52 protein-coding genes and 1 pseudogene (1 of these 53 only partly in view) are annotated in these 56,330 nt (G+C 70.8%); 26 read left to right on the top strand and 27 right to left on the bottom strand.

The features are described from left to right. From ABZ532_RS15205 to ABZ532_RS15190, 4 genes are all read left to right on the top strand, one after another. On the top strand, nt 1–857 hold the 3' portion of the coding sequence (locus ABZ532_RS15205) for an aspartate aminotransferase family protein (RefSeq protein WP_361282739.1). Its footprint begins 424 nt before the window's first position; 857 of the gene's 1,281 nt are visible here — the last part of the coding sequence; its start codon lies beyond the left edge, outside the window; its stop codon occupies nt 855–857. Nucleotides 858–897: 40 nt separating this feature from the next. Next, complete coding sequence (hydA, locus tag ABZ532_RS15200) at nt 898–2,301, top strand: dihydropyrimidinase (RefSeq protein WP_361282737.1); 1,404 nt, start codon at nt 898–900, stop codon at nt 2,299–2,301. A 35-nt stretch (nt 2,302–2,336) separates the two neighbouring features. Continuing rightward, nucleotides 2,337–3,338 (top strand): TIGR03842 family LLM class F420-dependent oxidoreductase, encoded by a 1,002-nt coding sequence (locus ABZ532_RS15195; RefSeq protein ID WP_361282735.1) that lies wholly within the window; start codon nt 2,337–2,339, stop codon nt 3,336–3,338. A 71-nt stretch (nt 3,339–3,409) separates the two neighbouring features. Then, nucleotides 3,410–4,975, top strand: a complete 1,566-nt coding sequence (locus tag ABZ532_RS15190; protein WP_361282733.1) for an NCS1 family nucleobase:cation symporter-1 — start codon at nt 3,410–3,412, stop codon at nt 4,973–4,975. A gap of 27 nt (nt 4,976–5,002) precedes the next feature. Here ABZ532_RS15190 and ABZ532_RS15185 read toward each other — a convergent pair whose 3' ends face one another. Beyond that, nucleotides 5,003–5,800, bottom strand: coding sequence for an SDR family NAD(P)-dependent oxidoreductase (locus ABZ532_RS15185; protein WP_361282731.1), 798 nt, complete (start codon nt 5,798–5,800; stop codon nt 5,003–5,005). Between the two features lie 56 nt (nt 5,801–5,856). Between ABZ532_RS15185 and ABZ532_RS15180 the strand changes: the two genes are divergently transcribed. The 3 genes from ABZ532_RS15180 to ABZ532_RS15170 all read left to right on the top strand — a co-directional run bounded on the left by ABZ532_RS15180 (nt 5,857) and on the right by ABZ532_RS15170 (nt 9,285). After that, nucleotides 5,857–7,284: an amidase gene (locus ABZ532_RS15180; protein ID WP_361282931.1), complete on the top strand. Its 1,428-nt coding sequence runs from the start codon at nt 5,857–5,859 to the stop codon at nt 7,282–7,284. A 5-nt stretch (nt 7,285–7,289) separates the two neighbouring features. Continuing rightward, on the top strand, nt 7,290–7,877 hold the full coding sequence (locus ABZ532_RS15175; RefSeq protein ID WP_361282729.1) for a TetR family transcriptional regulator: 588 nt from the start codon (nt 7,290–7,292) through the stop codon (nt 7,875–7,877). A gap of 136 nt (nt 7,878–8,013) precedes the next feature. Next, nucleotides 8,014–9,285 (top strand): serine hydrolase domain-containing protein, encoded by a 1,272-nt coding sequence (locus tag ABZ532_RS15170; RefSeq protein ID WP_361282727.1) that lies wholly within the window; start codon nt 8,014–8,016, stop codon nt 9,283–9,285. 3 nt (nt 9,286–9,288) lie between these two features. Here the strand turns inward: ABZ532_RS15170 and ABZ532_RS15165 are convergent, their stop codons facing one another. After that, the gene (locus ABZ532_RS15165; protein WP_361282725.1) at nt 9,289–9,474 is read right to left on the bottom strand and encodes a DUF1737 domain-containing protein; all 186 of its coding nucleotides are present in this window, start codon (nt 9,472–9,474) and stop codon (nt 9,289–9,291) included. A gap of 230 nt (nt 9,475–9,704) precedes the next feature. On the opposite strand from ABZ532_RS15165, the gene ABZ532_RS15160 reads away from it, so the two are divergent. From ABZ532_RS15160 to ABZ532_RS15130, 7 genes are all read left to right on the top strand, one after another. Beyond that, nucleotides 9,705–10,565 carry an inositol monophosphatase family protein gene (locus tag ABZ532_RS15160; protein ID WP_361282723.1) on the top strand — a complete coding sequence of 287 codons (861 nt, stop codon included), beginning with the start codon at nt 9,705–9,707 and terminating at the stop codon, nt 10,563–10,565. Between the two features lie 72 nt (nt 10,566–10,637). Next, a complete protein-coding gene (locus ABZ532_RS15155; RefSeq protein ID WP_361282721.1) occupies nt 10,638–12,053 on the top strand; it encodes an NAD(P)/FAD-dependent oxidoreductase in 1,416 nt (471 codons plus the stop codon). A 7-nt stretch (nt 12,054–12,060) separates the two neighbouring features. Further along, a complete protein-coding gene (locus ABZ532_RS15150; protein WP_361282719.1) occupies nt 12,061–12,579 on the top strand; it encodes an O-acetyl-ADP-ribose deacetylase in 519 nt (172 codons plus the stop codon). Nucleotides 12,580–12,696: 117 nt separating this feature from the next. Continuing rightward, entirely contained in the window at nt 12,697–14,088 is a 1,392-nt protein-coding gene (locus ABZ532_RS15145) for an FAD-dependent oxidoreductase (protein ID WP_361282717.1), read from the top strand. Between the two features lie 133 nt (nt 14,089–14,221). Beyond that, on the top strand, nt 14,222–15,007 hold the full coding sequence (locus ABZ532_RS15140) for a VOC family protein (protein ID WP_361282715.1): 786 nt from the start codon (nt 14,222–14,224) through the stop codon (nt 15,005–15,007). 206 nt (nt 15,008–15,213) lie between these two features. After that, nucleotides 15,214–16,692: an AlkA N-terminal domain-containing protein gene (locus ABZ532_RS15135; protein ID WP_361282929.1), complete on the top strand. Its 1,479-nt coding sequence runs from the start codon at nt 15,214–15,216 to the stop codon at nt 16,690–16,692. Nucleotides 16,693–16,708: 16 nt separating this feature from the next. Continuing rightward, complete coding sequence (locus ABZ532_RS15130) at nt 16,709–17,203, top strand: methylated-DNA--[protein]-cysteine S-methyltransferase (RefSeq protein ID WP_361282713.1); 495 nt, start codon at nt 16,709–16,711, stop codon at nt 17,201–17,203. A gap of 42 nt (nt 17,204–17,245) precedes the next feature. Here the strand turns inward: ABZ532_RS15130 and ABZ532_RS15125 are convergent, their stop codons facing one another. From ABZ532_RS15125 to ABZ532_RS15115, 3 genes are all read right to left on the bottom strand, one after another. Next, the gene (locus ABZ532_RS15125; RefSeq protein WP_361282711.1) at nt 17,246–17,962 is read right to left on the bottom strand and encodes a Sir2 family NAD-dependent protein deacetylase; all 717 of its coding nucleotides are present in this window, start codon (nt 17,960–17,962) and stop codon (nt 17,246–17,248) included. A gap of 97 nt (nt 17,963–18,059) precedes the next feature. Beyond that, on the bottom strand, nt 18,060–18,515 hold the full coding sequence (locus ABZ532_RS15120) for a GNAT family N-acetyltransferase (protein WP_361282709.1): 456 nt from the start codon (nt 18,513–18,515) through the stop codon (nt 18,060–18,062). A gap of 44 nt (nt 18,516–18,559) precedes the next feature. Further along, nucleotides 18,560–19,654 carry an ADP-ribosylglycohydrolase family protein gene (locus ABZ532_RS15115; protein ID WP_361282707.1) on the bottom strand — a complete coding sequence of 365 codons (1,095 nt, stop codon included), beginning with the start codon at nt 19,652–19,654 and terminating at the stop codon, nt 18,560–18,562. A 119-nt stretch (nt 19,655–19,773) separates the two neighbouring features. Here ABZ532_RS15115 and ABZ532_RS15110 point away from each other — a divergent pair, with 119 nt between their 5' ends. After that, on the top strand, nt 19,774–20,925 hold the full coding sequence (locus ABZ532_RS15110) for a glycerate kinase (protein ID WP_361282705.1): 1,152 nt from the start codon (nt 19,774–19,776) through the stop codon (nt 20,923–20,925). 190 nt (nt 20,926–21,115) lie between these two features. Beyond that, nucleotides 21,116–21,928 carry an SAM-dependent methyltransferase gene (locus ABZ532_RS15105; RefSeq protein WP_361282703.1) on the top strand — a complete coding sequence of 271 codons (813 nt, stop codon included), beginning with the start codon at nt 21,116–21,118 and terminating at the stop codon, nt 21,926–21,928. A 79-nt stretch (nt 21,929–22,007) separates the two neighbouring features. Here ABZ532_RS15105 and ABZ532_RS15100 read toward each other — a convergent pair whose 3' ends face one another. Continuing rightward, nucleotides 22,008–22,910, bottom strand: a complete 903-nt coding sequence (locus tag ABZ532_RS15100) for a helix-turn-helix transcriptional regulator (RefSeq protein WP_361282701.1) — start codon at nt 22,908–22,910, stop codon at nt 22,008–22,010. 91 nt (nt 22,911–23,001) lie between these two features. Then, nucleotides 23,002–23,235 (bottom strand): DUF397 domain-containing protein, encoded by a 234-nt coding sequence (locus ABZ532_RS15095; RefSeq protein ID WP_361282699.1) that lies wholly within the window; start codon nt 23,233–23,235, stop codon nt 23,002–23,004. 240 nt (nt 23,236–23,475) lie between these two features. Between ABZ532_RS15095 and ABZ532_RS15090 the strand changes: the two genes are divergently transcribed. Next, entirely contained in the window at nt 23,476–23,967 is a 492-nt protein-coding gene (locus ABZ532_RS15090) for an ATP-binding protein (RefSeq protein ID WP_361282697.1), read from the top strand. 102 nt (nt 23,968–24,069) lie between these two features. Here the strand turns inward: ABZ532_RS15090 and pssA are convergent, their stop codons facing one another. The 9 genes from pssA to ABZ532_RS15045 form a co-directional block, all read right to left on the bottom strand. Continuing rightward, entirely contained in the window at nt 24,070–24,954 is an 885-nt protein-coding gene (gene pssA, locus ABZ532_RS15085) for a CDP-diacylglycerol--serine O-phosphatidyltransferase (RefSeq protein WP_361282695.1), read from the bottom strand. Next, nucleotides 24,941–25,597, bottom strand: a complete 657-nt coding sequence (locus tag ABZ532_RS15080) for a phosphatidylserine decarboxylase (protein ID WP_361282693.1) — start codon at nt 25,595–25,597, stop codon at nt 24,941–24,943. The genes pssA and ABZ532_RS15080 overlap by 14 nt, the downstream gene beginning before the upstream one ends. Nucleotides 25,598–25,780: 183 nt before the next feature. After that, nucleotides 25,781–26,986, bottom strand: a complete 1,206-nt coding sequence (locus ABZ532_RS15075) for an acyl-CoA dehydrogenase family protein (protein WP_361282691.1) — start codon at nt 26,984–26,986, stop codon at nt 25,781–25,783. A 2-nt stretch (nt 26,987–26,988) separates the two neighbouring features. Continuing rightward, a complete protein-coding gene (locus ABZ532_RS15070; RefSeq protein WP_361282689.1) occupies nt 26,989–27,501 on the bottom strand; it encodes a MaoC family dehydratase in 513 nt (170 codons plus the stop codon). A gap of 5 nt (nt 27,502–27,506) precedes the next feature. Then, nucleotides 27,507–28,472, bottom strand: a complete 966-nt coding sequence (locus ABZ532_RS15065; protein ID WP_361282687.1) for a CoA ester lyase — start codon at nt 28,470–28,472, stop codon at nt 27,507–27,509. Beyond that, complete coding sequence (locus tag ABZ532_RS15060; RefSeq protein ID WP_361282685.1) at nt 28,469–30,502, bottom strand: protein meaA; 2,034 nt, start codon at nt 30,500–30,502, stop codon at nt 28,469–28,471. The genes ABZ532_RS15065 and ABZ532_RS15060 overlap by 4 nt, the downstream gene beginning before the upstream one ends. 20 nt (nt 30,503–30,522) lie before the next feature. Next, nucleotides 30,523–31,860 (bottom strand): crotonyl-CoA carboxylase/reductase, encoded by a 1,338-nt coding sequence (ccrA, locus tag ABZ532_RS15055; protein WP_361282683.1) that lies wholly within the window; start codon nt 31,858–31,860, stop codon nt 30,523–30,525. A gap of 453 nt (nt 31,861–32,313) precedes the next feature. After that, the gene (locus tag ABZ532_RS15050) at nt 32,314–33,162 is read right to left on the bottom strand and encodes a TetR family transcriptional regulator (protein WP_361282927.1); all 849 of its coding nucleotides are present in this window, start codon (nt 33,160–33,162) and stop codon (nt 32,314–32,316) included. An 85-nt stretch (nt 33,163–33,247) separates the two neighbouring features. Further along, nucleotides 33,248–35,047: a 3-hydroxyacyl-CoA dehydrogenase family protein gene (locus ABZ532_RS15045; RefSeq protein WP_361282681.1), complete on the bottom strand. Its 1,800-nt coding sequence runs from the start codon at nt 35,045–35,047 to the stop codon at nt 33,248–33,250. A gap of 397 nt (nt 35,048–35,444) precedes the next feature. On the opposite strand from ABZ532_RS15045, the gene ABZ532_RS15040 reads away from it, so the two are divergent. Continuing rightward, nucleotides 35,445–36,020: an adenylosuccinate lyase gene (locus tag ABZ532_RS15040; RefSeq protein ID WP_361282679.1), complete on the top strand. Its 576-nt coding sequence runs from the start codon at nt 35,445–35,447 to the stop codon at nt 36,018–36,020. A gap of 11 nt (nt 36,021–36,031) precedes the next feature. Here ABZ532_RS15040 and ABZ532_RS15035 read toward each other — a convergent pair whose 3' ends face one another. The 3 genes from ABZ532_RS15035 to ABZ532_RS15025 form a co-directional block, all read right to left on the bottom strand. Then, nucleotides 36,032–36,442, bottom strand: a complete 411-nt coding sequence (locus tag ABZ532_RS15035; RefSeq protein ID WP_361282677.1) for a RidA family protein — start codon at nt 36,440–36,442, stop codon at nt 36,032–36,034. Nucleotides 36,443–36,479: 37 nt separating this feature from the next. Further along, nucleotides 36,480–38,117 carry an alpha/beta hydrolase gene (locus tag ABZ532_RS15030; protein ID WP_361282675.1) on the bottom strand — a complete coding sequence of 546 codons (1,638 nt, stop codon included), beginning with the start codon at nt 38,115–38,117 and terminating at the stop codon, nt 36,480–36,482. Between the two features lie 143 nt (nt 38,118–38,260). After that, nucleotides 38,261–39,358 carry an Rv2578c family radical SAM protein gene (locus ABZ532_RS15025; protein WP_361282673.1) on the bottom strand — a complete coding sequence of 366 codons (1,098 nt, stop codon included), beginning with the start codon at nt 39,356–39,358 and terminating at the stop codon, nt 38,261–38,263. Nucleotides 39,359–39,492: 134 nt separating this feature from the next. Between ABZ532_RS15025 and ABZ532_RS15020 the strand changes: the two genes are divergently transcribed. Both ABZ532_RS15020 and ABZ532_RS15015 read left to right on the top strand, forming a co-directional pair. After that, a complete protein-coding gene (locus ABZ532_RS15020; protein ID WP_361282671.1) occupies nt 39,493–39,936 on the top strand; it encodes an SRPBCC family protein in 444 nt (147 codons plus the stop codon). A 502-nt stretch (nt 39,937–40,438) separates the two neighbouring features. Next, complete coding sequence (locus ABZ532_RS15015) at nt 40,439–42,796, top strand: MFS transporter (protein WP_361282925.1); 2,358 nt, start codon at nt 40,439–40,441, stop codon at nt 42,794–42,796. Between the two features lie 27 nt (nt 42,797–42,823). Here ABZ532_RS15015 and ssuE read toward each other — a convergent pair whose 3' ends face one another. The 4 genes and pseudogenes from ssuE to ABZ532_RS14995 all read right to left on the bottom strand — a co-directional run bounded on the left by ssuE (nt 42,824) and on the right by ABZ532_RS14995 (nt 45,799). Continuing rightward, complete coding sequence (gene ssuE / locus ABZ532_RS15010) at nt 42,824–43,465, bottom strand: NADPH-dependent FMN reductase (RefSeq protein WP_361282669.1); 642 nt, start codon at nt 43,463–43,465, stop codon at nt 42,824–42,826. 73 nt (nt 43,466–43,538) lie between these two features. Next, nucleotides 43,539–43,994, bottom strand: a pseudogene (locus ABZ532_RS15005) (TauD/TfdA family dioxygenase); the annotation flags it as partial. A gap of 88 nt (nt 43,995–44,082) precedes the next feature. Beyond that, nucleotides 44,083–44,400 carry a contact-dependent growth inhibition system immunity protein gene (locus ABZ532_RS15000; RefSeq protein ID WP_361282667.1) on the bottom strand — a complete coding sequence of 106 codons (318 nt, stop codon included), beginning with the start codon at nt 44,398–44,400 and terminating at the stop codon, nt 44,083–44,085. A 115-nt stretch (nt 44,401–44,515) separates the two neighbouring features. Further along, the gene (locus ABZ532_RS14995; protein ID WP_361282665.1) at nt 44,516–45,799 is read right to left on the bottom strand and encodes an MFS transporter; all 1,284 of its coding nucleotides are present in this window, start codon (nt 45,797–45,799) and stop codon (nt 44,516–44,518) included. 55 nt (nt 45,800–45,854) lie between these two features. Here ABZ532_RS14995 and ABZ532_RS14990 point away from each other — a divergent pair, with 55 nt between their 5' ends. From ABZ532_RS14990 to ABZ532_RS14970, 5 genes are all read left to right on the top strand, one after another. Next, entirely contained in the window at nt 45,855–46,856 is a 1,002-nt protein-coding gene (locus ABZ532_RS14990) for a DUF5937 family protein (protein WP_361282663.1), read from the top strand. A gap of 175 nt (nt 46,857–47,031) precedes the next feature. Then, the gene (locus tag ABZ532_RS14985) at nt 47,032–47,865 is read left to right on the top strand and encodes a M55 family metallopeptidase (RefSeq protein ID WP_361282661.1); all 834 of its coding nucleotides are present in this window, start codon (nt 47,032–47,034) and stop codon (nt 47,863–47,865) included. A 31-nt stretch (nt 47,866–47,896) separates the two neighbouring features. Further along, nucleotides 47,897–49,252 (top strand): M20/M25/M40 family metallo-hydrolase, encoded by a 1,356-nt coding sequence (locus ABZ532_RS14980; protein WP_361282923.1) that lies wholly within the window; start codon nt 47,897–47,899, stop codon nt 49,250–49,252. A gap of 11 nt (nt 49,253–49,263) precedes the next feature. After that, nucleotides 49,264–51,279: an LpqB family beta-propeller domain-containing protein gene (locus ABZ532_RS14975; RefSeq protein ID WP_361282659.1), complete on the top strand. Its 2,016-nt coding sequence runs from the start codon at nt 49,264–49,266 to the stop codon at nt 51,277–51,279. Further along, the gene (locus tag ABZ532_RS14970) at nt 51,276–52,232 is read left to right on the top strand and encodes an LD-carboxypeptidase (RefSeq protein ID WP_361282657.1); all 957 of its coding nucleotides are present in this window, start codon (nt 51,276–51,278) and stop codon (nt 52,230–52,232) included. The genes ABZ532_RS14975 and ABZ532_RS14970 overlap by 4 nt, the downstream gene beginning before the upstream one ends. 86 nt (nt 52,233–52,318) lie before the next feature. On the opposite strand, the gene ABZ532_RS14965 is transcribed toward ABZ532_RS14970, so the two are convergent. Continuing rightward, entirely contained in the window at nt 52,319–53,431 is a 1,113-nt protein-coding gene (locus tag ABZ532_RS14965) for an adenosine deaminase (RefSeq protein ID WP_361282655.1), read from the bottom strand. Between the two features lie 205 nt (nt 53,432–53,636). Next, the gene (locus tag ABZ532_RS14960) at nt 53,637–54,398 is read right to left on the bottom strand and encodes a GntR family transcriptional regulator (RefSeq protein WP_361282653.1); all 762 of its coding nucleotides are present in this window, start codon (nt 54,396–54,398) and stop codon (nt 53,637–53,639) included. A gap of 288 nt (nt 54,399–54,686) precedes the next feature. Here ABZ532_RS14960 and ABZ532_RS14955 point away from each other — a divergent pair, with 288 nt between their 5' ends. After that, complete coding sequence (locus tag ABZ532_RS14955; protein ID WP_361282651.1) at nt 54,687–54,953, top strand: DUF1049 domain-containing protein; 267 nt, start codon at nt 54,687–54,689, stop codon at nt 54,951–54,953. 94 nt (nt 54,954–55,047) lie between these two features. Here ABZ532_RS14955 and ABZ532_RS14950 read toward each other — a convergent pair whose 3' ends face one another. Together ABZ532_RS14950 and ABZ532_RS14945 are read right to left on the bottom strand one after the other, a co-directional pair. Continuing rightward, nucleotides 55,048–55,401: a VOC family protein gene (locus ABZ532_RS14950; protein ID WP_361282649.1), complete on the bottom strand. Its 354-nt coding sequence runs from the start codon at nt 55,399–55,401 to the stop codon at nt 55,048–55,050. Between the two features lie 66 nt (nt 55,402–55,467). Next, nucleotides 55,468–56,286 carry a methyltransferase domain-containing protein gene (locus ABZ532_RS14945; protein WP_361282647.1) on the bottom strand — a complete coding sequence of 273 codons (819 nt, stop codon included), beginning with the start codon at nt 56,284–56,286 and terminating at the stop codon, nt 55,468–55,470. Nucleotides 56,287–56,330: the final 44 nt, after the last annotated feature.

The following is a 56,330-nucleotide window of genomic DNA, read 5'->3' as shown; positions in this document are numbered from 1 at the left end:
CCGTGTCCATCACCGGCAACCGCGCCTGGACCCCCACCGGACTCTCCCCGCTCCAGACGCTCTACGTCCACGGCGGTATCCGCACCCGGGGACCGTACGCCCAGCTCTCCGACGCGCGGTTCATCGACGCCTGTGTGGCCGACCTCGAGGACCTGCTCGGGCAGACCCGTGATGTCGCCGCGCTGATCGCCGAACCGATCCAGGGCGTCGGCGGCTTCACCTCACCGCCCGACGGGCTGTACGCGGCGTTCCGCGAGGTGCTCGACCGGCACGGCATCCTCTGGATCTCCGACGAGGTGCAGACCGGCTGGGGCAGGACCGGCGACAACTTCTGGGGCTGGCAGGCCCACGGTCAGAACGGGCCGCCGGACATCCTCACCTTCGCCAAGGGCATCGGCAACGGCATGTCCGTCGGCGGTGTGGTCGCCCGCGCCGAGGTCATGAACTGCATCGACGCCAACTCCATCTCCACCTTCGGCGGTTCACCGGTCACCATGGCGGCGGGCCTCGCGAACCTCGCGTACCTCCTGGAGCACGATCTCCAGGGCAACGCCCGGCGCGTCGGGGGAATGCTGCTGGAACGGCTGCGCGCCATCGGCGCGGCGATCCCGGAGGTACGCGAAGTGCGCGGCCGTGGGCTGATGGCCGGGGTGGAGCTCGTGAAGCCCGGCACGGACCAGGCGAACCCCGAAGCCGCCGCCGCTGTGTACGAAGCGGCCCGTGAGAGCGGCCTGCTCATCGGCAAGGGCGGCGCGCACAACACCAGCGTGCTGCGGATCGCCCCACCGCTGACGCTAACCGTCGCGGAGGCGGAGGAGGGCGCCGCGATCCTCGAACGGGCCCTGCGCAGCCTGTAGGCATCGCCCAGTCCATCCCTTTCAGAGACCGGGAAACCCCATGAGCAACCGCACCCTGATCCGCGGCGGACTCGTCATCACCGCCGCGGAGGAGACCCACGCCGACGTACTCGTCGAGGACGGCCGTATCGCCGCCCTGGCCGCACACGGCTCGGGAGCCGCCGAGAGCTGGACCGCGGACCGCACCATCGACGCCACCGGGAAGTACGTCATCCCGGGCGGCGTCGACGCCCATACGCACATGGAGCTGCCGTTCGGCGGCACCTTCGCCTCCGACACCTTCGAGACCGGCACCCGCGCCGCCGCCTGGGGCGGCACCACCACCATCGTGGACTTCGCCGTCCAGTCCGTCGGCCAGGGGCTGCGCGAAGGACTCGACGCCTGGTACGCCAAGGCCGACGGCAACTGCGCCATCGACTACGGCTTCCACATGATCCTCGCCGACGTCAACGAGTCCTCGCTCAAGGAGATGGACCTGCTCGTCGAGGAGGGGGTGACCTCCTTCAAGCTCTTCATGGCCTATCCGGGCGTGTTCTACAGCGACGACGGGCAGATCCTGAGGGCCATGCAGCGGGGCACCGCCAACGGCGGGCTGATCATGATGCATGCCGAGAACGGCATCGCGATCGACGTGCTCGTCGAACAGGCCCTCGCCCGCGGTGAGACCGATCCCCGCTACCACGGCGAGGTCCGCAAGGTGCTCCTCGAGGCCGAGGCAACGCACCGCGCCATCCAGCTCGCCCGGGTCGCGGGCGCGCCCCTCTACGTCGTGCACGTCTCCGCGGAGGAGGCCGTCGCCGAGATCGCCCAGGCACGGGGCAAGGGCCTGAACGTCTTCGGTGAGACCTGCCCCCAGTACCTGTTCCTGTCCACCGACAACCTCGCGGAGCCCGACTTCCAGGGCGCCAAGTACGTGTGCAGCACACCGCTTCGGCCGAAGGAGCACCAGGCGGCGCTCTGGCGTGGCCTGCGCACCAATGACCTCCAGGTCGTGTCCACCGACCACTGCCCCTTCTGCTTCACGGGACAGAAGGAGCTGGGCCGGGGCGACTTCTCCAAGATCCCCAACGGTCTGCCGGGTGTGGAGAACCGGATGGACCTGCTCCACCAGGCGGTGGTCGACGGTCACATCACCCGCCGCCGCTGGATCGAGATCGCCTGCGCGACCCCTGCCCGGATGTTCGGGCTCTATCCGAAGAAGGGCACCATCGCGCCCGGTGCCGACGCGGACATCGTCGTCTACGACCCGACCGCCACCCAGGTCATCTCCGCCGAGACCCACCATATGAATGTCGACTACTCGGCGTACGAGGGCAAGCGCGTCACCGGACGGGTGGAGACGGTGCTGTCGCGCGGTGAGACCGTCATCGACCAGCGGGAGTTCACCGGCCGGGCCGGGCACGGTGTCTACGTACCGCGGTCCACCTGCCAGTACCTGAACTAGCAACGAGCAACGACCCTGAATCGGGAGGCCCCTCAGTGGACTTCGGACTCGTCCTGCAGACCGACCCGCCCGCGTCGGAGGTCGTCGGCCTGATGCGGCGCGCGGAGCGCAACGGTTTCCGCTACGGCTGGACATTCGACTCGGCGGTGCTTTGGCAGGAGCCGTTCGTCATCTACAGCCGCATCCTGGAACACACCCAGACGCTGCACGTCGGCCCCATGGTCACCAACCCGGGCACCAGGACCTGGGAGGTCACCGCCTCCACCTTCGCGACCCTCAACGAGATGTACGGCAACCGCACCGTCTGCGGTATCGGACGCGGCGACTCGGCCATGCGGGTGGCCGGCCGCAAACCCAACACCCTGGCCCGCCTCGGCGAGGCGATCGACGTCATCCGCGACCTCGCCGAGGGCCGGGAGGCCCTGGTCGACGGTCAGCCCCTGCGACTGCCCTGGGTGCAGGGCGGGAAGCTGCCGGTATGGATGGCGGCGTACGGCCCGAAGGCCCTCGCCCTCGCCGGGCAGAAGGCCGACGGCTTCATCCTCCAGCTCGCCGACCTGTATCTGACCGAATGGATGGTGAAGGCGGTACGGGACGCCGCGGCGCAGGCCGGCCGCGACCCTGACGCGGTCACCATCTGCGTCGCCGCGCCCGCCTATGTCGGTGACGACCTGGCCCACGCCCGCGACCAGTGCCGCTGGTTCGGCGGGATGGTGGGCAACCACGTCGCCGATCTCGTCGGCCGCTACGGCGAGCACTCGGACATGGTGCCCGAGGAGCTGACCGCCTACATCAAGGAGCGCCACGGCTACGACTACAGCCACCACGGACGGGCAGGGAACCCGTCGACCGACTTCGTGCCCGACGAGATCGTGGACCGCTTCTGCCTGCTCGGACCGCCGCAGGCGCATGTCGAGAAGCTCCAGGCGCTACGCGAACTGGGCGTGGACCAGTTCGCGGTCTACAACATGCACGACGCCAAGGAAGTCACGATCGACGCCTACGGCGCGGAGATCATCCCGGCACTCAACCGCTGACCCGCTCACTCCCTTTCGCTGAAAGCCCACCGCCGACAGGGTCCCCCGACCCCCGCTGAAGGGTCCAGCCCATGACCGCGCCCGTCCCCCCGGCCCCTCCGACCCACGACCCGGAACAGCTGGCCGACGCCCATGGCCGGGTGGAGCTCGTGCCCGGGGCGGTCCCCGACGATGGCCGCTTCGTCAACGGGGACCTGCTCCCCGTACCCGTCGCCAAGCGGCACTGGACCACGTACAACTTCGCCGCGCTCTGGGTCGGGATGGCCCACAACATCCCGTCCTGGCTGCTCGCCTCCGGTCTTGTCGCCCTCGGCATGGACTGGAAGCAGGCGGTGTTCACCATCGCGCTCGCCAATGTGATCGTGCTGGCGCCGATGCTGCTCACGGGGCATGCCGGGCCCAAGTACGGCATCCCCTTCCCGGTGCTGGCGCGTGCCTCTTTCGGCGTGCGCGGCGCCAACCTCCCCGCGCTCATCAGGGCCGCGGTCGCCTGCGCCTGGTTCGGGATCCAGACCTGGATCGGCGGGCAGGGCATCTTCATCCTGCTCGGCAACATCTTCGGCGGCTGGGCCAAGGCGTCCGAGATCGCCGGGCAGCCCTGGACTCTCTGGCTGTGCTTCGTGGTCTTCTGGGTGCTCGAACTGGGCATCATCTACCGGGGAATGGAGACCCTGCGCCGGTTCGAGAACTGGGCGGCGCCGTTCGTCATCGTCGGCGCGCTGGTGCTGCTGGTGTGGATCGCGAACAAGGCCGGCGGCTTCGGCCCCCTGCTCGACCAGCCGTCCAAGCTCGGCTGGGGACCGGAATTCTGGACGGTGTTCTTCCCCTCCCTCATGGCGATGATCGCCTTCTGGTCCACGCTGTCCCTGAACATCCCGGACTTCACCCGATTCGGCGCCGGACAGCGGGCGCAGATCTGGGGCCAGACAATGGGGCTGCCGACGACCATGACGCTGTTCGCCCTGCTCTCGGTATTCGTGACCTCCGGTTCCCAGGCGGTGTACGGGGTGCCCATCTGGGACCCGGTGGAGCTCGCCGGAAAGACCGACAACGTCTTCGGACTGCTCTACGCCCTGATCACCGTGCTGGTCGCGACGATCTCCGTGAACATCGCGGCGAACGTGGTCTCGCCCGCGTACGACCTGTCCAATCTCGCCCCGCGCTTCATCAACTTCCGCAGGGGCGCGCTGATCACGGGCGTGGTCGGCGTGCTGATCATGCCGTGGAAGCTGACCGCGACCCCCGAGCTCTACATCTTCACCTGGCTGGGGCTCGTCGGCGGACTGCTCGGCACGGTGGCGGGCATCCTGATCGCCGACTACTGGATCATCCGCCGCACCCGTCTCCAGCTGGCCGACCTCTACCGGCCAGAAGGCGCGTACTGGTATGCGGGCGGCTGGAACTGGCGGGGTGTGGTCGCCTTCGCCGTGGGCGGCATCCTGGCGATCGGCGGCTCCCATTCCGCGCCGGGCAAGGGGCCCTTTCCCGAGGACGGGCTGATCCCCTTGCTCAAGCCGCTCGCCGACTACGGCTGGGCGGTGGGGCTCGCCGCGTCGATGGCGCTGTACACGCTGCTGATGCTGCCGTCGCGGCGCCAGGTGTCACAGGAGGTCCCACACGGGAGGTCCCACGGGTGAGCACGGCGCCGCCTCAGGCGTCCGGCTTCAGCGGCGGTCGCGCTGGGCCTCCACGACACGCCGCAGCGTGCGGTCGGCGGACGCGCCCGCCCGGCGCTGCACCCGCTCCGAGAAGCCCGGGAACTGGCCACCGATCGCGGTGAGCAGCTTCATCACCGCGGGCGCCACGTTCACCTCGGCGCGATCCTGCTCGACGGCGCGGACGACCCCCGCGACCACCTGGCGCGGTGAGACCGTGCCCAGACCCGCGGGCGCCTCTGCACCCGTGGCGGCGAACATGCCCGCGTGCCGGACGAACCCGGGCTGGATGACGGAGACGCCCACCCCGTGCTCGTACAGGTCCTGGCGCAGCCCGAGCGCGAAACCGCGCAGCCCGAACTTGGTGGCGTTGTAGAGCGCCGAGTGCTTGGTCGCCGTCTTGCCGGACATGGAACCGACGAAGGCGAGATGGCCGCGGCGCGCCTCGACCATCGAGGGCGCGAGGAGCCGGGCCAGCATGGCGGGGGCGCGGAGGTTGACCGTGAGGGCCCTGTCGAGCTGTTCGGGTGTGTACTCGAGCAGGTCGCCGCTGGACGGCAGGGCGGCGTTGGCGATGAGGATGTCGGTGCCGGCCGCCTCGCGCGCCAGCCGTTCGATGTCGTCCGGGTCCGCGAGATCGGCGACGATGCCCTGTGCCCCGTACCGCTTCACCAGCGGTTCCAGAGCATCGGGCTTGCGCCCGGTCAGGATCAACCGTGCGCCGCGCGTGGCAAGTTCCGCGGCGAGTGCGGCACCGATACCGCCGGTGACACCAGTGAGCAGAACAGTTGATCCGGTGATGCGCATCTGGTTACCCTCCAGTTCTGTTCGTTCGAACGAACGATAAGGAGGGCAGGGTGGCCATGTCCACAGGGGACTACACAGGACTTGCCGAACAGGCGAGAAGGCTGCGGGAGGGCGAGGTCACCTCGCGCGAACTCGTCGCGGACGCGCTCGAACGCATCGAGGCGAGCCAACCCGTGCTCAACGCCTTCCGGCACATCCGGGCCGAGGCCGCGCTCGCCGAGGCCGAGGACGCGGACCGGCGGCTGGCGGCGGGGGAGCGGCTCCCGCTGCTCGGTGTGCCCATGGCCGTCAAGGACGACACCGATGTCGCGGGGCTGCCCACCCTGTTCGGCTGCCGCGGTGAGGTCCCGCCCGCATCCGCCGACGGTGAGGCGGTGCGACGGCTGCGCGGGGCCGGTGCCGTCATCGTCGGCAAGACGAACAGCTGCGAACTGGGTCAGTGGGCGTTCACCGAGGGCCCCGCCTTCGGTGCCACCCGCAATCCATGGGCGCCCGGGCACACCCCCGGTGGCTCGTCCGGCGGCTCGGCCGCGGCAGTCGCCGCCGGACTCGTCCCCGCCGCGCTCGGCTCGGACGGCGCCGGGTCCATCCGGATCCCGGCCGCCTGGACGCATCTCGTGGGCATCAAGCCGCAGCGCGGCAGGGTATCCCTGTACCCGCACACCGACGCCTTCCACGGACTCACCGTCAACGGCCCCCTCGCCCGTACCGTCGCCGACGCGGCCCTGCTGCTCGACGCCGTCCAGGGGCCGCACCCCGAGGACCTTCACCAGCCCGACGCGGTCGAGGCATCGGCCGCGGCCCGGCGTGAACCCGGCCGGCTGCGCATCGCCCTCGCCTGGCGCCCGCCGCTCACCCTCACCGGCACCAAGCCCCATCCCGACATCCGCCGTGCCGTCGCCGGGGTCGTCGAGGCCCTGGCCCGTCTGGGGCACGATGTGGAGGAGGCGAGGCCCCGGTACGGGCTCATCGGACTCGGGTTCGTCCCGCGCGGGACGGCCGGTGTCTCCGAGATCGCGGCCCTGCACCCCGAGCCGGCGCTGCTCGACCCGCGCACCCGTGCCGCCATGCGCAACGGCAGGCTTCTCGGCGGCCGTATCGTGCGCGCCGCTCGCGCCCGCGAGGCACGCCAGCACCAGCGGATCGGCGCCATCTTCGACACGTACGACGTCGTCCTCACCCCGACCACGGCCGCGCCCCCGCCCGCGATCGGCACCTTCGACGGGCTCGGCGCCTGGCGCACCAACTCCATCATGGCGGCGGCCTGCCCCTACGCCTGGCCCTGGAACGTACTCGGTTGGCCGGGGGTGAACGTGCCCGCCGGATTCACCGCCGACGGGCTGCCCGTCGGAGCACAGCTGCTGGGCCCCGCAGGCGGCGAGGAGCGGCTGATCTCGCTCGCCGCCCAGCTGGAGGACGACCTCCGGTGGCATGAGCGGCACCCTGCCCCGCTGACCGGTCGGAGTGCACCGGTGGAACAATGACCACCATGTCCAGCGAGCACGTCCCGGCCGTCACGCCGCCCGTCCCTCCCACGAAGCAGCGCATCATCGGCGCCGTCCTGCGCGTCATCGGCCAGGACGGCATCGCCGGGGTCACCAACCGCCGGATCGCCAAGGAGGCGGGCGTCTCGCTCGGGTCCGTCACCTACCACTTCACCAGCCAGCACGAAATGCTGCGTGAGTCCATGCTGCACTTCGTGCACGAGGAGACCCGGCGGCTGACCACGCTCGCCGACGAGGGCGAGGCCGCGGGGCTCGGTATCGACGCCGCCGCGGCGCTCGCCGGGCAGGTCGCGGACGGCACCGTCTTCGACAGCGAGCACATCGCTCCTTTCGAGCTGTACATCCAGGCCGGCCGGGACGAGCGGCTGCGGGAGGCGGCAGCGGAGTGCTTCACCGCCTATGACCGCCTTGCCACACAGATCCTGACCGCCCTCGGCGTCCCCGACGCCGAGCGGCTCGCCGCGACCACGGTGGCCCTGATCGCCGGGCTCCAGCTGCGGCGGCTCGCCACCGGCTCACCCGCGGAGGACCTCGCGGACGCGCTGCTGCTGCTGGTGGCCGGCCGGGTCTGAGCAGATCCCTGGGCCTGCCGAACGGGTCAGTGCCGGGCCGGGTCGCCCCGGTATGTGCCCGTTCGCGCCTTACGTTGGTCTGGCCATGCGTCATCGCACCGCCGCGTGGCCTGGCTGGCCGAAAGGGGCGCCCGGGATGTCGCGCACGCACACAGGGATCCGTTCCACCACGCAGCGCCGCGGCAGGACCGCGGCCGTCGCACTCGCCGTCTCGGGGCTGCTCGCCGCCGCGGCCTGCACCGCACCCTCCCCGTCCGGCCCGCAGGCCGCGTCCCCTGCCGTCACGCCCACGGACTCCGTTCGCGCCCTCGACCCGGGGATGACGCAACAGCTCGACAAGGCCATCGACCAGGTGGTGCGCCGGACCGGGGTCCCCGGCGCGATCGTCGGAGTGTGGCTGCCCGGCAAGGGCGAATACGTCAGGGCCTTCGGCGTCGCGGACAAGAGCAGCGGCAAGGCCATGTCGGACGATCTGCGGATGCGGATCGGCAGCGAGACCAAGACCTTCACCGTGACAGCGCTGCTCAGACTGGTGGACGAGGGCAAACTGGGTCTCGACGACCCGGTGTCGGACTACGTGGACGGGGTGCCGAACGGCGAACACATCACGCTGCGCCAACTGGCGGAGATGCGCAGCGGACTGTTCTCGTACACGAACGACCCCGAATTCGACAAGGCCTTCATGTCCGACCCCGACCGGGTGTTCACTCCTCAGCAGCTGCTCGACTACGCCTTCCAGCACCCCGCGGGCTTCCAGCCGGGCCAGAAGTTTCAGTACTCCAACACCAACACGATCCTGCTCGGCCTGGTCATCGAGAAGGCGAGCGGCCAGAGCCTGCGTGAGTACCTGGACCGCAGCGTCCTGGGCCCGGCCGGGCTGGACAACACGTTGTTCCCCGAAGGCGCCGAGTTCCCCGAGCCGCACGCGCAGGGCTACACCAACCAGACGCCGGACGGCAAGGAAGCGAACGCCACCGACTGGGACCCGTCGTGGGCCTGGGCGGCCGGGGCGATGATCTCGGATCTGCCGGACCTGCGGGACTGGGCCCGCATCGTCGCCACGGGCACGCTGCTCAAGCCCGCCACCCAGGCCCAGCGGCTGCGCACCCTGCCCACCGGCTTCCCAGGGACCGGCTACGGTCTGGGCATCTTCGAGAACCACGGCTGGCTCGGCCACAACGGTTCCCTGCCGGGCTACCAGAGCGTCACCGTGTATCTGCCGAAGTCCAAGGCGACGATGGTGATCCTCACCAACACCGACAACCCCTACGAGGGCAACGAGAACAGCACCGTCTTCGCCAAGGCGGTCACCGGCATCGTGACGCCGGGGAACGTGTACGACCTGCCGGCCGCGCCCGCGTCGTCGGCGTCGCCGCAGCCGTCCGGGGCGGCATCCTCCGCGGGCTGAGCGCTATGGCTGTGCCCGCCAGACCACCGCCTGGGCGACGATGACCCGCTCACCGTCGAAGGTGACGGCAGGTCCTTCGTGCAGCTCGTAGCCGAGGCTGAGCGCCTCGCTCACCCGCCGGCAGAACGAGGAGTCGTCCGGGCCGGTCAGGACCCGGTAGACGGGCAGTCCCTCTGGTGGTGTGCTCATGGGGGAAGCGTTTCAGCTGTGGCGCGCGACACCAAGCCCGTCGCCGCACCGAACGGCCCGAAGCGTGACCGATCGTCCCGTCCGGGCCGCTCCCGGCACGCGGCTCGTACGGCAGGCAGTCGGTGCGAAACCTCTCGTTCACTTGCGCAATGCCCGAAATGCCCTGGGTGTCCATTGGTTCGTCGCCCCGAGTCGGCTGGGATGTCGGTGCGGCGTGCTTTGCTGGACGCATGACCGAAGACTTTCTGTCCGGGACGACAGGGAACCCCTGGGAGTCCGGCACCCTTGCCCTGGTCGAGGAGGCGGTCCGCAAGGCGGCCGCCGTCGAGATCATGCCGCGCTTCCGTCAGCTCGCCGAGCACGAGATCATCGAGAAGAACGGTCCGCACGACCTGGTGACCGTCGCCGACCGCAGCGCCGAGGAGCACCTCACGGCCTCCCTCACCGCACTGCTTCCGGGGTCGGTCGTGGTGGGCGAGGAAGCGGTCCACGCCGATCCCGCGGTGTACGACGCGCTGAAGGGCGACGCCCCCGTCTGGATCGTGGATCCCGTCGACGGCACCCGCCAGTTCGTCCACGGCGACCCCGGGTTCTGCACTCTGGTCGCGCTCGCGCGGCACGGCGAGGTGCTGGCCTCCTGGACCTACGCCCCGGTGCTGGACGAGATGGCGACAGCGGTGCGGGGGCACGGCGCGCGGGTGGACGGCATGCCGATCCGCTCGGGATCGCCCGCACCCGGCACGCCTCTCGAAGTGGCCACCTCCCACCCGGACTTCACCACCGAGGCGCAGAAGCAGGCCCTGCTCGCCCTGCGCACCGACGGCATCCGCAGCCGCCCCTGCGGCTCCGCGGGCCTCGAATACCTCGATGTGGCCCGCGGTGACCTGGACGCGGTGGCCTTCTCCTGGGAGAACGCCTGGGACCACGCCGCGGGGCTGCTCCTGGTCGCCGAGGCCGGCGGCATGGACCTGACCCTCGCGGGAGAGCGCTTCCGGATCACCGGTGGCAACGCGCTGCCCTTCACGGCAGCCCGGGACGAGGCGACGGCCCGCCGGATCCACGCACTGCTGGCGGCGCCCGGCTCCGTGTAGCCCCCGGCAGCGCTGTCGGCGCGTGCGAATATGCTGGGTTCCTTGGTCACCGGTGGACGAAGGAGACCGAAGGTGCCGTCGATGCTCGATGCCGTCGTCGTGGGTGCGGGACCCAACGGACTGACCGCAGCCGCCGAGTTGGCCCGCCGTGGCTTCTCGGTCGCGGTGTTCGAGGCCCGGGACACCGTGGGCGGGGGAGCCAGGACCGAAGAGCTCACCCTCCCCGGTTTCCGCCATGACCCGTGCTCCGCCGTGCACCCGCTGGGCATCGGCTCCCCGGCCTTCAAGGCCATGCCCCTGGCGCGGTACGGGCTGGAGTGGCTGCACCCGCCGCTGCCCATGGCCCACCCCTTCGACGACGGCACGGCCGCGGTGCTCTCCCGTTCGGTCGCCGAGACCGCCGCCTCCTTCGGGCCGCGGGACGCCGGGGCGTACCGCCGCCTTGTCGCTCCCTACCTGGGGAAATGGGACAGTCTCGCGCGGGACTTCATGTCGCTGCCGCTGACCGCGCTGCCCCGCGATCCGGTGACACTGGCGCGCTTCGGGATCGACGGACTGCCGCCGTCCACCTGGCTGATGCGGCGGTTCCGTGACGATCGCGCCCGGGCCCTGTTCGCCGGTCTCGTCGGGCATGTGATCGCCCCCCTGGGCGGCTTCGCCACCGGTGCCGTGGGTCTGGTCTTCGCGCTCGCCGCCCACGCCGGAGGCTGGCCGCTGCCGCGCGGCGGCTCGCAGTCCATCGCCGACGCCCTCGCCGGGTACGTGCACGACCTGGGCGGTTCGGTGCACACCGGTGCCGAGATCAAGCGGCTAGACGATCTGCCGCCCGCGCGCGCGTATGTCTTCGACACCTCGCCGACCGCACTCGCCCGGATCGCAGGCCTGGGTCGCTGCTACGACGGCTACCGGTACGGCGCGAGCGTGTTCAAGATCGATTACGCGCTGGACGGCCCGGTGCCCTGGACCGCCGAGGCACCCCGGCGCGCCGGGACCGTCCAGATCGGGCCCGGCAGCCGTGACATCGGCGCGGCACTCGACCAGGCTTCGGGCGGCCACGCCCCCCGCACCCCGTTCCTGATCGCCGCGCAGCCCAGCCTCGTCGACCCGTCGCGCGCACCCGAGGGCAGGCATGTCTTCTGGGTGTACGGCCACGTGCCGAACGGCTGGGAGGGCGACCTCACCGATGCCATCGAGCGTCAGATCGAGCGCTTCGCCCCTGGCTTCCGCGACCGTGTGCTCGCCCGGGCCACCGCAGGACCGCCCGAGATGGCCGCGCGCAACGCCAACTACGTCGGCGGGGACATCGCCTGCGGCGCCGCGCGGGGGCTCCAGCTGATGCTGCGCCCGCGGCCCTCGCTCTTCCCGTACTCGACCCCGCATCCCGCGGTGTTCCTGTGCTCTTCGGCGACCCCTCCGGGACCGGGCGTGCACGGAATGTCGGGGCACAATGCCGCCAAGGCGGTGTGGCGGCATCTGCGCGCGCGATGATGGAACGATGAGCGCAGCACTCGCCATCACCCTCGTCCAGGGCGACATCACCGAGCAGCAGGCCGACGTCATCGTCAACGCCGCGAACTCCTCCCTCCTCGGCGGCGGCGGGGTCGACGGCGCTGTGCACCGGCGCGGCGGCCCCGAGATCCTGGAGGAGTGCAGAAGGCTGCGTGCCTCGCACTACGGCAAGGGCCTGCCGACCGGCCGGGCCGTCGCCACCACCGCGGGGCGACTGCCGGCCCAGTGGGTCGTCCACACGGTGGGGCCCGTGCACAGCCGCAGCGAGGACCGCTCCGAACTGCTCGCCTCCTGCTACCGCGAGGCCCTGAAAGTCGCCGATGAACTCGGCGCGCGGACCGTCGCCTTCCCCGCCATCTCCACCGGTGTCTACGGCTGGCCTATGGACGACGGAGCCAGGATCGCCGTGGAGACGGTGCGCACGACGCCGACAGCGGTCGAGGAGGTCCGCTTCGTCCTCTTCGACCAGTCGGCGTACGAGGCCTTCCTGGCACACATCGACTGACCTGCGGGCGGGTACGGCAGCCTGATCGCCGTGCTCGGGCGCATCCGGTTCGCCCGGCCGGGCCACCCACCGGGCGTCGCGGGCGCCCGCGGGTGAGGCTGCCTGTGGAGTGCCGGAATGCCCGGAGTGACGGAGGTGGCCGTGCAGCGGGTGAGAGCCGACGTATGCGTCGTGGGTGCGGGTTTCGCGGGCCTGGCCGCCGCGCGGCAGCTCGTCCGATCGGGCCGTGAGGTCGTGGTGCTGGAAGCCAGGGACCGCGTGGGCGGGCGGGTGTGGAACCGGGAAGCGTCCGACGGCACCGTCGTATCGGTCGGCGGCACCTGGCTCGGCAAGGGCCAGGAGCGGATGTTCCAGCTCGCCCGGGAGGTGGGCCTTGAGGTCTATCCGCAGTACGACGACGGTGACCAGCTCCTGCGGCTCGACGGCCTCAACCACCGCTACCGCGGCCGCATTCCGCGTGTGGGTACGCCCGCGACCGCGTCCATGGGCCTGGCGATGGCCCGCTTGGAGCTGATGGCGCGGCGTGTTCCGCGTGATGCCCCGTGGCGGGCAGGGCAGGCCCGCAGCTGGGACGCCAGGACGCTCGGGCAGTGGCTCGCCAGCCCGCTCAACGTGCCATCCGGCACGGCGCACACGCTGCTCAGGGCGGCGATGAATCTGCTGTTCTGCGCCGACCCGGGGGAGGTCTCGCTGCTGGGCGCTCTCGTGCTGGCCAGGGGCGGCGACGGATGTGGTTCCGGTTTCGGCTACTACATGGACAGCCGGAGGACCGAGTCGCACCTGGTGGACGGAGGCGCTCCGGAAATCGCCCGGCGGATGGCCGAGGACCTGGGCCAGGCGGTTCACCTGGCCAGCCCGGTACGGCGTATCACGCAGAACGGCATCCACGTCGAGGTGGCATCGGAAGCGCTCACCGTCGTGGCCCGGAGAGTCATCGTGGCCACGCCTCCGGTGATGGCGGGCCGGATCGCCTTCGAACCGGCGCTCCCGGCCTCCTGCGGCCACCTGCACCAAAGGGTGCCTCCCGGCGCGGTGATCCGGGTGAACACCGTGTACCCGCACCCGTTCTGGCGTGATGAGGGCTTGTCGGGGCAGACGCTGGCCCCCGAGTCGCCGGTCTCGGTCACGATCGACCAGACGCCCCGTCCGGCACGTCCCGGTGTGCTGAGCAGCTACGCGTTCGGCACCGCCGCGCTGCACCTGGGGCGTCTGGAACCGAAGGAGCGGCGTGAGGTGTGGCTGGACGAGCTCGCCGGGAGGTTCGGCCCGCAGGCGCGCCGCACCGCCGGCTATCTGGAGACGGACTGGTCCACCGAGCCCTGGTCGCTCGGGGGGATGATCGGCCACTTCACGCCGGGTGCTCTGACCACTTACGGCACGGCATTGCGTGAGCCGGTGGGGCGGATCCACTGGGCGAGCACGGAGTCGGCGACGCGGATGCACGGACTGATGGAGGGGGCGGTGCGTTCCGGCGAGCGCGCGGCCGGCGAGGTTCTGGCCGCCGGCTGAAGCAGCGCCGACCGGTCGCTCCGTGCGCCCCTCAACCCCCACCGGCACCCCGGCACGACCGCCGCGCGAGTGGACTTCGAGCCGCCCGGCCTAGCGTCGGTGCTCCGTACGGACGGTGCAAGGGAGAAGTCTGATGGCCGGTTTCGTTGAGGGCGCGCCCTGCTGGGTGGACGCGATGCTTCCGGACCTGGAGGCGGGACGGCGCTTCTACGGCGAGCTGTTCGGCTGGACGTTCGAAGACGCAGGTGAGGAGCACGGCTCCTACCACGAGGCGCGGCGTGAGGGTAAGAGCGCTGCGGGGCTGTTCCCGGTTCCGGCCGGTCAGGAGTCTGTCGCCGCCTGGAACCTGCACTTCGCGGTGTCCGATGCCGCGGTCTTCGCCGACCGGGTGGCGGCGGCGGGCGGCAAGCTGGTCGACGGCCCCACCAAGGTGGGCGACGCGGGCACCCTACTGATCTTCGGCGACCCGGGTGGTGCCGTGGTCGGTGCCTGGCAGGAGGGCACCCGGGCGGGCTTCGAGGTGCAGGGCCAGCCGGGTTCGTTCTTCTGGCCCGAGATCTACACCCGTGACAAGGAGACGGTCGACCCGTTCTACGAGTCCGTCTTCGGGTACGCGGGTCAGCAGGTCGCCGAGGGCGCCGAGTTCGACTTCAAGCTCTGGTCGATGCCGGGCCAGGAGTACCCGGTGGCGGGGCGTTTGCAGATGAACGAGTACTACCCGCCGGAGCTCCCGGCCCACGCGCTGGTCTACTTCCGCGTAGCGGACACGGACGCCGCGGTGGCCAAGGTCCGGGAGCTGGGCGGCACCGTGACCCGTGAGCCCTCGGACAGCCCGTTCGGCCGGTCCGCACATGTGGTGGACGACCAGGGAGCCAGGTTCGCGCTGATGGGCCCGGTCGCCGGGGGCGACGCGCACTGAGGGGTGCCGACGAGGTGCATGATGCGGGGCGGCTGAGGCCCGGCATATGAACCTTCAACGACCGGCCCCGCCCGACACACGCTGCCGGGTGGGGCCGGTCTCCGCTGCGGGGCAAAAACAGGATGCCCTGGTAGCGGAAGGTCGATGTCGCAATTCCGCCAGCCCGGGAGCGGTCCGTGGCGGATGCTTGAACCATGCATCCCGCCATGCACACCGACACCGAGCGCTGCGTACGGGCCGTCCGGTCCAAGGACGCCCGCTTCGACGGCTGGTTCTTCACCGCGGTCCTGACCACCGGGATCTACTGCCGCCCCAGCTGCCCGGCCGTCCCGCCCAAGGCCGAGAACATGGTGTTCCACCCCAGCGCCGCCGCCTGCCAGCAGGCGGGCTTCCGGGCCTGCAAGCGCTGCCGGCCCGACACCAGCCCCGGATCCCCCGAGTGGAACGCCCGGGCCGACACCGTCGCCCGCGCCATGCGGCTCATCCAGGACGGAGTGGTCGACCGCGAAGGCGTCCCCGGCCTCGCTGCCCGGCTCGGATACTCGACCCGGCAGATCGAACGCCAGCTGCTCGCGGAGGTCGGCGCGGGCCCGCTCGCCCTGGCACGAGCACAGCGCGCCCAGACCGCGCGGCTGCTCATCGAGACCACGGCGCTCCCCATGGCCGAAGTCGCCTTCTCCGCGGGCTTCTCCTCGATCCGCAGCTTCAACGACACCGTCCGCGCGGTGTTCGCACTCTCCCCGAGTGAGCTGCGCACCCGCGTCAACCGGCAGGGCACGAAGCCTCCGGCGACTCCGGGGGTGCTCAGCCTGCGCCTGCCGTTCCGGGCCCCCCTCAACCCGGACAACCTGTTCGGACATCTCGCCGCGACCGCCGTGCCCGGTGTGGAGGAGTGGCGGGACGGCGCCTACCGCCGCACGCTCGTGCTGCCGCACGGCCATGGCATCGTCTCCCTGGCCCCCCGCCCCGATCACATCGCCTGCCGGCTGTCCCTGACCGACGCCCGGGACCTGACCCTCGCCATCAGCCGCTGCCGCCGGTTGCTCGACCTCGACGCCGACCCCGTAGCCGTCGACGAACAGCTCCGGGCCGATCCGCAGCTCGCGCCGCTGGTCGACAAGGCCCCCGGCAGACGGGTGCCGCGTACCGTCGACGCCGCGGAGTTCGCCGTACGGGCCGTGCTCGGCCAGCAGGTCTCCACCGCTGCCGCCCGCACCCACGCCGCACGGCTGGTCACGGCACACGGCACCCCCGTGGACGACCCCGAAGGCGGCCTCACCCACCTCTTCCCGGACCCGCAGGCCCTGGTCGGCCTCGACCCCGGGACCCTGGCCTTCCCGCGCGGCCGCCGCACCAGCCTCACCGCACTGGTCGGCGCACTCGCCGGGGGCAGCCTGAACCTCGGTGCCGACAGCGACTGGAACGAAGCACGCGCCAGGCTCGCCGCGCTGCCCGGCTTCGGGCCCTGGACCATCGAGGTCATCGCGATGCGCGCACTCGGCGACCCCGACGCCTTCCTCCCCACGGACCTCGGCATCCGCCGCGCGGCCGGCGAGCTCGGTCTGCCCGCGTCCCCGGCCGCCCTCACGGCGCGCGCCGCGTCCTGGCGGCCATGGCGTGCCTACGCCGTCCAGTACCTGTGGGCCACCGGCGACCACCCCGTCAACTGTCTGCCCGTCTCCTGACCTGGAGCCCGCCAACATGAGCCGCACCCACACCGTGGTCGACAGCCCGTACGGTCCGCTCACCCTCGTCGCCACGGACTCGGTACTGAGCGGCCTCTACATGACCGGCCAGCGCCACCGCCCCGCCGAGCACACCTTCGGCGCCCCCGACCCCCGCCCCTTCGGCGAGACCGTACGGCAGCTCGACGCGTACTTCGCCGGTGAACTGACCCACTTCGACCTGCCGATGCAACTGGTCGGAACACCGTTCCAGCTCAGGGTCTGGGCCCAGCTCCGCGCGATCCCGTACGGCGAGACCCGCTCCTACGGCGACCTCGCCGACGCTCTCGGCAACCGCGGCGCCTCACGCGCCGTCGGACTCGCCAACGGCAGAAACCCGATCGGCATCATCGTGCCCTGCCACCAGGTGGTCGGGGCATCGGGCAGCCTCACCGGCTACGGTGGCGGGCTCGACCGCAAGCAGCGGCTGCTGGCATTCGAGCGGGGAGCCCCCGACGACGCGCTGTTCTGAGCGCTGTTCTGACGTCCGGCTCGCGGTCGGGGCGGTACGCGCTCAGCGCAGGCGCTCGAGCAGAGAAGGCAACGCCGTCCCGATGGGCTCGCGGACGACCTCGGCGGCGAGCTCGTCGTAAGGGGTCGGCTCCGCGTTGACGACGATCAGCCGGGCGCCGTGCTCGGCCGCGATTCCCGCGAGCGACGCGGCGGGCTGTACCTGGAGGCTGGTCCCGACCGCGATGAAGACCTCGCAGGCCTTGGCGATCCCCATCGCCTCGCCCAGCACCACCGGATCGAGGGGCTGGCCGAACATCACCGTCGCCGACTTCAGGATCCCGCCGCAGGACGTGCACGGCGGATCCGCCTCACCTGCCCGCACCCGCTCCAGTGCGTCCGCCATCGAGGAGCGGACCTGGCAGCCGGTGCACACCACCGACCGTGCGGTGCCGTGCAGTTCGAGGACCTTGCGCGCCGAAACCCCGGCCAGCTGGTGAAGCCCGTCGACGTTCTGTGTGATCACCCGGACCGGGCTGCCGCCGCGCTCGAACTCCGCGATGGCCCGATGCGCCGCGTTCGGCTCGGCGTGCAGCACCGGACCGTCGAGACGCATGCGCCAGGAGCGGCGCCGGATCTCCGGATCGGCCATGTAGTAGTCGTACGTGACCAGCTTCTCGGCTTCCGGATCGCGCCGCCACAGCCCGTTCGGCCCGCGGTAGTCGGGAATGCCGGAGTCCGTCGAGATACCGGCACCGCTGAGGATCGCCACGAGTGTCATACCCCGAGCGTATGGACCCGGGCGCGGCGGCCGCGACCGGATTACCGGCTCCCGTGCGAGACCGGACCACGCGCTCGTCCACGCCCGCGACAGCCCTTCAGCGCCCTGCGTGCAACCCCTTCTCGTAGCACGCCGAAAGCGGGTCCCCCTCATGAGGCGGGTAGTTCGCGATCCTGAGATAACCGGCCCGTTCGTACAACCGCATCGCGGCGGGCTGCCGGATTCCGGTCTCCAGTCGCATCCGATCTGCGCCCAGCACCGAGGCGAGCCGCTCGGCCCGTGCGAGCAGCGCGCCGGCGGCTCCCGTACCCCGGACGGCCGGGGACACGAACATCCGTTTCAGCTCGCACACCCCCGGACCGACCGGCTGCACGGCACAGCAGCCCACCGCCTCGCCCTCACACCGGACCAGCAGGAACCGGGCTTCCGGGGCCATCGGAGCGGGATGTGCGTCCGGAGGGAGCCCGTACACGGGCACCAGCTCCGCCGTCATCGCGTCGACCAGGGAACGCAGGGCGGGGTCGTCCGCCGTGCATGGGGAGACCAGGAACACGGCGCCATCCTCGCAGCGCGGGCGCGCAACCGTCGCTGTTTCCCCTACACGGCATGGACGCCGTGCCGACCGGCCGGTCGCAGCGACGCCAACCGGGCGGTCCTGTTGGCCAGTTCGCCGATCCGCGCTCCGTCGAAGCCGAACACCGCACTGCTCACCCGGTCCTCCAGCGGGCGGGTCCACTGGGGCGGGATGCCCGACGCCCCGCACAGCACGCCCGCCACGGAGCCCGCCGTCGCTCCGTTGGAGTCCGTGTCGAGACCGCCGCGTACGGTGAGCGCCACCGTGGTGGTGAAGTCCCCCGATCCGTACAGCAGCCCCGCGGTGATGACCGCGGCGTTGGGGACGGTGTGGATCCAGCCGAGTCCGGCCGTCTCCCCGTCCAGCGTGTCCAGTGCGTCCGACCAGGGCAGGCCGGTGTCGTGCAGGGCGATCGTGCGGCGCACCGCCCGCGCCAGACGGCAGCTCGCGGGGATGCGCTCGAGCCCGGTCTCGACGGCCTCGCGCGCATCGGCCGCCGTGAAGGCCGCGGCGATCACGGCCGCGGCCCACATCGCCCCGTACACACCGTTGCCGGTGTGCGACAGCACGGCGTCGCGGCGGGCGAGGGAGGCCGCGCGCACCGGATCGCCGGGGCTGGTCCAGCCGAAGACATCCGCCCTGATCAGCGCACCGATCCATTCCTGGTGCGGGTTGTCGTGAGTGGCGGTGAGCGGTGGCCTCAGACCGGCGGTCAGATTGCGGTACGCCGCCCGCTCGGCCGTGAACGTCTGGAGGTACGGCAGCCGCAGCAGCCACAGCTCTCCCACCTGTTCGGTGGTGAAGCCGAAGCCATGGGTCTCCAGGAGGTGGAGACCGAGGATGCTGTAGTCCACGTCGTCGTCCCGGCAGCTGCCGTGGATCCTGCCGCGGACGCAACCGCGCCAGTCCGGGCGCAGCTCGAAGCCGTCCGCGCCGGGTGGCGGCTCGGGGAGGTAGTCGGCCAGCGGCAGGGCGTGGGTGAGCCGGAGGTAGCGGTCGATGCGGTCCCGGGTCCAGTAGTCACCGCGCTCGATGGGCTTGCCGAGCATGTTTCCGGCGATCCGGCCGAGCCAGCCGCCGAGGATGCGGTCGGCGGTCCCCGTGACTGAAGGTGTCATGTCTCGGGTGTACCCGGTTCCGGCGGCAGCACCTCGGTCTTGGAGGGGTGGCACCCGTCAGGGTGTGCGGATAGGGTCGGGGCGGCGCGACTGCCTGTTCGACAGCAAGGGATAGCAAGGTGACGAACGGAGCAGTTACCGCCGCGCACGTTCTTGTCGCGGCGGACAAGTTCAAAGGCTCACTCACGGCCGTGCAGGTGGCGGAGCGAGTGACTGCGGGCCTACGACGGGTGGTCCCCGGGCTCGCGGTGGAGACCCTTCCCGTCGCGGACGGCGGCGACGGCACGGTCGCGGCAGCGGTCGCGGCGGGCTTCGAGCGCCGCGTGGCGGCGGTGACCGGGCCCCGCGGTGAGCCGCTCACCGCGGCCTACGCCCTGCGCGGCACCACGGCCGTGGTCGAGATGGCGGAGGCCTCCGGGCTCCAGCACCTGCCCGACGGGGTCTTCGCGCCGCTCACCTCGACGACCTACGGATCGGGCGAGCTGCTCCGCGCGGCGCTCGACGCCGGGGCGAGGACGATCGTCTTCGGTGTCGGCGGCAGCGCGACGACGGACGGCGGGGCCGGGATGCTCGCCGCGCTGGGCGCGCGTTTCCTGGGCGCCGGTGGCGAGTCGGTCGGACCGGGCGGTGGCGCTCTCGGTGAGCTGGTGACCGCGGATCTGTCCGGGCTTGACGACCGTTTCCAGGACGTCGAGCTGATTCTCGCCAGCGATGTGGACAACCCGCTGACCGGGCCGAAGGGCGCGCCCGCGGTGTTCGGCCCGCAGAAGGGTGCCTCGCCCGCGGATGTCGCCGTGCTGGACCGGGCACTGGCCCACTACGCGTCGGTTCTCGGCCCCGATGCGGCCGATGCCCCCGGAGCGGGGGCGGCCGGGGGCATCGGATACGGGGCCCTGGTGGCGCTCGGGGCGTGCTTCCGGCCGGGTATCGAGGTGATGCTCGACATCCTGGGCTTCGGCCGGGCGCTGGAAAGGGCCACCTTGGTGATCACCGGCGAAGGCTCCCTGGACGAGCAGACCCTGCACGGCAAGGCCCCGGCGGGTGTGGCCGCGGCGGCCCGCGCCGCGGGCAAGGACGTCGTCGCGGTCTGCGGCCGGCTGGCGCTCACCCAGGAGGCACTCGGCGGGGCCGGTATCCGGCGCGCCTACCCGCTGCGGGAACTGGAACCAGACCCGGCGCTGTGCATGGCACAGGCCGGTCCGCTGCTGGAACGGGCTGCGGAGCACATCGCGCGGGACTTCCTGCTGGAGGCGTCACCCCGGCCCTCGTAGCGTCCGGACCTTTCGGGTACCGGCCCATTCGTGTCACCTGCTACCCCCGCCGTGGCCGTACGTGCCCGCGATGGCCGAAAGACGTCCCCGGCCCCTGCCGGCCTTGTGAACCACCTGTACCGGCTCCCCGGGCCTCCCTAGCATGTGCATCTCTCAGATTCCGATTACCCCTGACGCGAATGAGGACTGGATGCAACGCGAGTCGTGGCGCCCGGATGCCATCGACACCAACGTGCCGAGCGTGGCACGGATGTACGACTACCTCCTGGGAGGTGACGACAACTACCAGTCCGACCGCGACGCTTGTCTCGAGCTCCTCGAACAAGTGCCCAGTACCAAGGTGCTGGCCGTCAACAATCGCCGGTTCCTCCAGCGTGTCGTGCGGACGCTGGCCACCGACTACGGTGTGCGGCAGTTCATCGACCACGGGTCCGGGCTGCCGACCCAGGACAACGTCCACCAGGTCGCCCAGGCCGTGGCCCCGGAGTCGCGGGTCGTCTACGTCGACAACGACCCGATCGTGCTGGCGCACGGCCGTGCGTTGCTCGAGGAGAACGACCGCACCGCGGTCATCCAGGCCGATATGCGGGATACCGAAGCCATCTTCGAACATCCCGAGACGACCCGGCTCATAGACTTCAGCCAGCCGGTCGCCGCGCTGTTCGTCTCCGTGATGCACTGCATTCCGGACGAGTCCGATCCGGCCGCCCTGGTACGCCGGGTTGCCGAAAGACTCGTGCCGGGAAGCTTCCTGGTGGTGTGTCAGCTCGTCAGCGAGCGGCCCGAGATCCGCAAGTTCGTCACCGACTTCATGGCGGAGGCAACGGGCGGGCACTGGGGGAGGGTGCGCGAGGAGCACGAAGTCACCGCGTACCTCAAGGGCTTGCAGATCCTGGAGCCGGGACTGGTGGAAGTGTCCAGCTGGCGGCCGGACAACGACCTCGCCCCGGTGCAGCAGACCGACGAATGGATCGAGTGGGGCGGCGTCGGCCGGCTCATGTGAGGTCCGGCATCGCTGGAGAGCGTCCCCGCTTCCCCGTTCTCCCGTTTCCCCGGCCCCGCGGCCGGGGAAACGCGGGACGTCACAGAGCGCTGATGCGCTCCATGATCAGGTCACGCGTCTCCCGGGGTGTGAGCGCACACGCTCCGATCCGGTCCATCATGTCGCGGTACTGCTCCACGACCTGCGGCTTCTGGCTGAAGGTGCTGTCCGTCAGATGCTCGATGTAGACGGCGTCCTTCAAGTCGCGCAGGGCGAAACGCAGATAGGTCAGACCGGTGCCCACGCCGACCGATGCCGTGACGGACAGCGGGGCCACCTGCAAGGTGATCCGGGGCTGACCCGTCATCTCGATGAGATGGCCGAGCTGTCCGCGCATGACCTCGGGGCCGCCGACGGCGCGCATCAGCACGGACTCGTCGATCACCGCCCACAGCCGGGGGCCGTCGGTCTGTGCGAGCTGCCGCTGGCGTTCCCGGCGCAGATCGACCCTGCGGTGCACTTCATGCGCGTACAGCCGGGCAGGGCCTGACTGGATCACCGCCCGTGCGTACTCCTCGGTCTGGAGCAGCCCCGGCACGTAGAACGGCTCGTAGGTCCGGATGGTCGACGCCGCGCCCTCCAGGGAGACCAGCGGGGTGAAGAAGTCGGACAGGACGTCGCTGAAGGAGTGCCACCAGTCCGTCCGGCGGGACTGCTCCACCAGCCGCAGGAACTCGGAGACGCGGACCTCGTCGCCCACCCCGTAGAGATTCAGCAGGGCCAGGGCGTCCGCGGGCTTGCAGCCGTGGCGCCCGAGTTCTATGCGGCTGGTCTTGGAGCGTGAGAATCCGAGCCGGGTGTCCACCGCGGAGGGGTCGAGCCCGGCGCCTACCCGCAGTTCACGCAGCTTGCCGCCCAGGATCAGCTTCAGAGCGGTCGGATTTCCCTCGACCGCGCCCAGCGGACTCATGAACAACGGCGTGCTCGGTTCTGCTGCGGCCATCGCATGCTCCTGCGGATGAGGGGAAGACTTCGACACTATCCCGCACGGACGGACGTGAGCCATGGGTGCATGGGCCGCTTCCCGTTGGGATTCAGACAATCATGGCGTCGAAGTCGCCATCCCGGGCGCCCGCGACGAAGGCCGCGAGCTCGTCACGCGTATAGATCAGCGCCGGTCCGTGCGGATCACGGGAGTTGCGCATGGCGATGCTGCCGTCCGGGAGCGTGGCCAGCTCCACGCAGTTCCCGGTGGCGTTGCTGTGAGTGCTCTTGATCCAGGTCGCCGGCGTCAGTGCGTCAGCCCGCATGCCATTGGAGAACTCCATGTCCTTGAACCCCTTTTCGTCGGTTTGTGCCGGTGGGTAGGGTCACCCTGGAATCAGCCAGTGCAATCCCAGGTGCAATTGCATTTTCGGCGCGCACTCGACAATACTCGTTCCGCATCAGCCGCCGCAGCGTCGAACACCGAAGCTTTCAGGGGGACATGACCAGTGACGATTTACATGTCAACCAGTGCGAGCACCACGTCCGACTGCGCTGACCGGCGTCCATCCGCGGCAATCGGCGTGAATCCGACGCATGAACGATCACCGTCGGGTCCTGAGCTCCACCTGCAGCACGGCTTCGGGGCGGACAACTTCGCCGCCTGCGGCCTCGACGGCAGCCCCCGGAACGCACGCCAGGCGCGTCGGTTCGTCGACGTCACCCTGCGAGGCTGGGGACTGGCGGGACTCGTCCCCGACATGGCGCTGGTCGCCGGTGAGCTGGTGACCAACGCCGTCCGGCACGCGCTCGAGCCCGGGCATGCGGCACAGGACGGCTATCCGCTCTGGCTGGGCCTCTACCGCCAGCCCGGTCATGTGGTCTGCACCCTGACCGACCCGAGCACCGCCCCGCCCCGTCCGCAGCGCGGGCTGCGGTCCCCGGCGCCCTGGGCGCCCGGTGGTCGCGGGCTCGCTCTGGTGGACGCCCTCAGCGAGAGCTGGTCCTGGTCCCTCACCCCGCCCCTGGGCAAGGCCGTGTGGGCGAGCCTGGCGCTGCCCGCCCACGCGGTCTGAAGCCGTCCGGTCACGGCTGGCCCCCGCCGGGGTGGAACACGACGAAGGCCCCGGGTGCGATCACTCGCACCCGGGGCCTTCCCGGTCCGTTCCCGACGAGCGCTACGGCAGCTGCGCCGAAGCCCGCGCCTCGCGGCGGTTGTCGCGGAAGGTGTTGACCCGCCGCGCCGTGGCGAACAGCGGGATCGTCGCCGCCAGCACGATCTGGAGCGCGCAGCCGGTCTGGAGCAGCAGCTGACCGCCCGGGGCGTCGAACGCCCAAGCGGCCAGCAGGCCCATGGCTCCCACGATCCAGCTGAGCATCGCGACCGCCAGCTTGCCCCGCGGCTTCGGGTACTCGACCCGGCTCACCATCAGCCACGCCGTGCCGATGATCGCCAGCAGGGTCGGGATGAAGGGCAGCTCCAGCAGCACGATCGAGACCACCGTCAGCGCGCCGAAGGGGCTCGGCATGCCCTGGAACATGCCGTCCTTCAACGTGACACACGAGAAGCGCGCCAGCCGCAGCACCACCGCCAGCAGCACCACGATCGCGGCCAGTGCCGAGACCTTCTGGTGGGCGTCGTCGGCGACCATGCCGTAGACCAGCACGAAGTAGGCCGGAGCCAGCCCGAAGCTGATCAGGTCGGACAGGTTGTCCAGCTCGGCACCCATCGGCGAGCTGCGCAGCTTGCGGGCCACGATCCCGTCGAAGAGGTCGAAGACCGCGGCGCACAGCATCAGGATCACGGCCGTCGCGGCGGAGTGCCGCGCCATGCCGCTCTCACCGCTGCCGACGAGGTGCGGGATGAGGATGCCGGTGGTGGTGAAGTACACCGCCATGAATCCACAGGTCGCGTTACCGAGCGTGAGCGTGTCCGCTATCGAGAGCCGCAGCGAGAGCGGCATCTCCTCCGCTTCGTCCGCGGCGCCGGAGCCGGGCTCGGTCTCGAAGGCATCCGCCTCCGGGACCCAGCCCGCCTGTGTGTCGGGATCAATCACGGTCAATGCGAGTCACCCCCGCGGTTGTGGTCTGGCCGACCTCGACCGCGACCTCCACACCCTCGGGGAGGTAGATGTCGACGCGGGAGCCGAAGCGGATCAGACCGATGCGGTCACCCTGCTCGACCTTCGTGCCCTGGGGAAGGTACGGGACGATGCGGCGCGCCACGGCGCCGGCGATCTGGACCATCTCGATGTCACCCAGCTCGGTGTCGAAATGCCAGATCACTCGCTCGTTGTTCTCGCTCTCCTTGTTGAAGGCGGGAACGAATCCACCGGGCACATGCTCGACGGACGTGACCGTCCCGGCGAGCGGGGCGCGGTTCACGTGGACGTTCAGCGGGCTCATGAAGATGGCGACGCGGGTCCGTCCGTCCTTCCACGGCATGATGCTCTGCACCACGCCGTCGGCAGGGGAGATGACCCGGCCCTGGGCGATCTCGCGCTCGGGGTCGCGGAAGAACCACAGCATGCCCGCCGCGAGCGCGGTGGTGGGCACGGCGATGGCCGCGGCACGCTTCGACCGGCGCGCACGCACCAGGCTCAGGGCCGCGGTCGCGACGGTCGGCAGAAGCCACGGCGATGCTCCGCGCGCAATGCGTACGCCGAAGCGGCTGTCGCGAGGTGCAGAGGTTTGGCTGTGGGGCATGGATGACCTTCGTAGCGGATGATGCCGCGCTGGCAGAACACGGGGACGGGCAGCTGTCGGCGGCTTTCCGGAGATGGTATCGGTTGCGCACCGCAACTGGGCAAGCCGGAAGTCGAGTCGGCGGCCGGAAGAAGATGACTCGGTGTGATCTTCTTCGCGGCCGAACCGACTCAGAAACGACATTCAGCCCTGGAGTCGGTACTCCTCGAGAAGCCGACGACCAATGATCATTTTCTGGATCTCGGCGGTACCTTCGCCGATCAGTAGCATCGGAGCCTCACGGTAGAGGCGCTCGATCTCGTACTCCTTGGAGAAGCCGTAGCCGCCGTGGATGCGGAAGGCGTCCTCGACGACTTCCTTGCAGTATTCGGAGGCGAGGTACTTCGCCATCCCTGCCTCCAGGTCGTTTCGCTCCCCGGAGTCCTTTTTGCGTGCTGCGTTGACCATCATGGCATGGGCGGCCTCGACCTTGGTAGCCATCTCGGCCAGTTTGAACTGGATGGCCTGGTGCTGGGCGATCGGCTTGCCGAAGGTGTTGCGCTGCTGGGCGTAGGAGACACCCAGCTCGAAGGCACGCTGCGCGACACCGCAGCCACGGGCCGCCACGTTCACGCGGCCGACCTCGACGCCGTCCATCATCTGGTAAAAGCCTCGGCCGGTGGTGCCGCCGAGCACACGATTGGCCGGAATGCGCAGTCCGTCCATGATGAGCTCGGTGGTGTCGACACCCTTGTAGCCCATCTTGTCGATCTTCCCGGGGATGGTGAGGCCGGGGCGGACCTCGCCGAAGCCGGGCTCCTTCTCGACCAGGAAGGTGGTCATCGACTTGTGCGGGGCCGTGCCCTCGGGGTGTCCTTCGTCACTGCGGACCAGAACGGCCACCAGCGTGGACGTGCCACCGTTCGTCAGCCACATCTTCTGGCCGTTCAGGACGTACTCGTCGCCGTCCTTCACCGCCTTCGACGAGATCGCCGACACGTCCGAACCGAGAGCCGGCTCGGACATCGAGAACGCGCCGCGCACCTCGCCCGCCGCCATCCGGGGCAGGAAGTGGTCCTTCTGCTCCTGGGTGCCGTGCTGCTTGATCATGTACGCGACGATGAAGTGGGTGTTGATGATGCCCGAGACGGACATCCAGCCGCGGGCGATCTCCTCGACGCAGAGCGCGTACGTGAGCAGGGACTCGCCCAGGCCCCCGTACTCCTCCGGGATCATCAGGCCGAAGAGTCCGAGCTCCTTGAGCCCGTCGACGATCTGCTGCGGGTACTCGTCCCGGTGCTCCAGCCCGGTCGCGACCGGAATGATCTCCTTGTCGACAAAGTCCCTGACGGTGCTCAGGATCTCCTGCTGGACATCGGTCAGACCGGCGGTCTGGGCGAGTCGGGCCATGGCTACTTCTCCTGCTGCTTCAGTTCGGGGCGGCCGGGCTGCTCGCCGCCGCGCTCCTTGATGTACGTCTCGGTGGGGACCATCACCTTGCGGCGGAAGACGCACACGAGCGTGCCGTCCTGCTTGTAGCCCTTGGTCTCGACGTAGACGATGCCGCGGTCGTCCTTGGACTTCGACGGCCACTTGTCAAGCACCGTGGTCTCGCCGTAGATCGTGTCGCCGTGGAAGGTCGGCGCCACGTGCTTCAGCGACTCGATCTCCAGGTTGGCGATCGCCTTGCCGGAGACGTCCGGCACGGACATGCCGAGCAGCAGCGAGTAGATGTAGTTGCCCACCACGACGTTCTTGCCGAAGTCCGTCGTCTTCTCCGCATAGTTGGTGTCCATGTGGAGGGGGTGGTGGTTCATGGTCAGCAGACAGAAGAGGTGGTCGTCGTACTCCGTGACCGTCTTTCCGGGCCAGTGCTTGTAGACCGCACCGACCTCGAACTCCTCGTATGTGCGTCCGAACTGCATGCTGCTCAGGCCTCCGGGATCTCGAACTTCGTGGTGCGCTGCATGCCGGCGGCCCGGCCCTTGCCGGAGATGACCAGGGCCATCTTGCGGCTCGCCTCGTCGATCATCTCGTCGCCGAGCATCGCGGAGCCCTTCTTGCCACCCGCCTCGGACGTGTAGTAGTCGTACGCGTCCAGGATCAGCTCGGCGTGGTCGTAGTCCTCCTGGGAGGGCGAGAAGATCTCGTTGGACGCCTCGACCTGGCCCGGGTGCAGCACCCACTTGCCGTCGAAGCCGAGCGCGGCGGCGCGCTGGGCGACCGCGCGGTAGCCGTCGATGTTGCGGATCTGGAGGTAGGGGCCGTCGATCGCCTGGAGGTTGTTGGCGCGGGCGGCCATCAGGATCTTCATCAGGATGTAGTGGTAGGCGTCCGCCGGGTAACCGGGCGGCTGCTCACCCACGACCAGGGACTTCATGTTGATGGACGCCATGAAGTCGGCCGGGCCGAAGATGATGGTCTCCACGCGCGGCGAGGCCTGGGCGATCGCGTTGACGTTGTTGAGGCCCTGGGCGTTCTCGATCTGCGCCTCGATGCCGATCTTGCCGACCTCGAAGCCCATCGTCTTCTCGATCTGCGTCAGCAGCAGGTCCAGGGCGACGATCTGCTCGGCGTTCTGGACCTTCGGCAGCATGATGCAGTCGAGGTTCGGGCCCGCGCCCTCGACGACCGTCACGACGTCGCGGTACGTCCACTGCGTCGTCCAGTCGTTCACCCGCACGACGCGCGTCTTGCCGGTCCAGTCACCCTCGTTCAGGAACTTCACGATGGTGTGCCGTGCTTCGGGCTTGGCCAGCGGCGCACACGCGTCCTCCAGGTCGAGGAAGACCTGGTCGGCGGGCAGGCCCTGGGCCTTCTCGAGGAAGCGCGGATTCGAACCGGGGACCGCGAGGCAGGAGCGGCGCGGCCGCAGACGGTTCACGGGGCTGGTCATGCGGGGACCTCCACGGGGTCGAGCTTGTTCGCTTTCCGGATCTCGTCGACGATACGTCCGATGATCTCGGTGATACCGAAGTCCTTCGGTGTGAAGACGGCGGCCACACCCGCACGCTTCAGATCCTCGGCGTCGCTGTTCGGGATGATTCCGCCCACGATCACCGGGATGTCGGACGCGCCGGCCTCACGCAGGCGCCGCAGTACGTCGGGCACCAGCTCGGCGTGCGAGCCCGACAGGATCGACAGGCCCACGCAGTGCACGTCCTCGGCCAGCGCGGCGTTGACGATCTGCTCCGGCGTCAGCCGGATGCCCTGGTAGACCACCTCGAAGCCCGCGTCACGCGCGCGCACGGCGATCTGCTCGGCGCCGTTGGAGTGGCCGTCCAGGCCAGGCTTGCCGACGAGGAGCCGCAGCCGTCCCGCGCCGAGCTCGTCGGCGGTACGGGACACCTTCTCGCGGACGTGGGCCATCGGGGTGCCCTCCTCGGCGGTCACCGCGACCGGCGCGGACGACACGCCCGTCGGGGCGCGGAACTCGCCGAAGACATCCCGCAGGGCCCAGGCCCACTCGCCGGTGGTGACGCCCGCTCGGGCGCACTCGACGGTGGCCGCCATCAGGTTGGTGTCGCCGGCCGCGGCCGCCTTCAGGGCCGCCAGGGCCTCCTGGGCGCGGTTCTCGTCGCGGTCGTCGCGCCACTGGTGGAGCTTGGCGACGACACGCGCCTCGTTGGCCGGGTCGACCGTCATGATCGCGGTGTCGAGGTCCGAGGTCAGCGGGTTGGGCTCGGTGGTCTCGAAGATGTTGACCCCGACGATCTTCTCCTCGCCGCCCTCGATCCTGGCCCGCCGCTCGGCGTGCGAGGAGACCAGCTGCGACTTGAGGTAGCCGGACTCGACGGCGGCCATCGCACCGCCCATCTCCTGGATCCGGTCGATCTCGGCGAGCGACTCCGCGACCAGGGCGTCCACCTTGGCCTCGATGACATGCGAGCCCGCGAAGATGTCCTCGTACTCCAGCAGATCGCTCTCGTGCGCGAGCACCTGCTGGATACGCAGCGACCACTGCTGGTCCCAGGGCCTGGGCAGACCCAGGGCCTCGTTCCACGCCGGAAGCTGTACGGCGCGGGCGCGGGCGTCCTTGGAGAGGGTCACCGCCAGCATCTCCAGCACGATGCGCTGGACGTTGTTCTCCGGCTGCGCCTCGGTCAGCCCGAGCGAGTTGACCTGGACGCCGTAGCGGAAGCGGCGCTGCTTGGGGTTCTCGATTCCGTAGCGCTCGCGGGTCACCTTCTCCCAGATGCGGCCGAAGGCGCGCATCTTGCACATCTCCTCGATGAAGCGGACGCCCGCGTTCACGAAGAAGGAGATACGGGCGACGACATCACCGAACTTCTCCTGCGGCACCTGTCCGGAGTCGCGCACCGCGTCCAGCACGGCTATCGCGGTGGAGATCGCGTACGCGATCTCCTGGACAGGTGTGGCCCCGGCCTCCTGGAGGTGGTAGCTGCAGATGTTGATCGGGTTCCACTTGGGGATGTTCGCCACCGTGTACGTGATCATGTCGGTGGTGAGACGCAGGGAGGGCCCGGGCGGGAAGACATGCGTCCCGCGCGACAGGTACTCCTTGACGATGTCGTTCTGCGTCGTCCCCTGGAGCTTGGTGATGTCGGCGCCCTGCTCCTCCGCGACCACCTGGTAGAGCGCCAGCAGCCACATGGCGGTGGCGTTGATGGTCATCGAGGTGTTCATCTGGTCCAGGGGGATGTCCTGGAACAGCCGCCGCATGTCACCGAGGTGCGAGACCGGGACCCCGACCCGGCCGACCTCGCCGCGGGCGAGGACGTGGTCGGGGTCGTAGCCGGTCTGGGTCGGCAGGTCGAAAGCGACCGAGAGACCGGTCTGGCCCTTGGCCAGGTTGCGCCGGTACAACTCGTTGGACGCCTCGGCCGTGGAGTGGCCGGCGTACGTCCGCATGAGCCACGGCCGGTCCTTCGGCTGCCGCCCGTTGGCGATCTGACGCTCTGTCATCTGATGGACCTCTGGCTCGCTCAGATGTTCCGGAAGCGGTTGATGGCGTCGATGTGCTTGGCGCGCATCTCCTCGTCGCGCACGCCCAGGCCCTCTTCGGGGGCCAGGCACAGCACGCCGACCTTGCCCTGGTGCACGTTGCGGTGCACGTCGTGAGCGGCCTGGCTGGTCTCCTCGAGGGAGTAGACCTTGGACAGGGTCGGGTGGATCTTGCCCTTGGCGATCAGGCGGTTGGCCTCCCACGCCTCGCGGTAGTTCGCGAAGTGCGAGCCGATGATGCGCTTCAGGGACATCCACAGGTAGCGGTTGTCGTACTCGTGCATGTAGCCCGAGGTCGAGGCGCAGGTGGTGATGGTGCCGCCCTTGCGGGTGACGTACACGGAGGCGCCGAAGGTCTCGCGGCCCGGGTGCTCGAAGACGATGTCGATGTCCTCGCCGCCGGTGAACTCGCGGATGCGCTTGCCGAAGCGCTTCCACTCCTTCGGGTCCTGGGTGCGCTCGTCCTTCCAGAACTTGTAGCCCTCGGCGCTGCGGTCGATGATCGCCTCGGCGCCCATCGAGCGGCAGATGTCCGCCTTCTGCTCGCTGGAGACGACGCAGATCGGGTTGGCGCCGCCGGCCAGCGCGAACTGGGTGGCGTAGGAGCCGAGGCCGCCGCTGGCGCCCCAGATCAGCACGTTGTCGCCCTGCTTCATGCCCGCGCCGTTCCGTGAGACCAGCTGGCGGTACGCCGTGGAGTTCACCAGGCCCGGCGCCGCCGCCTCCTCCCAGCTCAGGTGCTTGGGCTTCGGCATCAGCTGGTTGGACTTCACCAGGGCGATCTCGGCCAGTCCGCCGAAGTTGGTCTCGAAGCCCCAGATGCGCTGCTCGGGGTCGAGCATCGTGTCGTTGTGGCCGTCCGAGGACTCCAGCTCGACGGAGAGGCAGTGCGCGACGACCTCGTCACCGGCGTTCCAGGCGTTCACGCCGGGGCCGGTGCGCAGCACGACGCCCGCCAGGTCGGAGCCGATGATGTGGTACGGCAGGTCGTGGCGCTTGGTGAGCTCGGAGAGGCGCCCGTAGCGCTCCAGGAAGCCGAAGGTCGACACCGGCTCGAAGATCGAGGTCCACACCGAGTTGTAGTTGACGGAGCTCGCCATCACGGCGACGAGCGCCTCACCGGGGCCGAGCTCGGGAAGCGGGACCTCGTCCAGGTGCAGGGACTTCCGCGGGTCCTTCTCGCGGGTGGTGAGGCCGGCGAACATCTCGGCCTCGTCCTTGTGCACGGTCACCGCACGGTACGACTCGGGGAGCGGGAGTGCGGCGAAGTCGGCGGACGTGGTGTCCGGCGACTGGATCGCGTCCAGGATTTCCTTCACGGTGATGCCTCCAGGGGGTCCCCCCGGCGGGAGTCCGGGGGAGAAACGCTCGATGGCGAACGCTGAGGGTTACGTCGGGATCTGCTGCTGTGGAGGTGTGCCGTCGGTTCGGCGGGGTGGTGCATTGGCGGCGCCGGGTGGGCGCGTGAGGTGCCTGTGACGCAGGCGTCCGGGCGCGCGAGCCGGGTGGCTTGCGGGGACAGCCGGCGTACGACAGTTGTCTGCACGCCGGCCGCCCGGACACCCTCAACGTATGGCACCCCGTGCCAGGCCGCAAGACACTGGGTGCCAAGAATTTCACTCAGATGCAATCCGTTGATTACATATGAGCGATGATCGATCGAATCGGTCTCCTGAGCAGCGAGAACGGCCGCCCCGAAGGGCGGCCGTCACCGTGTGCGTTCGTGAAAATCCATGCGGTGAATCTTGTGAGGCCCCGCCGTTTCCCGGTGGTCACCTCTGTCTGAGCGCCTGCTCGATGGTGCGCATCACCTCGGGCAGCGGGGCGTCCGTGCGGGCCACCGCCACCAGCACCTCGGATCCCGCCGACTCCACCCGGGCCGCGGCCGCGGGAGCGCGCTCGGTGCCGGTGCGCCCTGCCCCGATGCCCGAACCGAAGGTCTCGCGCACGATGTCGAAGGCGTGGTCGAGCTGGGCCTCCACATCGCCCTGGCCCCCCGCCCGCAGCCAGCGGCGCAGCACGTGGTTGTGCGCCGTGACGACGGCGGAGGCGGCCACCTCGGCCAGCAGCGGGTCGTCATTGCCCGTGTGGTGGTCCCGCTCGTCGAAGTGCCCGAGCAGATACCGGGTGAACAGCCGCTCGTACCGGGCCACGGAGGCGATCTCACGCTCACGCAGAGTGGGCACCTCCCGCGTGAGGCGGTAGCGCTCGACGGAGACCGCCGGCGACGACGCGTACATCTTCATGACTTCCTTGATGCCGCGGCACACCGTGTCCAGCGGATGCTCGTGCGGCGGTGCGGCGTTGAGCACCGCCTCCGCGCGCACCAGGGTGTCGTCATGGTCCGGGAAGATCGCCTCTTCCTTGGAGCGGAAGTGCCGGAAGAAGGTCCGGCGAGCGACCCCGGCCGTCGCGGCGATCTCGTCGACGGTCGTCGCCTCGTACCCTTTGGACGCGAACAATTCCATGGCGGCCGCGGCCAGTTCCCGCCGCATCTTGAGGCGCTGGGCGGCGGCGCGGCTGCCGGCGGCGCTTTCCGGGGCGTCGGGTGCGGAAGAGGCGGACCTGGAAGGCCGTCGGGGAGCGTCAGCGGGCTGGGACATGATCTGAACGTACTGCATCTGCTCAGGGGGCCGCTCCTGCGGGGACGAGCCGCCCGTGCCGTCGAGCAGCCCGCCCCAGCCCGTCCCCTGTGCGCGGCCGGAATCAGCGCCGGGCATATTCGCGGAAGCCGCGACCCGTCTTGCGACCCAGGCAGCCCGCGGCCACCAGGTGCTCCAGCAGCGGAGCGGGCGCCAGACCCGGGTCGCGGAACTCGCGGTGCAGCACCTTCTCGATGGCGAGTGAGACATCGAGGCCGACCACGTCGAGCAGCTCGAAGGGACCCATCGGGTAGCCGCCGCCCAGCTTCATCGCGGTGTCGATGTCGTCCAGGGTCGCGTAGTGCTCCTGGACCATCTTGATCGCGTTGTTGAGGTAGGGGAACAGCAGTGCGTTGACGATGAAGCCCGCACGGTCACCGCAGTCCACCGGGTGCTTCTTGATCTTCGCGGTGACCTCGCGGACGGTGGCGTGCACATCGTCCGCGGTCAGGACGGTGCGGACCACCTCGACCAGCTTCATCGCCGGAGCCGGGTTGAAGAAGTGCATGCCGATCACGTCCTGGGGCCGTGAGGTGGCACGCGCACAGGCCACGACCGGCAGCGAGGAGGTGGTGGTGGCCAGCACCGCGCCCGGCTTGCAGACCTTGTCGAAGGTGGCGAACAGCTGCTGCTTGATCTCCAGGTCCTCGGCGACGGCCTCCAGCGCCAGATCGACATCGGAGAAGGCGTCCAGCGAACCGGCCGGGGCGATCCGGGCCAGCGTCTCGTCCCGCACCTCGGCCGTCATGCGGCCCTTGTCGACGGAGCGCGAAAGCGACTTGGCGATACGGGCCTTGGCCGTCTCGGCCTTCTCCAGACTGCGGGCGGCCAGGACGACCTCGTAGCCCGCCTTGGCGAAGACCTCGGCGATACCGCTGGCCATGGTGCCGGAGCCGGCGACGCCGACCGAGCTCACCTGGCGCCCTCCCGAGGCCTGCGCGGTCTCCGGCGGGGTGAGCGCGTCCCGCACCACCGTGCCGCTGTCCGGCGCCTCGTAGGTGTAGAAACCACGGCCCGACTTGCGGCCCGTCAGACCCGCCTCGCTGAGCTGCTTCAGGATCGGCGCGGGGGCGTGCAGGCGGTCGTGGGACTCGGAGTACATCGCGTCGAGCACCGTACGGGCCGTGTCGATGCCGATCAGGTCGAGCAGCGCCAGCGGGCCCATCGGCAGCCCGCAGCCCAGCTTCATCGCGGCGTCGATGTCCTCGCGGGAGGCGTACTTCGCCTCGTACATGGCAGCGGCCTGGTTGAGGTAGCCGAAGAGCAGCCCGTCCGCGACGAAACCGGGCCGGTCGCCGACCGCGACGGGCTCCTTGCCCAGGTCGCGGGCCAGCGCGGTGACCGCTTCGATCGCCTTCGGGGCGGTCAGCACCGAGGAGACCACCTCGACCAGCTTCATCGCCGGGGCCGGGTTGAAGAAGTGCAGACCGAGGACCCGCTCGGGCTGGGCCGAGTCGGCGGCGAGCCGGGTGACGGACAGCGCGTTGGTGCCGGTGGCGAGGATCGTCTCGGGTCGGACGATGCCGTCGAGGGCGCGGAACACCTGCTGCTTGGTCTCGTAGTCCTCGTTGACCACCTCGATCACGAGGTCCGCATCGGCCGCTGCCTGGAGGTCGGAGAAGGTGCGGAACCGCGCGAGGATGTTCCGGCGCTCCTCCTCCGTGATCCGCTCACGCTCCACCGCGCGGGCCGTGGCTGCCTCGAGCGTGGCGACCGCGTGGCGGGCGGCCGTGTCGCTGATGTCGATACCGATGACCTCGCGGCCGGAGCGGGCCAGGACCTCGGCGATGCCGGTGCCCATGGTGCCGAGGCCGACGACGGCGATGGTCGAAAGGGATGCCTGGGAAGAGAGAGGGGTGTCCATCACGGGACTCCAGAAATGAGTGACGACTGAGGGAGAGCGCGCGAGCGTGCGAATGCGAGGGATGCGAGCGCGCGGCGATGCGTGTCGTGGTGTCACCGCGGCGGGCGCGGTGGAGAGGAGACGGACCCTGTCCCGGGGTCGCGCCGTACTGCCGAACCGACAACTCCGCGTGCCGTCCCGGCACGGGATACCTCACGGTGGCTGCGTCACCAGGCCACCGGGAGTCGAACGGGTGGTACCCGCTCACCTGAGCCTAACTGGCGGGTAACGAGCGCGCCAGCCCTCCGTCCGGGTCAGGCGATGTGATCTGCGCCGCTGCGGCCTGACGACCGCCGGACCCGCCCGGCTGCGGCCGTTCCCGCCCGTCGACCCGCCCGGCGGGCCTACGCTGCCCCTCATGGACGCCGACCTCGAGGACCTGGCGCTGCGCACCCGGGAAGAGCTGTCAGGGCCGGCCGACGAGGAACTGCACCTGCGGCTGACCGCCACCGAGGATTGCGACGAGCTGGCCGCCGTGCTCACCGAGACCCAACGCCCTTTATGGGCCCGCGAGATCGCCGCGTTCCGGCTCGGCTGCGCCGGGGACCGCCGCGCCTTCGAGCCCCTCGTGCTGCTGCTCAACCACCGCGACCCGGGGCGCTGCGTCTCCGCCGCCCATGCCCTGACCCGGCTGGGCGACCCCCGCACCGCGCGGGCCGCCGCCGCACTCGCCACCAATGAACTGCGCGTCGCCTACGCCCTCACACCCGTACGCCTGCTCGCCGCACTGCGGGCGCCCGAATCCGCTCCAGCCCTGATCACCACCCTGGGCCGGAGACTGACTCCCGGCGACCCGCACTGGCGGGTCGCCCTCGCCTGCGTGGAGGGCCTGGGCGCGCTCGCGGACGAGCGCGCCCGCCCGGTCCTGGAAGCCTCCCGCACCCACCCGAGGCTGTCGGCCGCCGCCTCCGCCGCGCTCGGGCGGCTGCCCTGAGCCGTGGGCGCCTACCGGTCGGCGTCCGGGACGATCGCGAAGGCCTCGATCTCCATCAGCAGCCGGGGGTCGACCAGCGGGCCGACCTGCACCGCGGTGCTCGCCGGCAGCCGGTCGCGGTCGAGATACGCGTCCCGGGCGTCGCGTACCGCGGGCAGGTGCGCCATGTCGGTCAGGAAGTACGTCAGCTTCACCACGTCCGGGAATCCGGCGCCCGCCGAGGCAAGGCAGCGGCGCAGATTCTCGAAGACCTGCCGGGCCTGGGCGGCGGGGTCGCCCTCGCCGACCAGTTCCCCCTTCTCGTCCAGGGCGATCTGACCGGATACGGCGACGAAGCGGCCCGTTCCCGCGACGACATGCGTGTAGGCGGACGCGGGGAACACGCCGTCAGGCGCGTGCACATGGGTCAGATGGGTGTCCATCGCGCCATTCTGGCTCAGCCCACCGGCGGAGCATGCGTCAGAGCCCGAGCCCCGGGTGTCCCAGCCCGTGCATCCCGTGCGGCGCTCCCCCTGTCCTCTCCGCCCCTGCCTCGCCGCCGGACTTGCCGCCCGCGGCGGCCTGCGCAGCCGGCGGCTCGGGTTCCGGCCTGGCCGCGCAGAAGGCGTCCGCCGCATCGCCCGGCGCGGCCGGCGGCAGCGTGCCGGTGGACAGGTAGTCCGTCAGATACCGGTCGAGGCAGGCGTTCCCGCTCAGGCTGACCCCGTGATTGCCGCCGCCACGCTCGACGACCAGGCGCGAGCCGTGCAGCTTGCGGTGCATGGTGACGGCACCTTCGTAGGGCGTCGCCGCGTCATCGGTCGCCTGGAAGAGCAGCACCGGGGGCAGCGCGGTGTTCGCCACGTCCACCGGTCCGAGTGACGGGACGGGCCAGAACGCGCAGGGAGCGTTGTACCAGGCGTTGCTCCACGTGAAGAACGGTGCCTTGGCGTGGATCGCGGTGTTGTCGGCGCGCCAGGCCGGCCAGGACCGGGGCCACGGTGCGTCACGGCACTCCACGGCCGTATAGACGGAGTAGCCGTTCTCGCCCTTGCTGTCCACCGCGCCGAGTGCCTCGTAGGCGTCGAGCAGCGGCTGGGTCCGGCCATGCAGGGCGTACGCCGCGAAGGCGTTGGCGAGCCGCGGCCAGTAGCGGTTGTCGTAGCCGCCCGGCAGGAAGGTGTCCTCCAGCTCGCCGGGACCGACCTTCCCGCCCGCCGGCGCCCGGCGCACCGACTCCCGCACGGCGTACCACGCCGCCTCGACGCCGGCCGGATCGTTGCCCAGCCGGTAGGTCGCATGATGCCTGGCCACCCAGGCGGCGAAGGCCTTGTGGCGTGCGTCGAAGGCGAGATCCTGGCCGAGGTTGTCCTCGTACCAGACACCGTCGGGGTCCACCACCGAGTCGAGCACCGCCCGCCGTACCCGGTGCGGGAACTGCCTGGCGTAGACGGCGCCCAGGTAGGTGCCGTACGAGTAGCCGAAGTAGCTGATCCGCTCGGCGCGGAGGGCGGCCCGGATCAGGTCCATGTCCTTCGCCGCGTTCACGGTACTCAGATGGGGAAGCAGGTCCGGGTACTTCCGCCCGCAGTCCCGGGCGAAGGCCCGGGCTCGGACGAGCTGCGCCGACTCGTCGGACACCGTACGCGGCACAGGGTCGCGACGTACCGGGGCGAAGTGGCCTGGCCGGCAGGTGAGCGCGGGTGCCGAGGCACCCACTCCGCGGGGGTCGAAGCCGATCACGTCGTACTGCGCGGAGACCTTCGCCGGGAGCGCCGCCGCCACGTACCCCGCCAGGTGCAGCCCGCTCGCCCCCGGGCCTCCCGGGTTGACCAGCAGCGGCCCTTGGAAGGCCGGGTCCGTGTGGCGCACCCGCGACAGCGCGATCGTGATCTTCCTGCCGTCCGGTCGCGCATGGTCGAGCGGCACCGCCACCTCGGAGCACTCGAGCCGTGGATACGCCTTCGTGGCGCAGCTTCGCCAGGTGAGGGCATCCGCCTGCCGGGGCTGTGGCCCTGTGACGGCGTTTGTCGCCGCGGACGGCAGGGCGACCGCCAGTGAGCCCATCACCGCCCCTGCGGCGAGCAGCGCTGCGGTGTGTGCGGTGCGTCTGTCCATGCGGTCTCTCCCCTTGCGGCGGCAGGGGGTACGGCCGAGCGCCTGCCCCCTGCGCGAGGGCTTCCCGCATTCCGGTGATCTCGGACGTGTACGGCCCGGAGTTGACCCGTTTGATTCAGGAGCCGCCAGGGACGCGGTGGATTTCAGAGGAGGCTGAGCTGGGTGGCGCCCGGATCCGTCGGCGCCGCTGTGGCCGGGGCGGTCTCGTCGGGCGCCGGGATCCGCCGCGGTGTCCCGCGCTGTGCCGGACCGATGCCGAACTCGGCGGCCAGCTCGTGGACGTAGCGGGTGATCCGCCGCTGGTACCACGTGGGGGCGTAGGCACCCTCCGCGTACAGCCGCTCGTAGCGCCGCACCAGATGGGGATGCTCCCTGCCGAGCCAGGCCATGAACCACTCGCGCGCCCCCGGCCGCAGATGCAGTGCCAGCGGCGTCACGGATGTCGCACCGGCCGCCGAGATGGCCCGCACGGTCGCCCGCAGCTGGTCCGGATGGTCACTCAGGAAAGGGATGACCGGAGCCATCAGCACCCCGCAACCGATCCCGTGGTCCGTCAGCGTCCGGACCACGTCCAGGCGCCGGTCCGGGGAGGGCGTGCCGGGCTCCACCGAGCGCCACAGCGCCCGGTCGACGAAGCCGACCGACACGGAGATGCCGACGTCGGTGACCGCGGCGGCTTCGCGCAGCAGGTCCAGATCCCGCAGGATCAGCGTCCCCTTGGTGAGGATCGAGAACGGGTTCGCGTAGTCGCGCAGGGCGCCGATGATCCCCGGCATCAGCTGGTAGCGCCCCTCGGCCCGCTGGTAGCAGTCGACGTTGGTGCCCATCGCGACGTGGTCACCCTGCCAGCGGGCTGAGGCCAGCTGGCGGCGGAGCAGCTCGGGGGCGTTGGTCTTGACGATGATCTGGCTGTCGAAGCCGATCCCGGTGTCCAGGTCCAGATAGCCGTGGGTTTTGCGTGCGAAGCAGTAGACGCATGCGTGGGTGCAGCCGCGGTACGGATTCACCGTCCACTCGAACGGCATGCGTGAGGCCCCGGGTACCCGGTTGAGGATCGAGCGGGCACGGATCTCGTGAAAGGTGATGCCGCGGAACTCGGGCGTGTCGAAGATGCGGGTTGTCACCGCGTTCGTGCCGAAGAGCGTGGTCTCCCCGGGTGCGGCGGTCGGCCCGGTGTGCGGCGCGTTCCGGGTGTTGTTCCGGTGGTTCTGCGGATCGTCGGCGAGATTGTCCCAGCGCATGGGCGCCTCCTCGGTAGCACTGACCACAGAATAGAACACTTGTTCCCTTGATCGGCTCCGCCCCGGATTTGGAGGGCCGTGCGGGAGGTGATTGGCTTGGCCCACCTGACGGAACCGAGTGCTGGAGGACAGGCATGGCGCAGGTCGAGGCCACGACGGAGCGGATCATCGCGGCGGACGCGGAGACCGTGTTCGATGCGCTGGCCGACTACAAGGACACCCGCGCGAAGCTTCTGCCGGGGCACTTCAGCGAGTACCAGGTGCGTGAGGGTGGTGACGGCGCCGGAACCCTCGTCCACTGGAAGCTCCAGGCCACCAGCAAGCGCGTCCGTGACTGCCTGCTCGAGGTGGCCGAGCCGGCCGAGGGGCAGCTTGTCGAGAAGGACCGCAACTCCTCCATGGTCACGACCTGGACGGTCACCCCGGCCGGTGAGGGCCGCGCCAAGGCTGTCGTGGCCACCGTCTGGAACGGCGCGAGCGGCATCGGTGGATTCTTCGAGCGGACGTTCGCGCCGAAGGGGCTCGCCCGGATCTACGACGAGGTCCTCGCCAAGCTGGCCGCCGAGGTCGAGAAGTAGTCGAGCTGCTCGAGAACTGGTCAGGCCGGTCGGCTGTCGTCGTGAACCCGCAGTCGTGAACTGGCAGTTGCCGCACCGTAGTTACCGGCCGGTGCGGTGTACGGGGAAGGTCACCGCTTCGAGTGGTCTTCCCTGTGGGCTGCCCTGACACCCGAGGCGCCGGGTGTCAGGGGAAACCGCCTGATGAGCGCTGGTAGTGCGCCCGCGCGCGCCGGGCTCAGGGGCTCTTGGCCTCCCCACGGCGCCGCTTTTCCCGCTTGCCCCGCCTTGGTCCGCGATGCGAAGAATGACGCCGCGCGGCGCGACGAGGGGAGCAGTAGTGGGCGGGATCACGCTGGCGAAGGGCGGTCGAGTCGAGGGAGCGGCGGCCGGATCCCCGGACCGCCGAACGTCCCATCCACGGCATCCGCAGCCGACCGGTCCGCAGGATCCGCAGGCCTCGCGGGGCCCGCAAGTCCCGCAGTGCGCGAAGGAAGCGCCGGCGTCCCCGCCCGGGGGCGGCCTGCCGGACGCCGATGCCGCGGCCACGGGGCTGAGCCCTCGCCGGGTCCGGCTTGTCTTCCTCGGTCTGATGCTGGCGCTGCTGCTCGCCGCGCTCGAGCAGATGATCGTCGCCACCGCGCTGCCGAAGATCGTCGGTGAACTCCAGAGCCTCGACCGGATGTCCTGGGCGATCACCGGGTATCTCCTCACGGCCACCATCGGACTGCCCGTCTACGGCAAACTCGGCGACCTCTACGGACGCAAGGGCGTCTTCCAGTTCGCCATCGTCATCTTCGTCGCCGGCTCGGCACTCGCCGGCTGGTCCCGCACCATGGACCAGCTCATCGCGTTCCGGGCGGTCCAGGGCATCGGAGCGGGCGGGCTGATGATCGGGGTACAGGCGATCATCGCCGATATCGTCCCGGCCAGGGAACGCGGTCGCTTCATGGGGCTGATCGGCGCCGCCTTCGGGCTCGCGTCCGTGGCGGGCCCGCTGCTCGGCGGCTACTTCACCGACCACGTCTCATGGCGTTGGTGCTTCTACATCAACGTGCCCTTCGGCCTCGTCACCCTCGCCGTGGTCACCGTGGTGCTGAAGCTGCCGAAGCCGGTCGCCCGGGCCCGCTTCGACGTCTTCGGCGCGCTCATGCTCACCGGCGCCTCCACCTGCCTCGTGCTGCTGACCAGTTGGGGTGGCACCGAGTACGCCTGGGGCTCACGCGTAATCACCGGGCTGGCAGCCGGTGCCGTCGCGACCACCGTGCTCTTCGTCGTCGTCGAACGCTTCGCCCCCGAACCCATCATCCCGCTGCGGCTGTTCCGTGACCCGGTGTTCGTGGTCACCGGCCTGGTCGGGGCCGTCATCGGTGTGGCGCTCTTCGGTGCCGCCAGCTATCTGCCCACGTTCCTCCAGATGGTCGACGGCGCGAGCGCCACCGAGTCGGGGCTGCTGATGCTCCCGATGATGGGCGGCATCGTTGTGGCGTCCGTCGTCTCCGGGCAGCTCATCAGCCGTACCGGCCGTTACAAGATCTACCCGGTGCTCGGCAGCGCCGTGTCGGCCGTCGGCATGTGGCTGCTGTCGAGGCTGGACGCGGACACCCCCCGGCTCGAGTACTCCGTGTGGCAGGCCGTGCTCGGCATCGGCATCGGGCTGGTGATGCCCGTGCTGATCCTGGCCGTGCAGAATGCCGTGCCATCTGCCGATCTCGGCACCGCGACCAGCGCCAACAACTACTTCCGGCAGATCGGCGGAAGCGTGGGCGCCGCGGTGTTCGGCACCCTGTTCGCCAACCGGATCAGCGACGCGCTGGCAGCACACTTCCCGTTCGGACCGGGTACCGGAGCCGGGGGCGCGGCCGGACTGCCCGATCCGGAGTCGATCACCCCGCAGCTCGTCCACGCCATGCCGGCCGCCGTGCGCGACGGCTATGTCCAGGCCTACGCGGTCGCGATGCCGCGGATCTTCCTCTACCTCGTGCCGGTGCTCGTCCTCGGCCTCGTCCTCGCCTTCTTCCTCAAGGAGAAACCGCTGGTGTCCCAGAACGCCCCCACCGCCGAGCCGCTGGCCGTACCGCACGCCCGCCGTGCCGCCCCCACGCCCGTGCCTCCGTGTTCCGCGGGAGTCCCCGTGTGCGGCACCGTCCAGCACCACGACGGCACCACCGTCCCGCGCGCCGCCCTCACCCTCATCGATGTGCACGGCCGGCAGATCGGGCGCGGCGGCAGCGGCGAGGACGGACGCTACGCGCTCAGCGTCCCCGGCCCCGGCGCGTACGTTCTCATCGCCGCTGCCGGTGGCCACCAGCCGCAGGCCGTCGCGGTCACGGTCGGCGAACGCCCGGTCGAACTCGACGTCGTACTCGGCGGTGCGGGCCGCCTCGCGGGCACGGTCGTCACCGCCGACGGCACTCCCGTGCGCGACGCCGCCGTCACCCTCACCGACGTACGCGGCGAAGTCGTGGCCGGCACCCGCAGCGGACGCGAAGGGGGTTACGTCATCGACGAGTTGGTGGCCGGCGAGTACACCCTGGCCGCGAGCGCGCCCGCCTTCCGCCCGGCGGCGCTGCCCGTCAGCGTCCAGGCCTCCCGCGAGACCCGTCAGGACATCGAGCTCGCCGGTGGTGCCGTGCTGCGCGGAACCGTCCGGGCGGGGGACGGCAGGCCGGTCGAGGACGCGCGGGTCACCCTGCTGGACGCCGCGGCCAACGTCGTCGACACCCTCACCACAGGGCCCGACGGCACCTTCCGCTTCGTCGACCTCTCATCCGGCGAGTACACCGTGATCGCCGCCGGGTATCCGCCCGTGGCGACGGTGCTCCAGGTCGCCGGGGGCGGTCGCACCGAGCGTGACCTGCAGCTCGGGCACGAGGACTGACGCTTCCGGGCGCCGGGCCGGAGCCGATCACGCGGGGCGGGCGGCCGGGGCCGTACGGGTGCCCGGCCGCGGCAGACCGTAGTGTTCGCGCAGGGTCCTGCCCGTGTACGCGGTACGGAAGAGTCCCCGGCGCTGCAGCTCCGGCACCACCTGGTCGACGAAGTCCTCCACGGTGTGGAACAGCTGCCGCTCCGCCTCCGGCTCGATGCGGGCGCCGCCCCCTGACCGGGGCTCGATCGAGGTGTCGAGCAGGAAGCGGCCGGCGACGACGTGCCGTGCGCCGAGGGCGGACAGCACCGGGCGCAGTGCGTAGTCGACGGTGAGGACATGGGCGAGACTCCCGCCGGTCACCAGCGGCAGGACCGTCTTGCCCGCGAGGGCGTCCTGCGGGAGCAGATCGAGGAACGCCTTGAGCAGTCCCGTGTAGGAGGCTTTGTACACCGGCGTCGCGACGATGACGCCCACGGCGGCCTCGACCTCGCCGAGCGCCTCGTGCAGCGCCGGGTGCTCGCGCCGCCCCGCGAGCAACTCGGCCGACGGGAGGTCCCGTACGGTCGGCCGCCGGGCGTCGATCCCCGCGCGGGACAGCCGGCGTGCCACATGGTCCAGCAGGAGCGTGGTACGTGAAGTGGGGGACCGACTTCCAGAGATGGTGAGCGGCTTGGACAACACGTTCTCCTTCAGGGGGCGTTCGATCGGGGGGAGCCGCCTGAGCGGCACCCGGGGACTGGTCGGGCCGTGGTCAGAGGCGGGCGGTCGCGGCGGTGGTGCCGACGGGGCTCGCTGAGTGTTCCGCCGATGCGCCCGAGGCGGCTCCGAAGGCGGGCTCGGGGACGGTCTCCGGTGACAGCAGCCGGGAGGGACGCCCGTCCACGCCGCCGGGAATGTCACCGTCGACCGTCACGCGGCGCAGCCTGCGCTCGTGGTCGCCGGAATCGTCCACGCCGTAGTGCTGGGTGGCGCGGTTGTACCGGATGGCTACGTCACCCGGCTGCCACTGCCAGCGCACGGTGTTCTCGGGCCGCTCGATATGTGACTGGAAAAGCTCCAGCAGGGTCCGTGAGTCCGATCCCGTGAGTCCGCTGATGCGGTGCACGAAGTTGCCGAGGAGCAGGGAGCGTTCACCGGTCTCCGGGTGGACCCTGACCACCGGGTGCTCGGTGCGGAACGAGGTCGATGTGAAGACCTCGCGCGGCCGTCGGCGAATTCACGCCAACGAAATCCTCCGGTCATGGCCGGAAACGGCGGCAACACGGCGATGGCGCGAGCCGCCCCGCCCGTGCGGATCAGGACCATGCGACGAAGCGGGCGAGCTCCTCCGCGGCACCGTGAGGCAGCCGCGCGACGGCCTCTTCCGGAAGGCTGCCGACCACCGTGCGCAGCCGCGCACCGGGGCCGGGCAGCATCGCCCAGGCGGACGCCGGGGCCGCGACGGCCGCGAGCAGCAGGTCACCCTCGTGGAAGTACGCGTCCAGCAGCGGCTCTTCGAGCAGCAGGCGCACCGCGAGGGGCAGCGTGAACGGCAGGCCCACCCGCTGAGCGACGAGCGTACGCAGCTCCGCCGCGCCGAGGGCGCCCAGCGGCACCCGCCGCAGCTCGTGCACCTTGCGGACCAGGTGGGTCGCGTCCGATGCGGGAGCCTCCCAGCGGGGCGGGTCCAGTCGTCGAGCGTCCGGTCGAGGTGCCGCAGCTGGTCCATGGGTGTCATTCTCGCCGGGATCAGCCCTGAGCCACCTGGCCCCTGACCCGCTCAGGAGCCACCACGGCCTGCTGCGGAAGCTCGCGCCGCCCGCGCACGGGGGAGAGGAGGACGGGCAGGAGGGCCAGTGCGACACAGCAGCCGCCCGTCCACAACGCGTAGCGCACTCCGGCGTACTGACCGATCAGGCCCGCGGCGGCGGACCCCACGGCGAGCGCGCCGGTGAGCATGAAGCGAAAGGTGGCGTTCATCCGGCCGAGGAGCGGATCGGGGGTCAGTCGCTGGCGCAGACTGACCGCCAGCACATTGCCGACCCCCACCCTGAACGTGCACAGCAGCCACCCCGCTGAGGCAAGCCACAGCCATGGCCCCCGGTCGATCAGGGGGATCAGCAGCGCGCCCGGAGCCATGCAGAGTCCGGCAGCCCCGAGCGTGCGGCCCAGGCCGAGCCGGCCCGCCAGGCGGTCCGCACAGCGGGCACCGATGAAGACGCCCATCGCGCCGACCGCCAGATAGACGCCCAGCGCGCCTGCGGACAGGCCGAGTTCACGGACGAACAGGACGGGCAGCAGGGTGTTGAGCATCTGTATGCCCAGATTGGTCACAGCGGCGGAGAGCGCCAGCGCCCGGAGCTCCCGGTGCCCGAGCACATGGCGCAGCCCTTCCGCGATCTCCGTCCGCAGTCCTCTGTTCCCACCGACGAGGGCCACCCGCTGGGTGGGAGCCGCCGCCCGCATCCCCGTCAGACGCAGTGCCGAGGCGAGATGGAGCGCGGCCACACACACCAGGGCCACCGGCACGCCCAGCAGTTGGACGAGTACACCGCCGGCGCCCCGGCCGCCCACCTGGCTCGCGGCCTGAAGGCTCACCACCGCGGAATTGGCCCGCACCAGCCCGCCCGGGCCGACCAGGGCGGGCAGCACACTCTGCGACGCCACGTCGAAGAAGACCGTCGCGCAGCCGCTCACCAGTACGACGGCGTACAACTGTCCAAGAGTGAGCGCGTCCAGCGCCCAGGCCAGTGGCACCGAGGCGAACAGCAAGGCCCTCGCCAGATCCGCGGCGATCAGCACCGGACGGTGGTGCATCCGGTCCACCCAGGCTCCGGCAGGCAGACCGATGAGGAGGAAGGCCACCGTGCTCAGCGTGGCCAGCAACCCGACCTGACCGGCGTCCGCCTCCAGTGCCGTGACGGCGATCAGCGGTACGGCGACATGGCCCACGGCGGAGCCGAGCTGGCTGAAGGCGGTCGCGGTGAACAGCATGCGGAAGTCAGGTCTGCGCCAGGGGCTGTCTGTCGTCATGGGCCTCACGTTCGCGGCGGTCCGCACACCGGACCAATGATTTAGCCTCGGCTGAATGGTGCAGCGGCAACGGTCCCCAAGCGGGCCGCTCGAAATCGATTTCACGGCCGAGGACGTGGCGCGCACGAGATTCGCCATCTCCCCGCTGTGGGAGGTGGTGGCGGGGATACGTGTGCTCAAGGGCGCCGACGGCCATGCCATGCACCGCCGGTGGGCCGACGAGGTGCGACCGAGGCTCGCCGCCGCGAAGCTGGACCTCACCCCGCTGACCTCGCTCGTCGTGGTGCCGACCACCACCATTCCCGGCTTCCTCGTCCCGCCCCCGGCCACCCCGCAGCCCTCGCTCGACCTGGAACTGGCCGTGCTCCGGGCCACTCCGCCCGAACTGCTGCGGACGTCATCCCCGGACACCCGGGCCGCCGTCGCGGCGCTGCGCGAGGACCCCGGTCGAGCACTCGGCCGGCTCGCCGACGCGATCGCGGGCTACTGGGAGATCGCCGTCGCGCCCTACTGGCCGGGGATCCTCGCCCTGCTCGAAGCCGATATCGCCCACCGGGCCAGGCAGTTCGCCGAAGGCGGTGCCGAGACCCTGCTGGCCGGCCTCGATCCCCAGGTCACCTGGGAATCCGGCGCGCTCCAGATACCCCACTGCCGGCAGCGGGGGATCCGGAGACTCGACGGCAGGGGCCTGCTGCTCGTCCCCTCGGCCTTCGTCTGGCCCCGGATCTTCTCCGTCATCGGCTACGACCAATGGCAGCCCACGCTGCGCTACCCGCCCCGGGGCGTTGCCACACTGTGGGAGCGGCGCGCCCGGCCCTGCCCGAGTGCCCTCGCCGGGGTACTCGGCCGCACCCGTGCCCTGCTGCTCGCCGTACTGGACGCTCCCGCCTCCACCACCGAACTGGCGCGCCGCACCGGTCATTCGCCCGGGGGTGTGTCCCAGCATCTGACGGCCCTGCGGTCGGCCGGTCTGGTACGCGGGCACCGCATGGGGCGGACGGTGTTCTACGCGCGCACCCGCGTGGGGGAGGCGCTGGTCCAGGGGTGTGATCCCTGAGCCGAACGAGGTGCGGTCAGGGCGCAAACCACCCCCATCGGGCGGCTGAGACCCCGACGCGCCGGGTAGGCACTGGCGGTGCGGGCGGAGGGGTGCGCCGGGCGACAATGCCGGGGGGCCGGTGCCGTGCACGGTGAGGACGGCGAACCGGCAGCCCGGGAGAACGGAGGCGGCAGTGAAGATCCTGATCAGCGCCGACATGGAAGGCGCCACAGGGGTCACCTGGCCGGGCGATGTGCTGCCCGGGACTCCCCAGTGGGAGCGCTGCCGGCCGCTCTTCACCTCGGATGTGAACGCGGCGGTGCTCGGCTTCCTCGACGGCGGCGCCGACCAGGTGGTCATCAACGAAGCGCACTGGAGCATGCGCAATCTGCTGCTGGAACAGCTGGACGACCGGGCCGAGTTGCTGACAGGGCGGCACAAGACGCTGTCCATGGTGGAAGGCGTGCAGCACGGCGATGTCGACGGTGTCGCCTTCGTCGGCTACCACACGGGGGCGGGTACCCGGGGTGTGCTGGCGCACACCTACCTCGCCAACTCCATCACGGGCGTCTGGCTGAACGGCGAGCGGGCGAGCGAGGGACTGCTCAACGCCCATGTCGTCGCCGAGTACGGAGTGCCGGTCGTGCTGGTCACCGGGGACGACCTGACCTGTGAGGACGCCCTCGGCTACGCGCCCGAGGCGCTCAAGGTCGCCGTCAAGGACCACATCTCGCGGTACGCGGCCGTGTGCCGCACTCCGGCCCGTACCGCCGCGCGGATCCGCGCCGCCGCCAAGGAGGCCACCGTGCTCGCCGTACGCCATGAGCCCGTGCGTGGAGGCCCGTTCAGCGTCGATGTCGAGCTTGACGCCGAGCATCTGGCCGGGGCGGCGACGGTCGTTCCCGGTGTGGCGGTGAGCGGTGAGCGCCGCGTCTCGTATTCAAGCGTGACGATGTATGAAGCCATTCGCACGTTCAAAGCGGTCACGACGATCGTCTCGGCCGCGGTGGAGGAGCAGTATGGCTGATGTGAGACTCCCCGAGCCAGGAACCGCGCCTATGCACACCGGCAACAACGACGACGTCAGCGGCATCAGCGGCGTTGACCACCTCGCGCTCGACGAGGTGGTCACCTTCACCTCCGAGCTGATCCGCATCGACACCACCAACCGCGGCGGCGGTGACTGCCGCGAGCGGCCCGCCGCCGAGTACGCAGCCGAACGGCTCGCCGGCGCGGGTCTCGAGCCGATGCTCCTGGAGCGCACCAAGGGCCGGACGAATGTAGTGGCGCGGATCGAGGGCACGGATCCGTCCGCGGACGCGCTGCTGGTGCACGGCCATCTCGACGTGGTCCCCGCCGAACCCGTCGACTGGACCGTCCACCCCTTCTCCGGCGAGGTCCGCGACGGCGTCGTCTGGGGACGTGGCGCCGTCGACATGAAGAACATGGACGCCATGGTCCTCGCCGTCGTGCGCGCCTGGCGGCGCACCGGAATCCGCCCGCGCCGCGACATCGTGATCGCGTACACGGCGGACGAGGAGGCCAGCGCGGAGGACGGATCGGGCTTCCTCGCCGACCACCACCCCGAGCTGTTCGAAGGCTGCACCGAAGGGATCAGCGAATCCGGGGCGTTCAGTTTCCACGCCGCACCCGGTATGACGCTCTATCCCATCGGGGCGGGCGAGCGCGGCACCGCCTGGCTGAAGCTCACCGCCCACGGCCGGGCGGGCCACGGCTCCAAGGTCAACCGGACCAATGCGGTGACCAGGCTAGCCGCGGCCATCGCCAGGATCGGCGAGCACGAGTGGCCGGTGCGGCTCACCCCCACGGTGCGCGCCGCCCTGTCCGAGCTCGCAGCACTGCACGGGCTCACCGTCGACGCAGGCGCACCCGGCCTGGACGTGGACGCGCTGCTGGGCAAGCTCGGCCGGGCGGCGCTGCTGGTCGAGCCGGTCGTGCGCAACAGCACCAACCCGACCATGCTGGAAGCGGGTTACAAGGTCAACGTGATCCCGGGGCATGCCACCGCCTACGTCGACGGGCGCATGCTGCCGGGCACCGAGGACGAGTTCCGCGACACCCTTGACCGGCTCACGGGACCCGATGTCGACTGGGAGTTCCTGCACCGCGAGGTGGCGCTCGAAGCCCCCGTCGACTCTCCGACCTTCGCCCGACTGCGCGCGGCCATCGAGGCCTTCGACCCCGACGGCCGTGTCGTGCCGTACTGCACATCCGGCGGCACCGACGCCAAGCAGTTCTCCCGGCTCGGCATCACCGGCTACGGCTTCACGCCGCTGAAACTGCCCGAAGGCTACGACTACGGGGCGATGTTCCACGGAGTCGACGAGCGTGTCCCCGTGGACGCACTCCACTTCGGCGTCCGCGTACTCGACCGCTATCTCAAGTCCGCTTAGGGGGATGGGGAATGGTGCCCACAGGGGCCTATGGGACCTGGCCGTCGCCGATCGACGCCGCGCTCGCCGCCTCGAACGACGGGCGGCCCGAGTTCATCGGCACGGTGGGCGACGAGGTGTGGTGGACGGCGCCCCGGCCCACCGAGGAAGGCCGCCGCACCCTGGTGAGACGCAGGGCCGACGGCACAGAGGAAACGGTCCTTCCCGTTCCGTGGAACGTACGCAGCCGGGTCATGGAGTACGGCGGCCTGCCCTGGGCCGGGGCGCACCGTGACCACGGCGGGACCCTCATCGTGTTCGTCCACCACGACGACCAGCGGATGTATGCCCACGAGCCCGACGCCGGCACGGAGCCAAGACCGCTCACCCCGTTGTCGGAGGTGGGTGCGGGGCTGCGCTGGGCGGATCCCGTCATCCACCCCGACCGGGGTGAAGTCTGGTGCGTGCTCGAAGAGTTCACCGGGGACGCGCCCACCGATGTGCGCCGGGTCATCGCCGCCGTGCCGCTCGACGGTTCGGCGGCAGACGACCGTGCGGCCGTCCGGGAGCTGACCGGCGACCGGCACCGCTTCGTCACCGGGCCGCGGCTCTCACCCGACGGGCGGCGCGCCGCCTGGATCGCCTGGGACCACCCCCGGATGCCCTGGGACGGCACCGAGGTGATGCTCGGGGAGGTCGTGGAGGACGGCCCCTTCCGCGGGGTGCGCCGGATCGCGGGCGGCGTCGGCGAGTCGGTGGCCCAGGTCGACTGGGCCCGTGACGGCTCGCTGCTGTACGCCTCGGACGCGGGTGGCTGGTGGGAGCCGTATGCGATCCCGGCCGGGGAGCTCGACGCCGCCGGTCCGACCGCGACGGCACCGACCGCGAAGGCGCTGTGCCCCGGCCGCGGCGAGGAGTTCGGCGGGCCGCTGTGGAAGCTGGGTCTGAGCTGGTTCCAGCCCCTGGAGAACGGCCTCGTCGCCGCGATCCACGGCCGGGGCGCCACCTCCCTCGGGATACTCGACCCGGAGACCGGCGAGCTCGTCGACACCGCGGGCCCCTGGACCGAGTGGGCGCCGACCCTCGCCGCGCACGGGACCCGGGTCGTCGGCGTCGCGGCCAGCCCGCGCAGCGGGTTCGAGATCGTGGAGCTCGACATCTGCACGGGCCGGGCCCGCGTCATCGGTGCGGCGCACGAGGACCGGGTGGACCCCGCGTACTACCCGGAGCCGCAGATCCGTGTCTTCACCGGGCCGGAGGACCGCGAGATCCACGCGCACGTCTATCCGCCCCACAGCCCCGACCGCATCGCCCCCGACGACGAGCTGCCGCCCTACGTGGTGTGGGCGCACGGCGGTCCCACCGGCCGGTCCCCCCTCGTGCTCGATCTGGAGATCGCCTACTTCACCTCGCGCGGCATCGGTGTCGCCGAGGTCAACTACGGCGGCTCCACCGGCTACGGCCGCGAGTACCGCGAGCGGCTGCGTGAGCAGTGGGGCGTGGTCGACGTGGAGGACTGCGCCGCCGTCGCCGAAGCCCTTGCCGCCGAGGGCACGGGCGATCCGGACCGGCTGGCGATCCGGGGCGGAAGCGCGGGCGGCTGGACCGCCGCGGTGTCCCTCACCACCACCGGTGTCTATTCCTGCGGGGCCATCCGCTACCCCGTACTGGACCTGCTGGGCTGGGCGACCGACGGCACCCATGACTTTGAATCCCGGTACCTGGAGTCGCTGATCGGCCCGCTCGACGAGGTCCCGGGACGCTACCGGGAACGCTCGCCGATCGAGCATGTCGACCGCATCGACGTCCCGCTGCTGCTGCTCCAGGGCCTCGACGATCCGATCTGCCCGCCGGCGCAGAGCGAGCGCTTCCTTGCCCAGCTCGCCGGGCGCGGGACGCCCCATGCCTATCTCGCCTTCGAGGGCGAGAGCCACGGCTTCCGCCGTGCGGAGACCCTGATCCGCGCCCTGGAGGCCGAGCTGTCCTTGTACGTACAGACTTTCGGCACCCCGCGGGGGGATGTCCCGGTGCTCGGGCTGGTGAAGTGAGCCGCCGGCAGCATCCGGAGGGCCCGGTCCCGGCCCTCACCCGCCCCGCGCGGCTGCGGCCGGGCGACCGGGTCGCCGTCGTCGCCCCCAGCGGCCCCGTACCGGCGGACCGCCTGGAGAAGGGCCTCGCCGTCCTGCGCGGCTGGGACCTGGAGCCGGTCGTGCTGCCGCACGTGCTCGCGGGACATCCGCGGTTGCCCTACCTCGCGGGCGAGGACGCGGCGCGCGCCCGGGACCTCCAGGAGGCCTGGTGCGATCCTTCGGTCTCCGCCGTGATCTGCGCCCGGGGCGGGTACGGTGCCCAGCGGATGGCCGACCTGGTCGACTGGGCCGCGGTACGCGCGGCAGAGCCCAAGGTCTTCGTCGGCTACAGCGATGTCACCGCGCTCCATGAGGCCTTCGCCCAACGCGTGGGCCTGGCGACCCTGCACGGCCCGATGGTGGCCGCGCTGACGTTCATCGAGGACCCGGACACCCAGGAGTCCCTGCGCACCACGCTCTTCGCACCCGAATCGGTGCGGACGCTGCGGCTCGGCAGCGCACGGCCGCTGATTCCCGGCCGCGCCCGAGGGATCACCCTGGGCGGCTGCGTGAGCCTGCTCGCCGCCGGCATCGGCACCCCGCACGCCCGGCCGTCCGCGCGTGGTGGGCTGCTGCTGATCGAGGACACCGGGGAGGAGCCCTACCGCCTGGACCGGGTCCTCACCCAGCTGCTGCGCTCCGGATGGCTGGACGGAGTGTCCGGGATCGCCCTGGGGTCGTGGGAGGGCTGCGGGCCCGACGAGGAGCTGCGGGCCGTGTTCCTGGACCGGCTCGGCGGCCTCGGAGTCCCGGTCGTGGAGGAGCTCGGCTTCGGGCACCGGGCCACGGCGCTGACGATGCCCCTCGGGGTTCCGGCGGTGCTGGACGCGGATGCCGGGGCGCTGGTGCTCGATGTGCCGGCACTGGTCTGACAGCGCTGGTCCGGGGAGGGGGGACCTCCGCGCCGGTCGCGCGCCCTGGCGCCGGCCTTCACGGCCGGCGCCCGTGCGGGGGAGCGTCAGCTCAGCGCGGCGTAACCCGGCCGGATCACCTCGTCGATGATGCGGCGGCGCTCGGGGAGCGGCAGGAAGGCGGACTCGACGGCGGCCACCGTGAACTGCTCGAAGACCTCCGGGCCGTAGCCGAAGGCATCCGCCATGTGCTGGAACTCGCGGCTCATCGTGGTGCCGGAGACCAGGCGGTTGTCCGTGTTGAGCGTGACCTGGAAGCCGAGGCGGCGCAGCAGGTCGATCGGGTGCGTGGCATAGTCCTTCGCCGCGCCGGTCTGGAGGTTCGAGGTCGGGCAGACCTCCAGCGCGATCCCGTTGTCGCGGACGTACGCGGCCAGGTGACCCAGCGAGGCCGTGCCGTCGTCGGCGACCCGGATGTCATCGGTGATCCGCACGCCGTGGCCGATCCGCTCGGCGCCGCAGACCTGGACCGCCTCGTGGATGGACTCGGCGCCGACGGCCTCGCCCGCGTGGATGGTGAAGTGGCAGTTGTGCCGCTTCAGGTGCTGGAAGGCGGGGAGGTGGTCGGCGGGAGGATTGCCGATCTCGCCGCCCGCGATGTCGAAGCCCGCCACCCCGCGGTCCCGGTGGGCCACGGTCAGCTCGGCTATCTCCAGCGAGCGCCGGGTGTGCCGCATACCCGTCAGCAGCGCGCCGACGGTGATCCGGCCGCCCGCGCGGCGCTCGCCCTCGCGGAAGCCCTCGTTGACCGCGTCGACGACCTCGTCGAGGCTCAGGCCGCGCTCCTGGTGCTGCTCGGGGGCGTAGCGCACCTCGGCGTAGACGACTCCGTCGGCCGCCAGGTCCTCCGCGCACTCGGCGGCGATCCGGAACAGGGCCTCGCGGGTCTGCATCACCGCACAGGTGTGGGCGAAGGTCTCCAGATAGCGCTCCAGCGACCCGGAGTCCGCGGCGTCGCGAAACCAGACGGCGAGAGCCTCGGGATCCTCGGTGGGCAGATCGCCGTAGCCGCACCCACGGGCCAGCTCGATGATCGTGGAGGGACGCAGACCGCCGTCCAGGTGGTCGTGCAGGACGGCCTTGGGAGCGCTGCGGATCCAGTCGGCGACAGGGGCGGGGCTCGCGGCGAGGTCGGCCGGGGAGTTGTCAGACAAGTGCATGCAGCGGGAGTGTACGGCAACGAGGCGCCGGGCGCCGTTGTGGGGCGCATGCCGCTCGGCACACAGGGCGTACGCAGGCACGGCGGGGGGTGCGTGCCGGCCGGACTGGCTGGCGGCGTACGCGGAGCGGCACACGTCGGCCGGACCGGCGGCATGGCCAGGTCGGGGGGTGGTGCGTCCGCCGGCTCGGCCCGCCCGGCTCGCCTCAGCCCGACTGCACCACGGACAGCGCGGGAGCGCCGGTCGGCAGCATGTGCTTGGCGGCCATGATCGGTATGTCGCCCGCCCGCACGACCTGGGTGATCAGCACGGCCGGGGTGTCCGCGGGCCGGTCCAGCTGAGCCCCGCGCCGCTGTCCGAGCGAGGTCGCGGTCACCCCCGAGTGGGCGGTCAGTGGTACCCCCCGGGAAGCTCCGGCCAGCACCGCCAGCATGGAGATGCGCTCGGCGCTCCCGACCGTGCGCAGCGCCCCGGCGAACGCCGGGTGCGCCCGTTCCAGCACGTCGTCCGCCGCGGCCCACTCCTGGCTCAGCGCCGCAGCGCCGTCACCCGTCAGCAGGGATTCCCAGAAGCGCAGCTCCGCGCGCGCGGGTGCGTGCAGATGCTGGGTGGTGAAGTCGGTGGGCTCCTCCACGGTCCGCAGCAGGGCCCGTACCCGCAGCGGCGCGCCACCCGCCGAGAGCTGTTCCTCCAGCGGCTGGATCTGCTCGAACCCGCGCCGCGGCGGCTGATCGTTGACGGTCCTCCCCACACCCCTGCGCACCGTGAGCAGCCCGTCCTCCTGGAGCAGCAGCAGAGCCTCGCGCAGGGCGGGGCGGCTGACGCCGAGCTCCGTCGCCAGCCGGGGCTCGGACGGCAGGGTGGAGCCCGGCGGATAGGTGCCGTCATGGATGGCGTCCGCGATCCGCTCGTACAGGACGACCACCGGCCTGCGCCGCGGGTCGCTCGCTGATCCGCTGACTGCCACTGTGTCTCCCCGGCTCACTTGTCTGCCCACTGCTGCGGCGACGCGCTCCTCGACGCCGCCGCTGCCATCCTCGAGCCCACCGTAGTTCACCGCCAGCAGGGCCTTGTGGGTCTACGCAGGTAGATGTCAGGCTGGTGCCGCATTCCGCCTTGTCTGACAAGATCCGACAGGACGGCCTCTGCGGTCCCGGGGAGGCCGCTGCCCGCCCTCGCGCGGTGCGCCGGCTGCCTCACCCGTTCGGCCCGCTCCACCAGCCTCATGGGGCCAGGATCCGTCCATCCTGGTCCCATGAGTCCCAAGGGCGGATCGCGGAGCGACAAGGGAACGCGGCATCCGACGGGCACAGGCGGCTCCCATGGCCGGTTCACCACCCGCAGGGTCGTGTTCCTGGTGCTCGCGGTCCTCACGCTGATCTTCATCTTCGAGAACACCCGCAAGGTCACGGTCAGGCTGCTGATCCCCGAAGTGGTCATGCCGCTGTATCTGGCCCTGCTGGCCGCGGCGATCCTGGGAGCACTCTGTACGGCGCTCTACTTCGGCCGCCGCAGCAAGTGACGGCGCAGGGCGCCGCCCTTGCCGAAGACCGGCGCGCAGCGATCCTGCTCGGTGTGGAGCGTGCGGCATGCCGCACGCTCCACGGCCGCCCCTGCTACACGGCCGGCTTACGGTCGACGTACTCGAACACCGAGCCGTCCGGATGTACCGCGATGAGGTTGCGGCCCACGGGTGTCGGCACCGGACCCGCGATGATGTCGGCGCCCGCCGCGCTCAGGGCGGCACGGGCCTGGTCCACGTCGTCCACCGCGATGGTCGCGGCGACCTTGCGGAGCACGTCGAGCTCCTCCTTCGGGCCACTCATCAGGAGGAAGCAGCTCACCGCGGCGACGGATACGCCACCGCGCTCGAACCGCAGCGCGGTGGCTCCGGTGAGACGTTCGTAGAAGTCGGATGCGGTCTCCAGGTCATCGACGTAGATGCGTAGCGTGCTTCCGATGATCTCCATACGGGCAAGGGTAGTTGGGCGTCTCCCGCGATGTGACCGGCTGTGCCCGTGCCGCCCGGACGGGGCTCAGGCGCGACAGAGCAGCTCGCCGTGCGGGACACCGAACCATGCGCCGTCCCGGCGTCCCCACTCCCGCCAGGCACCGGCGATGGCCGTCAGCTCCTCGGTGCTCGCATGGCCCCCGTCGACGGCCTGGCCTGCATAGCCCGACTGTGTCGTACGGTCTGCCCAGAGGCTGCTCCACCAGGAGCGTTCATCGGCTGTGACGAAGCACCAGGCCGAGGCCGTGGCCGTGATGTCGGTGAAGCCCGCCGCGCGGGCCCAGGAGTACAGCCTGCGGCCCGCGTCGGGTTCCCCGCCGTTCGCCCGCGCCACCTGCTGGTACAGCTCCAGCCAGCGGTCGAGACCCGGCACCTCCGGATACCAGCTGAACGCGCCGTAGTCGCTGTCCCGGACGGCGACGAGCCCGCCGGGCCGGCACACCCGCCGCATCTCGGTCAGAGCGCGCACCGGGTCGGCGACATGCTGGAGCACCTGATGGGCGTGCACGACGTCGAAGGAGTCGTCAGGGAAGTCCAGTACGTGGACGTCGGCGACCGCGAAGCCGACGTTGTCCTGGCCGCGCTCAGCGGCCACCGCACGGGCCGCGCCGAGTATCCCCGGCTCGCTGTCCACGGCCGTGACCACTCCGGGCGCGACCAGCGCGGCCAGATCCGCCGTGATCGTGCCCGGCCCGCAGCCCACGTCCAGGACGTCGAGGCCGGGCCTGAGCTCGGGCACCAGATACGCGGCCGAGTTCGCGGCCGTGCGGCTGCGGTGCGAGCGGAGCACTGATTCGTGATGCCCGTGGGTGTAGACGGCGGTGGCAGCGGTGCTCTTGGCCATGGTCGCGCTCCCATTCCCTCAAGTCGGTTGTGTCCGGACCGTCT

Origin of the sequence: Streptomyces sp. NPDC019396 (genome assembly GCF_040632375.1) — a bacterium.
Taxonomy (GTDB): Bacteria; Actinomycetota; Actinomycetes; order Streptomycetales; family Streptomycetaceae; genus Streptomyces.
This window is presented reverse-complemented; position numbering and strand designations above follow the sequence as displayed.

Excerpts from the sequence above, each read along its gene's own strand:
- ABZ532_RS15135 (WP_361282929.1), top strand. The coding sequence starts at position 15,214 with ATGCACACCGACACCGAGCGCTGCGTACGGGCCGTCCGGTCCAAGGAC.
- ABZ532_RS15075 (WP_361282691.1), bottom strand. The coding sequence starts at position 26,986 with ATGGCCCGACTCGCCCAGACCGCCGGTCTGACCGATGTCCAGCAGGAG.
- ABZ532_RS15145 (WP_361282717.1), top strand. The coding sequence starts at position 12,697 with ATGCCCGGAGTGACGGAGGTGGCCGTGCAGCGGGTGAGAGCCGACGTA.
- ABZ532_RS15150 (WP_361282719.1), top strand. The coding sequence starts at position 12,061 with ATGAGCGCAGCACTCGCCATCACCCTCGTCCAGGGCGACATCACCGAG.
- ABZ532_RS14945 (WP_361282647.1), bottom strand. The coding sequence starts at position 56,286 with ATGGCCAAGAGCACCGCTGCCACCGCCGTCTACACCCACGGGCATCAC.
- ABZ532_RS14980 (WP_361282923.1), top strand. The coding sequence starts at position 47,897 with ATGCACACCGGCAACAACGACGACGTCAGCGGCATCAGCGGCGTTGAC.
- ABZ532_RS15060 (WP_361282685.1), bottom strand. The coding sequence starts at position 30,502 with ATGACAGAGCGTCAGATCGCCAACGGGCGGCAGCCGAAGGACCGGCCG.
- ABZ532_RS15065 (WP_361282687.1), bottom strand. The coding sequence starts at position 28,472 with ATGACCAGCCCCGTGAACCGTCTGCGGCCGCGCCGCTCCTGCCTCGCG.
- ABZ532_RS14995 (WP_361282665.1), bottom strand. The coding sequence starts at position 45,799 with ATGACGACAGACAGCCCCTGGCGCAGACCTGACTTCCGCATGCTGTTC.
- ABZ532_RS15185 (WP_361282731.1), bottom strand. The coding sequence starts at position 5,800 with ATGCGCATCACCGGATCAACTGTTCTGCTCACTGGTGTCACCGGCGGT.
- ABZ532_RS14990 (WP_361282663.1), top strand. The coding sequence starts at position 45,855 with ATGGTGCAGCGGCAACGGTCCCCAAGCGGGCCGCTCGAAATCGATTTC.
- ABZ532_RS15170 (WP_361282727.1), top strand. The coding sequence starts at position 8,014 with ATGTCGCGCACGCACACAGGGATCCGTTCCACCACGCAGCGCCGCGGC.
- ABZ532_RS15040 (WP_361282679.1), top strand. The coding sequence starts at position 35,445 with ATGGACGCCGACCTCGAGGACCTGGCGCTGCGCACCCGGGAAGAGCTG.
- ABZ532_RS15045 (WP_361282681.1), bottom strand. The coding sequence starts at position 35,047 with ATGGACACCCCTCTCTCTTCCCAGGCATCCCTTTCGACCATCGCCGTC.
- ABZ532_RS15125 (WP_361282711.1), bottom strand. The coding sequence starts at position 17,962 with ATGACACTCGTGGCGATCCTCAGCGGTGCCGGTATCTCGACGGACTCC.
- ABZ532_RS15160 (WP_361282723.1), top strand. The coding sequence starts at position 9,705 with ATGACCGAAGACTTTCTGTCCGGGACGACAGGGAACCCCTGGGAGTCC.
- ABZ532_RS15080 (WP_361282693.1), bottom strand. The coding sequence starts at position 25,597 with ATGCCCCACAGCCAAACCTCTGCACCTCGCGACAGCCGCTTCGGCGTA.
- ABZ532_RS15130 (WP_361282713.1), top strand. The coding sequence starts at position 16,709 with ATGAGCCGCACCCACACCGTGGTCGACAGCCCGTACGGTCCGCTCACC.
- ABZ532_RS14965 (WP_361282655.1), bottom strand. The coding sequence starts at position 53,431 with ATGCACTTGTCTGACAACTCCCCGGCCGACCTCGCCGCGAGCCCCGCC.
- ABZ532_RS14955 (WP_361282651.1), top strand. The coding sequence starts at position 54,687 with ATGAGTCCCAAGGGCGGATCGCGGAGCGACAAGGGAACGCGGCATCCG.
- ABZ532_RS15100 (WP_361282701.1), bottom strand. The coding sequence starts at position 22,910 with ATGGCCGCAGCAGAACCGAGCACGCCGTTGTTCATGAGTCCGCTGGGC.
- ABZ532_RS15025 (WP_361282673.1), bottom strand. The coding sequence starts at position 39,358 with ATGCGCTGGGACAATCTCGCCGACGATCCGCAGAACCACCGGAACAAC.
- ABZ532_RS14950 (WP_361282649.1), bottom strand. The coding sequence starts at position 55,401 with ATGGAGATCATCGGAAGCACGCTACGCATCTACGTCGATGACCTGGAG.
- ABZ532_RS15140 (WP_361282715.1), top strand. The coding sequence starts at position 14,222 with ATGGCCGGTTTCGTTGAGGGCGCGCCCTGCTGGGTGGACGCGATGCTT.
- hydA (WP_361282737.1), top strand. The coding sequence starts at position 898 with ATGAGCAACCGCACCCTGATCCGCGGCGGACTCGTCATCACCGCCGCG.
- ABZ532_RS15050 (WP_361282927.1), bottom strand. The coding sequence starts at position 33,162 with ATGCAGTACGTTCAGATCATGTCCCAGCCCGCTGACGCTCCCCGACGG.
- ABZ532_RS15180 (WP_361282931.1), top strand. The coding sequence starts at position 5,857 with ATGTCCACAGGGGACTACACAGGACTTGCCGAACAGGCGAGAAGGCTG.
- ABZ532_RS15020 (WP_361282671.1), top strand. The coding sequence starts at position 39,493 with ATGGCGCAGGTCGAGGCCACGACGGAGCGGATCATCGCGGCGGACGCG.
- ABZ532_RS15175 (WP_361282729.1), top strand. The coding sequence starts at position 7,290 with ATGTCCAGCGAGCACGTCCCGGCCGTCACGCCGCCCGTCCCTCCCACG.
- ABZ532_RS15105 (WP_361282703.1), top strand. The coding sequence starts at position 21,116 with ATGCAACGCGAGTCGTGGCGCCCGGATGCCATCGACACCAACGTGCCG.
- ABZ532_RS15115 (WP_361282707.1), bottom strand. The coding sequence starts at position 19,654 with ATGACACCTTCAGTCACGGGGACCGCCGACCGCATCCTCGGCGGCTGG.
- ABZ532_RS15095 (WP_361282699.1), bottom strand. The coding sequence starts at position 23,235 with ATGGAGTTCTCCAATGGCATGCGGGCTGACGCACTGACGCCGGCGACC.
- ABZ532_RS15070 (WP_361282689.1), bottom strand. The coding sequence starts at position 27,501 with ATGCAGTTCGGACGCACATACGAGGAGTTCGAGGTCGGTGCGGTCTAC.
- ABZ532_RS15190 (WP_361282733.1), top strand. The coding sequence starts at position 3,410 with ATGACCGCGCCCGTCCCCCCGGCCCCTCCGACCCACGACCCGGAACAG.
- ABZ532_RS15030 (WP_361282675.1), bottom strand. The coding sequence starts at position 38,117 with ATGGACAGACGCACCGCACACACCGCAGCGCTGCTCGCCGCAGGGGCG.
- ABZ532_RS15035 (WP_361282677.1), bottom strand. The coding sequence starts at position 36,442 with ATGGACACCCATCTGACCCATGTGCACGCGCCTGACGGCGTGTTCCCC.
- ABZ532_RS14975 (WP_361282659.1), top strand. The coding sequence starts at position 49,264 with ATGGTGCCCACAGGGGCCTATGGGACCTGGCCGTCGCCGATCGACGCC.
- ABZ532_RS15165 (WP_361282725.1), bottom strand. The coding sequence starts at position 9,474 with ATGAGCACACCACCAGAGGGACTGCCCGTCTACCGGGTCCTGACCGGC.